This is a genomic window from Nostoc sp. DedQUE09 (assembly GCF_034530915.1).
In the GTDB taxonomy this organism is placed as follows: Bacteria; Cyanobacteriota; Cyanobacteriia; order Cyanobacteriales; family Nostocaceae; genus Nostoc.
Genome location: NZ_JAVRCE010000013.1, coordinates 115,344 through 157,534 on the forward strand (window position 1 = coordinate 115,344; position 42,191 = coordinate 157,534).

Sequence of the window (42,191 nt, forward strand, 5' to 3'; positions counted from 1 at the left end):
TTTACTTTACAGCCTTTGTCGGCATTGGTATGGCGATTGGATTGCTAATACAACATCGACGAAAACCACAAGCAAGGACAAATTAGGAATATCAGATTTTTACTAAAGATTCCTCCTAATACAAAGATGTAGATTAATCAATTAAAATAGTTGTGCTTCAACACAACTATTTTGTTGTTAATGGGTTGTATAAAGTATAAAAGGTAGTGTTATGACAATACGGTTCGGTTAAAGGGTAAAGGGTAAAGGGTAAAGGTTTTGAATACATCCTTTACCCTTTACCCGCAAACCCATTCCCCAGATCATAAGGAAAGTGAAAAATGCTTATCCGAATCGTATTGAGTGTTATGAGACAATATAAGCTCTTTTAATAGCTTTCAAGATAAAACTGATGTTCAAGCGTGGGATTGTCGCTAAATTGTTATATTTATTAAGTAGAATTTTATTATTTACAAGCTCATAAAATTAAGATTTACTGAGAAATTAAGAAAGTAATGCTGACAAAAATTGCGTTTGAAACAATTTTGGAACGTGCTTTGATGGGATACGACTTATCTCCCGAAGAGGGAGTGGTATTGTTACAACAAACTGAACCAGAGGCGATCGCAGCAATACGTACTACATCCGATACACTCCGCCACACACAAGCAGGCGATACTGTCACCTACATAATTAACCGTAATATTAACTTTACTAATATTTGTGAGCAGCACTGTAGTTTTTGTGCATTCCGTCGAGATGATGGTGACGCCGATGCATACTGGTTAGATTCGGCGCAAATTTTGCAAAAAGCCACAGATGCAGTAAAACGGGGTGCGACAGAAATCTGTATGCAGGGAGGATTAAATCCACAAGCACTGATAAATGGTAAATCTTTGCCCTACTACCTCAAAGTCGTAGAAACCATTAAACAGGAATTTCCCCACATACATTTACACGCTTTCTCTCCCCAAGAAGTGCAATTTATCGCCAGACTTGATGGACTGGAATATGCTGAGGTGATTGCTGCTTTGCGCGATGCTGGTGTTGGCTCAATGCCAGGAACAGCAGCGGAAGTATTAGACGATGAAGTAAGGCGGATATTGTGTCCAGAGAAGATTGACACAGCCACTTGGCTAGAAATTGTCAGCACAGCTCACAAATTAGGCTTGCATACCACTAGCACCATGTTATCTGGGCATATTGAAACCCACGAACAGCAAATCGGACATTTAGAAAAATTGCGATCGCTCCAAAAAACCGCTATTGATCGGGGATATCCAGCCAGGATCACAGAGTTTATTTTATTACCCTTCGTAGGTCAAGAAGCGCCCAAATCCTTACGTCGCCGTGTTGGACGCGATCAACCAGTTTTGAGTGATGCACTGCTATTAGGGGCTGTAGCGCGGATTTACTTAGGTAATTGGATTCCCAACCATCAGCAGAGTTGGGTAAAACTGGGGCTTGCAGGTGCAGCAGAATCCTTAGCTTGGGGTTGCAACGATATCGGCGGCACATTGATGGAGGAGCATATTACCACAATGGCAGGTGCTTTGGGTGGTACGTGTATGGAAGTGGAAACCTTGCAAACTGCGATCGCTTCTTTAGGACGACCTTACCAACAACGGGATACTCTTTATCAAAAAGTTATTCGTTAGGCATTGGGCATTGGGAATTGGGCATTGGGCATTGGGCATTGGGCATGGGAAAGAGGCAGAGGGGCAGAGGGGCAGAGGGGCAGAGGGGAAAGATTTACTACAACTTCTCCTCTGCTCCCCTGCTCCCCTGCTCCCCTGCTCCCCTGCTCCCCTGCCTCCCCTGCCTCCCCTGCCTCCCCTGCCTCCCCTGCCCCTCTGCCTCCCCTCCCTGCACTCCACACTCTTCACTCAATTGATCCCCAAGTTACCAATCCAAGATAGGATGGACGTTGATTTACGTATTCTTTTACTTAATGCATATGAAGCGCTATTGGTCGCGTTTGCTTGCGCTGGTTTTGGTTGTAGCTATCGGCTTAATGGGTTGTTCTGGCAGTCCAGATAGTTTGACTGGGGATTATCGTCAAGACACCTTAGCTGTGGTCAATATTATGAGACAAGCTCTGGATCTTTCACAAGATTCACCAGATAAGGCAGCAATTCAAGCAGAAGCGCGTCAAAAAATTAATGACTTTTCAGCTCGCTACCAGCGGGTTAACTCTGTTTCTGGTCTTGGCTCGTTTACAACCATACGAACAGCCCTCAATTCTCTGGCTGGACATTACAGTTCTTACCCAAATCGTCCTGTACCCGAAAAACTCAAAAATCGTCTAGAAAAAGAGTTGCAGCAGGTAGAGACAGCGCTAAAGCGTGGCGGTTAACTATTTAATTACTAATTCGTAATTCGTAATTCGTGATTCAAATGGCTACAGAGCCAACACTGATTATAAATATGAATTACGAATTAGTTTTACCACTTTGTTAAGTTGATCTGAGTCAAAGTTGAAAATTTTCAATTTTGTTTATGTAGCCACAGCTGCACACAGGCTGAAGCGACTCATAATTTTGATAGTGCAACCCGATCAATAACAAGCTCTGTGCTTGAATGACCTTGGTCGCGAATGAAAGTCAATGTTAAATTTTGAATGTTTGACGGTTTTACGCGCTTTTGCACCTGCTTAATTAACTCAGGTGTAATATCAAAATTAAACTTTTTTATACCTTGGTTTGGACTTGGTACATCAAAGAAATTAGCTGAACCGATATAGTAAGTATCGATATCAGCGATCGCTTTGAGGCTTGGTAAATTAAGATAAACGCTGTAGTTTCCTATTGGCTCACCCTGATAAGCGACTTGAATTTCCAGCAGATAAACTTCCTCAGACCTAGCTGTATCAATCTCCAAAGGGGTAGATAAAGGAAAAGTTACTTGCGTTGGTATTAATGGATTATCTGTCAACTTTGTTTTAACCTGTTGAGAGGAAATAAACTTTGCTTGCTGCTGCTCTTGAGTTGCAAGATTAAAGGATGATTGGGTATTCACTAAAACCTCATCTTTCCAATTAATTTGGCGAATATTATTTTGAGATACCTGTGCGTGTGTATTATTTAAATCCAGTATGTTCAAAATAGTAAATATGATTAAAAACAGAGGAAAAATCAGCTTGGTCATAATTTACATATGCATAATGTAAGCTTTTTGTCAATAGTTACTTGCTGTTTATTAAATTTTACTGCAAAGATAACAGAATGGTGTTGTTGGCAAATTCAGTAGCTTAGTGACAAATTGATGAAAGCGATCGCATACCTCATATAATTGAAGCGAGATAAACGCGATCGCCTTGAATTCACTCAAAGTCTTTCAAACTGCTTATATAAGTCAGATTTTAGTTACGCTAATTTGCGTAGCGTAATATTCTCAAGGTAAATTTCCTGCGAACGAGCAGTACTATCTGAGACAAACTTTACCTCTATATTTTCTGTCTGAGGCTCTTTCAATTCAGATAATTGTGCATTAACTTCTTTAGTGACATCAAAAACAAAGGTTTTACTGTTTGCATCTTCGCCATGCACATCAAAGAAGTTAACAGAACCAACATAGTAGCGATCTATATCGCTGATTATGCTAGAAATCGACTTGGTACGGGGCAAATTGACATAGACGTTATAGTTGCCGATTGGTTTTTCTGTGAAAGACAATTTAACTTCCAGCAAATATAGTTCCTGTCCCACGGATTCGTTTGCAGTCCGAGCATCTAATAATACTGGAATCTTTTGCAGAGGAGTAGATAATGGCACAGTCACATCTGTCAATTTATTTAAGCTCTGATGAAGCTGTTGCCCATCAGCCAGAACAGAAACGGGTGAGGCTAGTCTAGCCCTCAATTCTGTTGGTTTTATGACAACGCTTTTAACAAGTGCTACTTTTGCATCTGGATCTAGCCGATCGTATTTATAGTCCACACTATAAACTGCATCAATGACTGATTGGGGAGTGTTGTGACTCACTAGATTACCATCTTCATCAGCAAAGGTATAGATTGGGGCTAAATTCGATGGTAGGGGCAAATCCTCCGGTTTCGCTTGTCTAGCTTCTTTTTGTTCTGGGTTTGTTGGTGCTTTTTGCCAAGATTCCCAGTAGCGATCGATGCTAGAATGATGTATCCAAAAGATAGTATCAAATCCAGCAGTACCAACATCTCCCATTAGCCCGATTTGAGCGGGAGCAGGCTGATTATTCCAGATAGGATTGGCTGCATCACCAACATCACCACCTATGTAACCATGCATTTCACCATGAGGTGAGTTCTCAATTTGATTACTAAAATTGAGAGGCGATTGATTAAAAATATTAGTTTTGTATGCTTTGTTTTTATCTTTCTTAATCTGTTGTTGTTCGATTTGTTCAACCGCTCCACCGACAAAATTGAGGACACTATTTCTCAAGTCTGTATATAGAGAGCTAGATGTGATAAATTCCGGTGGCATGGTTCTTTTGTCTGCCCTAGTGTAGTCCCAGTATGGAATTGCAAATTGAGGATCTTTAGAAAGTTTACGAACAATTTTCTCAAAGTAAACTAGGTAAAGTCGATGCCAAGGTAAAAAGTTCTTGCCAGCAATTTGAGCGATGGGTAAGTTTAAATTTTGATCGCGTCTTCCATGAGTGCAATGTTGCCAAGCCTCTAACAGTTTTTGTACCTCTTGTTGCTGCTGTGGATCGTTGAATGCAGCTTCAGTATATTTGTTACAGAGTGAGTTACTCTGGGGAAAATTACTCAAACCTGGAGTCCAATGGATTGCACCTTGGTAATACCAACTTTTAGAATCTTGACAAGCCAAAGCTCGCATTTGTGCCAAGGCATTTGCCATTGAGTTTAAATCCTTTTTACCTTTTTCAGAGAAAACACTACTGCGAGTATATTTTATCTGCTTGATCTGCACACCTTGGACATTTGGCTGGAAAGATTGGGCATAGGCTTTACTTGGCCCTAGCAGGATGCTGACAGTAGTAAATATTACTAAAATCAAAGCGATCGGTAATTTATTCATAATTTTATTGAGAGTTTGAGTAGCACAGCAATATACGGATATAATCTAAGATATTCCGCATTTTAAATATTTTTTGGTTGATTCAGCTAGAAAAAATAAGTATTTTATTCCAGCTGCTACTTAGGCAAAATGCTAATATTCCTTTCACAACAAAAAACTACTAATTTATCAGAGTTTTTAAATGGGGAATATACATTGATATTAAGTATGACAATATGTCATATTTCATTAAATCAGAAAAAAATAATTATGTATTTATTGTGTACAGAGTTTATTCTATTTAACAAAATACTTAAGACTTCTAAACATAGCGGTTCAAAACTGCGTAGGTTTTGAGAAAAAGTGAAAGGAAAAATAAAAAAGTTTTAACCTAAACTCAATTCCAAGTTAAAAATGCTTTAGCCTAAGCAGTATTGATAGTACAATATGCTTGGCTTAAGGGTTATTGGTGTAGATAATTGGTCTTTCAATACGCGATTTATTGCGTCTCTACATCTGGGTTTTCTTGCTCATTCTGAACTGTATTGATTGATGTGAGTGGAGATTGAATGTTAACTTTCGGCTGCATCTTATTTTTGAGAAATAACTTCTCCAAGGTACAGAAAAGTCTGAGTGGCAGCTTCCTTCACTCAGAACTTTGATGGAGCTAGGGGAATATAGAGTTTGAGAGCTATTTTGCGTAAGCCTCCGAAAGACAAGGAAGGAAGAAGTAGCGTTGATTGCACAATTTGGAGTTCCCCAAGTGGCGAAACCCACGCTCCTAGAGCCATTCATCCCGATAACAGACCGCTGTTTGTGCTAGGTTAATCAACAGTGAGCTTAGTAGTGAATGCATTGGTGCTATACCAATCGCCACAGAGCCAACTGTTCTGCCTAGTCAATGGTAGTCGATTAAAGTTATAGCTGAAGCTGAAGGTGCATCCAAGTTAGTTACTGAGTCAGAGAGTTTATTATTTTACATATCTAAATTTTCTCAAACTTTTGTAGTGGGCTGGAAAGCCAGCTCAGTTAGCAACTTCCAGTTTAAAAAACATCCCATCCCTGCGGGATGCTTTGCGAACGTAGGAGTACAATGTCTAGAACCCCTAGAAATGTAACAATAATTTTGGATAATTTATTTTTTGTCAGTTCCTTAATGTAATTTCAATGTGGAACAGCTTATAAAAAATATGGCAACAGAAATACGTGTTTAGGAGTCTTGAAAAAGTAGGTTTCAAAATCTTTGTTACTGAACTATAAATTTTGATACACATTGCCCACAATTATCTAAGTTGGGGCCGATGATTATTGTGTCCATCTACTGCTAGATATGTCTAACCGTCCCTTGAACTTTGCAAGATCGATATTATTTTGGCGGCGCTTATTTGCTGTTGTTTTTACTAGTAGTTTTTTGCTACCCAACTTGGGAAGCGAACCAGCAAGGGCGCAAGTAACTGAGTATTGTCAGTTATCATCAGGTGCGGCGCAAGAAAAAGAAAGCTTACGTTTGTCAGCGCTTAAAGGCAAACAAGATGCTCAAACGCGCTACCAAAGCATAATACAAGAACAGGCACAGAAATTAAAGCAATGTCGCTCTCGAACTTGGCCGCAAACCCAAGCCCTTTGGTTACGCTTGTATCCCTGTGACGTTCAGCCAGGAATAATCGATCAGATTATGGATCGCATTGTTAATCGTGGCTATAACCAAGTTTATATAGAAGTATTTTACGATGGGCAGGTACTTTTACCAGCAAGAGCTAACCCGACGGTTTGGCCTGCTGTGATTCGCACTCCAGGGGCAGAAAATATTGATATACTCGCTACGGCAATTAAAAAAGGTCGGCAACGTGGTTTGAAGGTCTATGCCTGGATGTTTACCACAAATTTCGGCTATACTTACGCCCAGCGCCCAGATAGAGAAAGTGCGATCGCTCGTAATGGCAAAGGTCAAACGAGTTTATATGTGGTAGATAATGGCTCTCAACTATTTATCGATCCCTACAACCCACAAGCAAAACGAGACTACTACAAATTGGTACAAGAAGTTTTGCGCCGTCGTCCAGATGGCTTGCTATTGGATTACGTGCGTTATCCCCGTCAAGCTGGAAGTGATTCTATCGCCACTAAAGTTTCAGATTTATGGCTATTTAGTCCCGCAACCCAAGAAGCTTTATTTAAACGGGCACAGAATTACAAAGCGCTGGACTTAATTCGCCGCTTTTTAAGCAAGGGATTCGTCACTGGGGGAGATGTAGCTGAAGTTGATAAACTTTATCCTCAAGAAGGTGAACCTCTTTGGCAAGGACGCATCCCACTAGCGCAAAAGTCAATCCTGCCTGCAACCGATAGACAAAGAGTTTTACAATGGGACTTGTGGCAGCTTGCCGTTGCCCACGCTATGCAAGGAATTCTAGATTTTGTCACCATCGCTAGTTACCCAGCAAAGCAGCAAGGTGTTTCTACAGGAGTGGTGTTTTTTCCTGATGGCAACCAAACTGTTGGACAAGGGTATGATTCTCGTTTGCAACCTTGGGATCGGTTCCCCAATACATTAGAGTGGCATCCTATGGCTTATGGGAATTGCGGTAATGTCAGTTGTATTGTGGCGCAAGTACAACGGGTTTTGAGTATGGCAAAACCGGGTACGCAGATAATCCCGGCTTTAGCTGGTCAGTGGGGAAAATCTGTTAGTAATCGTCCATCCCTAGAAGTGCAAATGCAAGCACTTCGCAAATTTGCCCCGCAACTGAAGGGAGTTAGCCACTTTGCCTATTCTTGGCAATATCCTCAGAGTGATAGCGATCGCAAATTCTGTCGAGTTAAGTAGACTTTTTGCAGAATTAGTAAAAAGGGATTGAATTTCCCTTTTAACTGATAGAATCACACACTTTACAAATTCATACCAAATATAGTTAACATCATAACTACAGCTTAAGTATAGTGTGTAGCGAGTCGTTGGAATGCCGAGGGTGCTGGACTATCTGCGAGGTACTGGCGTATTATCTCAGCACACGCACCTGGGCTTAACAAAGAGGTATCAACTTCCAGGTCATAGATGCCAGGGATGTGGACTTCACGTTGCCATAACTGAACCGGATGTGGTATTGGGGAGTCAGCTGTACTTCCCACATTCCACCCGGTGTTTTGTCGTCGTTCCATAACGATCTCGATCGGGCAGTGAACGCCTACGAACAAAACCGGCAATCCCTTCAAACGTCGGGCACTATCAGCCAGAATATCCCGCTTTATTGCGTAGGCGTCATGGTGTCCGACATCAACCACGACATTCAGACCCAAGCGGCTGTGGGCAGCGATAGACTCATACATGGCGCTGTACAGAATGGGAACAAAGGGTTCGATGTCCTGGCGTTCTCCCCCTGGTCGTAAACCAATCCCAGGCAAGTATCGTGCGGGAGTCATTTGCATAAATCTATCAACACCCAAGTTCATCCACAGACCATCAAATGTCTCCTGAATCACTGCGACAATGCTCGACTTCCCCGATCGCGGGACACCATTCAGGATGATAATCTGTCCTAGCTCCTGTGTCTGCCCCATGATTCCTCCTCGCATCCTTTATACATATAGTTAGCAGTTCCACGTTAGGGCTAAAACTTTGAATAGGCAAGAATTGTGTTCGATCATCCGAAAAATGACTTTATTACCAGAGTTTCCGCAGGCTAAGTTCACGATTAAATTCCCACTCTCTAACTCAATTTAAAGCCAAGTCCTCTGGTGTATTACAGTTAAATAGCATTTCGGGTTCTGCTAAGGGCAAAACTTCTACCGGATATTGCCGAAGCCACTGCTGAAACGATCGCTCCCCTTGGTTGATAAACTCTAGGAGTTGTGGCAAACAGCTACGGCGATAGAAACCACACAGGGGTTCCCAACCTTTGGGATGACAAGCTAAAGCTGCGATCGCATTATCCTCCACGCTATCAAGTCTACTTGCCCAATCTTGCAACACCTCAACTCGCAACCTCGGCAAATCGCAAGCTAGCAACAGCACCCATTCTGTCTCTACTTCGGCTAGTCCTTGAGCAAATCCAACTAAAGGCCCGTGGGCTAAAGATTCTCCAGACAAAGGAACTTCTCGGATAAACTGACAACCAGGCAAAAGCAAGTCTTGATAGCGTTCTGGCCAGGGAGTTACTACATAAACAACATCAGCACAGCTTTGAGCAATCCCACAAACTCGCTGCAACAATGCTATCCCTTGAATGGGAATCAAGGCTTTATCTTGACCCATCCGAGAACTTTTACCGCCAGCTAACACAATCGCTGTTAATTCGCTTTTGGTCGTCATAGTTATACATCGAATTGGGGTCTGGGTACTAGTAACTGGGGATTAGGCACTAGAGAGGAGAATAATACATATTCAATGCCCTATGCCCTATTTTGACTTTTCTCCACTTGCTGCAATAAATGCTCTACACTTTCAGCTGGTGCAAGACACTTCAAACCTTGGCAAACTAAGCCAACGCTTCTCTCTGGTAAATCAGATGTGATGGCAAACACAGCCACCGGGAGAAACTTGGGGATCAGAGAGTTTATTTGCTCAGTTGTGCTGCGAATCAAGGTAGAATTACGATACCAATCCAAAGCTGTAAATAAGCTGGGACAAGCTTGGGGAGCGCGATGCATTACACTCCTAAAAGCTTTCAAACCAAGTTCCGCTAAATCTAAATAATCTAGATTATCGGTGAGTAGGGCAAGACGGACAAGGTTAGCGATCGCAATTCCATTGGCTGATGGTGTCGCATTATCTGCGTAACTACGCTCTCTAACAATTAAATCTTGACTAGAATTGCTTGATGTGTTATAATAACCACCTAATTCTACACTCCAGAGAAATTCGTTAAATTCATTTTGGATAGCGATCGCATTTTCTAACCATTGCTCATGCTCAGGGTTAGAAGCTTGTAAATCTAGTAGAGCTTTAACAAACAAAGCATAATCTTCAGACTGCCCTAAAACGGTTGGTTCTCCTTGATAATTGAGTCTCTGGAAACGCCCATCGACAAATTGATTTTCCAAAATAAAATTCGCCGCTCGTGCTGCTAATTCCAGGTATAAAGGTTGTTGGAAAACCCCAGCAGCCCTAGCCAGCCCGGAAATCATCAAGCTATTCCAGGCAACAATCATTTTCGTATCTGTCACCGAGGGAATGCGACCTGGCCAGTTAGTAGTTTTTGCTTCTTGGTTGTTACGGGCCGGGGGAAAAGTTTCTAAAGACTCAGAACTAACGCCATAGCGAGCGGTAAACAGCTTACTCAGTGCCATTTCCAGCGTTGCACTCAGTTGACCTGAATGCCGTCTTTGCAAAACATTACGTCCTTCAAAGTTGCCGTTAGGCGTCACCGTAAACTGTTGTTGTAATTCCGTTAATTCTTCAAGCGTTAACAGTTGTTGTAATTCGCTGTAACTCCAGACGTAAAAAGCTCCTTCTTCTGGTTCTACCGCCGTGGGTTCTGTAAAGCTGTCCGCATCTTGAGCAGCATAGAAGTAACCTTCAGGCGCAGTCATCTCTCGTTTTAGCCATTGTACAGTTCCAGCAATTGCCCTCTCAAAGGCTGGCTCTTGTACTCCTGCACTCCATAAAGAAGCCAGATACTCCACAATCTGTCCATTGTCGTAGAGCATCTTTTCAAAGTGGGGTACTGTCCAAGTGGGGTCAACAGTATAGCGATGAAAACCACCACCTACATGGTCATAAATGCCGCCCAGCGCTAAGTCTAGTCCCCGCTGGGTACAAATTTGCTTGCCATCATAGCGAGATTCAAAATTAAATCGAGTTCCCCGCAGTGCTAATTCTGTATAGGGAATCATCGGAAAACTGTTGCCAGATTGACTAGGAGTAATTACACCTGTACAAGTTTCCCAACCTTGGCGGAGTAATTCATGGTCTTCAAGCTCGGTTGTTGTACCATCTTGCAACACCGCAGATGTGAGCAGAGACTCAATAATTAAGGCTTTACGTTGTTGTAAGTCCGCTTTTTCTGTATCGTAATAACGGCGAAGCGCTTGCAACACCTGTAAAAATCCCGGACGACCATAGCGCGGGTCTACAGGAAAATAAGTACCAGCGTAAAACGGCACTAAATCTTCTGGGGAAAGAAAAATATTTAAAGGCCAACCCCCTTGACCGCTCATCATCTGCAAAGCTTGCATATAGATGCTATCGAGGTCAGGTCTTTCTTCCCTGTCTACTTTGATGGGAAGATAATTGGTATTCATGTAGTCAGCGATCGCAATATCAGAAAAAGCCTCGCCTTCCATGACAGTACACCAGTGGCAACTAGAATAGCCAATGGAGAGAAAAATCGGTTTATTTTGCGCCCTTGCAGTTGCAAGTGCTTCATCACACCAAGGCCACCAATCAATGGGGTTTTCGGCGTGTTTGCGGAGATAGAGGCTCTTAGCTTCAGCAAGGCGATTAGTCATAATCAAACGCAAGTAGTTGCCTTCTTTGCTCAGTCTAGCCTGTTCTCAGGCGTGTTAGCCTAGATAGCTATGTAGATTAAGTCAGAAACTCAACGAGCGAATTATACCTTTGTTTTTAATATCGCCTAAGTAAGTTGGTGTAAAAAAATTGCAGTTTTGTAGTCAGCGCTAACTACAAGGGAAGCTTTTATATAATAATTGGATTTATGTACGCCGACTTACTTACACCTGTGCAACTTATGAAACATTCTTATTGAAAAGGTCGCAATAGCAAACTGACAATATTCGGTGGCGTTTCTTGCATCGGTGATGCTGTTTTTGTTTGAATTAAAGTATTTGGGCTAAGTCCTGCTATCAGATGGAGCAAGAAGGTGATGATGGCGGCTTGTATAAGTTTTTCCAGCATGGCACGTCTCTCTCTGAATGGATAGCATTTCAATTACGATTGGTTATTCTAAATACACCTCGTACTCCCGATTTACCGAATCTAACAAAAATAACTTGATAAATGCTGAAGGAAATCCTAAAAAAATGTTTAAAATGTTACTGACAGTTAATATAATTCCCTAAGCAAATCGGATTTCGGTTATCGGTCTAATCAATACATAGCCAAGCTTGTACAGCAAAGTCCGAGATATACAGCAGAATTCATAATTCAGGAATAAAACACCCTTTATACCTGGATAAAAGATTTAGCTTGTGTACCTCACCAACTTGAAATTTGCTGTTAGATTGGCAACAATTGAAGTTTTTTGATTTATTCTTCCCGAAACCGGGATATTTTCTTAGACAGCTTTTGTTGCTAAAAAGTGCCCTTGGAAGTTGAATGTATTGCAAAAGCACATTTTGCTCCTTTGTTGAATAAGACAGAATAGCCAAGATTTACTTATATCTACTTGGGAATAGTAGAGATCAGCCCCAGTTTCGTGCTGTCACCGATAAAATGTATTTAAAGTAGCCACAAACACGCTTCCATGATTCCTATCGTTATTGAACAATCGGGTCGAGGTGAACGCGCCTTTGACATCTACTCACGGCTGTTACGTGAGCGCATCATCTTTTTGGGACAACAAGTTGATAACAATATTGCCAACTTGATTGTTGCCCAACTGCTGTATTTGGATGCTGAAGACCCGGAGAAAGACATTTATATGTATATCAATTCTCCCGGTGGTTCGGTGACGGCTGGTATGGGCATTTTTGACACTATGAAGCATATTCGCCCTGATGTCTGTACAATTTGTACCGGATTGGCAGCGAGTATGGGTGCTTTTCTCCTCAGCGCGGGTGCTAAGGGTAAGCGGATGAGTCTACCCCATTCTCGGATTATGATTCACCAACCTTTAGGCGGCGCTCAAGGACAGGCGACTGATATTGAAATTCAGGCGCGGGAAATTCTGTACCACAAGCGGCGGCTAAACAACTATTTAGCTGAACATACAGGTCAACCACTTGAGCGCATTGCTGAAGATACTGAACGTGACTTTTTCATGTCGCCAGAGGAAGCCAAGGACTACGGTTTGATTGACCAAGTGATTGACCGTCACTCTGCTGGTAGTCGCCCAGCAGTTGCTGTTCTTAATTAATAGTCACCATTGGTAAATGGTGATTTACCACTTTTAATTTCCTTAAACTCTAAAAATAACCCCTTTTCATAACTGAAGAGGGGTTATTTGACTTCAAAACTCGATTTTACAGCGGTTCTCAGTTGAGTGAGGTACAAGAACCCCACCCCCAACCCCCTCCCCGCAAGCGATGAGGGGAATATGATGTACCTCATGTGATTAGTAAACGCTATAAAGGGTCAAGATCCTATTTGTCGAAATGAAGGTAGTCTTGATCCGGTAGCAGATATTGAAGAAATTCCAACTTTTAATTGTCTGAAGATACACGTTTCGAGCCTGACATAGGATCATCAAAAGTTGGGAATAACCATAATTTGTCGCTCTACAATAGCCTTAAAACTAGTCTGCTGGAGTAGAGCAATGTTATCAAAACAAACTTTTTGTGACTAAATAATACCAAGCAATTTGAATTTTATTTTCAACCTCATACTATTAAAGTCTTTTTCAGACTGTAGTTTTTTTATTAAAAGCTTAATTTAGATTTAGGTTACAAAGACACTAAGTTATTTTGTACAGTGCGTAATCCCAAAAATCAATACATTTATCTTCAGGAATAAACATCATGAATTACTTCAAATCAAGTCTCAAGCTAACGTTGCTAACTTTATTGACTTGTGGATTGGTTTCCCCAGCTTTTGCGACACCCGATAACGACAATAGCATTTTTGCAGCGGATTTTGAGGGGAATTTGAATAGTGGTCAAGGATTTCTTCAGATTAAAGGCGATGTGACCACCACCGATGACTTAGAAGACTTTAGAAAAGTGCTACTTACGGGGCGCTCTAACTTACGTTTAAAACTGGAAGGCGTTGCCCCGAATGGAGGACGGACAGATTTGTTATTAGTTAGGGATTCAAACAACAATGGTCAAATTGATCGCAATCAAGGCGAAGTGATTGGCCAAAGTCGCGATTCATTTTCCCACCAAATTACACGCCAGAATCTAGCCGCAGGAAATTACTTCATCATTATCCGGAGCAGACAGTTTAGCTCAAACAAAGTTCAGTATCAAGTCAGTGTAGATGCACGGGTGTAGTCAATCCTGTAAACTTGCCAATCAAAAGCGCGATCGCGCTTTTGATCTTTCTCAACTCAAGAGGGTATTTTTCCCTCGTTAACCCTAACTCACTAATTGTCTACTTTGTCAATGCATAAGTTCTAGTACTCTGCCAACCCAAAAATGCGCTTGTAGAGGTTGGGGAAAGGTTAAAGGGGAAAGGGAAAGGGATTAAAAACATGAGTCCCTTTTCCCCTTACCCTTTACCCTGCTTGCGTTCCCAAGGCGTACTACTAGACGAATCAATTTTAGATAGCCCAGGTGCGGTACAATTTCAATTCGCACACAAGGCATAGTTAATGACAAATCAAAATCCCGCTATTGGGTCTGGCTGAGATTGTAAGTATTTGAGGAATCCGTGTAGTTCTTCTTCAGTCAGCAAAGTCCGCCCGCGCTTACCATAGGTTTCAATCAGATGTTCCCGTCCTTGTTCTGGTGTCCAGCCTAAACGCTGTATTTCGACATCAGTTTTAGCAATTACATCCGACAAATCTGCTGGTGTTGGTTGAGATGCAAGGGATGCAAGGTATTGCCGGAAGTCTAGTAATTCTGCTTCTGTCAGCAAAGTACGCGATCGCTTACCATAAGTTTTAATCAGATGCTCCCGTCCCCGTTCTGTTGTCCAGCCTAAACGCTGCATTTGGACATCGGTGTTAGCCAATATCTGAGATAAATCCTCAGAAGATATTCTAGTAATTACATTGTCTGATTCTTCTGAGTATGTAGAGAGATATTGGAACTCTTCGTATTCTGCATCAAGATTGCTGGGGTATTCTACTATAGGTTGAGCTTCAAAATATTTGAGTAATTCTAATAGTTCTTCTTGAGTAAGCGAATTCTGACTTTGCTTGCTAGAAGTTGTTGTAACATACTCCTGTTCCTCCTCTTTCATCCAACATAACCGTTCGATTTGAGTATTAATTTGCCCCTGCTGTTGTGTCCAACATAACTGTTCGATGTCAACATTAATTTTGGCAGTCACAACTTCATCTAATGGTTGAGATTCAAGGTATTGAAGGAAGTCTAGTAATTCTAATTGTGTCAGTAAAGTCCGCGATCGCTTCCCATAATTTTTTATGAGATGTTCCCGTCCCTGGTCTATTGTCCACCCTAGTCGCTGCATTTCAACGTCTGTTTGAGCAATTACTTCAGAAAAATTCACAGGCCATAGCTTCCTTACTGTTTCAAGAGCCTATGTTATTAGTCATTAGCCCTTACAAATGACTAATGACCAATGACAAATGACAAATGACTAATCAAAATCCCGCTATTGGGTCTGGTTGAGATTGTAAGTATTTGAGAAATCCATGTAATTCTTCTTCAGTCAGCAAAGTCCGCCCACGCTTACCGTAGGTTTCAATCAGATGCTCCCGTCCCTGTTCTGGTGTCCAGCCTAAACGCTGAAGTTCGACATCTGTTTTAGCTATTACATCTGATAAATCCACTGGTTCAGCTTTTTTCTTTCTCTTTCCTGTCACTGACGGGGTAGTGGCATTTTCTTGAGGGCTGTAACTCCGGGGTGTAAATGGTGTGACATTGTTGGCAGAAATTGCCGGAAAGGTTTGATTTTCTGGCTGGTTATCAAAGTTTATTTCCAAGTTCTCAACTGGCGGGTCGAATTCTAGCTCCTGCTTGGCAGTCATAGGAAAGTTTTGACCTAAATCCTGACTATAGGTATCGTTTAGAGGCGCAGCATTGCTGTACCCGTATTGTTCGTTACTGCTTGTTACTACTTCTGGTTTGATGTTCCGTTCTTTGGAAGGCGGTATAGATATTTCTTTATCGCTGACTGCTGGCCACTGACTACTAACAAAATCCTCAGCTTTTGGAGAGGAATAAGCAGCAGGCTCACTCAATCCACCTTTAGCATTCAAGTCAGGATTTAGCTGTGCTGGGGAAACTGGATTTGAGGTCAACACCACTGATTCTAGTGGCGCGTTTGTAATACCCAAAACTATCAGTGCCCTGGTTCTAGCTTGGTCTTCTGCTGCTTCGACTGTTTCTGCTGCTGCCATACCCGTAGCACGGGTTACGCCTTCAATTTGCACGCTTGCCCGAACAATATATTTTCCTTGAAAAATTTGCACTAATTCAGAAATCAAACTGCCCTGGGGATACAAGCTCTGGAATTGAGCCAACATAATACTGCTACCAATCTAAATATTTTTAATAACGGGGTTGATACTGCCTGTATATTCAAGCGCGATCGGCTGCCCTTACTTTAATTTACATCCACTCGATACCCAGGATGCCTGTCAATATTGCATTTATTTATTTTTAATTGTTTACTATCTGTCATCAGTTTCTTGGCAGGCGATGAGTAGGTATAATTCTCTGCTCTGAGCCGTCAAGGTGATATTCTTGCTTTGCCTGGTGTCCCAATTGTAGCAGTAGCTCTTTTTTGACGAAATTTTTGGTCAGTGCTAACTTATCTGGGTAGTCTTGCTTGCAATGCTATACTGATTACCCAAGTCGATATCTAGAACTATTTTCTGGAAGTGCGCTCTAAATCTACAATAATGGAGATAAGGTTCGCCCTCGCTGCTCATTAAGCTGCTTACCTAATTGTTACCGATTCTACATGTGGGAAAATTGGGTTCACCAGCAGTTCCTCCTAGTTACAAATCAGAGTCTAATGGCGTAAAATTACCTTCTCTCTAGACAATCAAACACCTGTAGTTTCCACGCCACTTGACGGCAGTTGCTCCACTTGGGGAGACTCCTTGGCGCTAGCCTCTCCCTTTGGGAGAAGACCGCACTGCCTCCTCCACTTGGGGAGACCCCAGACGCTCGCAGACTCGCTAACGCTGCGCGATCGCTTTTAGCGTCTCCCCTTGGGAGAAGACCACAGTGGCTCCCCTGCATAGCGCTTTTGGACAGTATGGATTCTCTAAACCCAGCTTTTCAAAAACCCATCGCGTAATTACCTAGCGGGGCTAAATTGTAATCAGGCGTGCAATCTTAAGTTTGGTTAGGTGAAGGAAGTTGAACGCAGGCAAATTCTGAGAGCATCGTGTAGTGAGAAGTTCGTAAACGCCCAGAGTTGTCCGTGGGTCGGCTTCTTTGCAAAGGAACTGCGGGAGTAGTTTCCCGCTCTTACTGGGTCGGGCTTCCTTTCCTTAGAACTTAGGAAGCTTGCTTCAGGGCAATTAGTTTCCAGCTTGTTTCTGTAAGCCGTGAGGGTATACAGAAAAGAACCAGATTAAACAACAAATGATGTTTTGACCAAAGGTCGGTTCACTGCATGGAATTTTCAATCGCTACACTCCTTGCCAATTTCACCGATGATAAATTGGTAGCTCGGAAGGTTTTGGAAAAGAAACTTGGCTGTGAAGATGAAAAAAGTTTACAAAAACTTCACATTGCTTTAGATGTTCTGGAAAAAATCGGTATTTTAGTAAAAGAACGGGGCAAGTATCGTCGTGTCTCAGAAGAGGGAATAATCGAGGCAAAACTCCGTTGTTCTAGTAAAGGCTTTTGCTTTGCTATTCAAGATGTGGAAGGAGCCGAAGATATTTATATCCGCGAAAGTCATCTGAGTAATGCTTGGAATGGCGATCGCGTTTTGGTGAGAGTTCTGAAAGAAGGCAGTCGCCGTCGCTCTCCCGAAGGTGAGGTGAAGCTGATTCTGGAACGTTCTAACCACACTTTACTGGCACGAATTAAGCAAGTAGAAACTGGTTTTCGGGCTGTGCCTTTAGACGATCGATTGCTGTTTGAACTCAAGATTCAACCTAACGGGGCAAAGTTAGAAGAAGCGATCGATCATCTGGTTCATGTGGAAGTTTTGCGTTATCCATTGGCACAATATCCTCCCCTTGGTCGAGTGGTGCAAATCCTCGGCAGTGATGCCGAAGCCGCTGCTGATATAGATTTAGTTACGTGCAAACACGACCTTTCCCGGACTTTTCCAGATAATGTTCTAGAAGCAGCTGCGAGGTTGCCCAAAAAGCTCCTGAAAGCAGACCTGAAAAATCGGTTGGATTTACGTAATTTGTTTACTCTCACGATTGAAGGGGTAAATAGTGATACCAAAGTTATAGAAAACGCTTTTAGTTTAGAAAAAAACTTAGCCGGAAATTGGCTTTTGGGCGTTCATATCACCGATGTTTCTCACTATGTCCAACCTGACGAAGCCCTAGATAGAGAAGCACTCAAACGAGGCAAATCAGTGTATCTAGGAGAATTGGTGTTGCCAATCTTGCCCCCAGCTGTAGCAGAACGCTGTTCTTTAGTACCTGGGAGCGATCGCTTAACTATCTCTTTTTTAATTACCATTGATCCCAAATCGGGAGAAGTCCTGGAATGGGAAATTCAACCCAGTGTAATTAATGTCGAAACTGCACTGACTACAGAACAAGCCCAAGCAATTCTCACAGGTGAAGCTCAAGATAAATCATCACAGGTTTCCCAAATCCTGCAAGACCTCCAAGCCTTGCAAACCGCTGTGAAACAGGTACGCTTGACTCGTGGTAGCCTCCAGTTGAATCTGCCGCCTAGCCAAAACGCCTATTATGATGAGGGAATTCTCGGCGCTGTGGTGGTGAATGATTTGCCAGTGCGATCGCTACTCACTGAGTTGGTACTGTTAGTTAATCAACTGTTCGCAACTCACTTAAATGCTCTTGGTGTTCCGGCTATCTGGCGAGTTCAAGGTACTCCTGATGTTGAAGATGTCCAGGAAATGCTGAAATTGGCAGTCAATTTGGGCGTTGACCTCACATTAGATCCAGAAGCCGATATCCAACCCTTAGATTACCAACATTTGACCACAGCTTTTGCGGAATCTCCCTCTGAGCAAGTTCTTACTTACTTATTACAAGATACACTGAAGCCGTCTGCATACAGTACCACCAAAGGATCTCACTTTGGTCTGGCACTACCGCAATATGTCCACTTTAGCGCTCCCTTGCGGCGTTTCCCAGATTTGCTCATGCAGAGAGTGTATTACGCGCTACTCGAAAACGGACGCGATCGCCGCAATACCCGTGTCAGAGAGCGGGTTAACTTACGCCACTCCTCCAGCCATGAGGAAATTAACTGGAACGTTTTACCCCCAGAATTGCAACAAGAACTGCAAAGCGATTTGACTAGGGTAATTGTTCAAATCAACGACCGAGAAAAAGAAGTCCAAGAAGCCGAAGCCGATTTAGCTGGGCTGCAAAAAGCCCAACTGATGAAGCAACGCATCGGTCAGGTATTTCAAGGCGTGATTACCGGGGTTCAATCCTACGGTTTCTTTGTGGAAATTGAAGTATCCGCGGCTGAGGTGGAGTCTAGCAGTAATCCTGGTGTGCCTTTGCGGGTAGAGGGATTGGTACACGTCAGTTCTCTCAAAGATGATTGGTATGAATATCGCGCCAGACAACAGGCACTGTTTGGGCGCAAAAATCGCGCTTCTTATCGACTAGGCGATCGCGTCGCCGTCCAAGTTAAGAGTGTCGATTACTACCGTCAGCAAATTGATTTGGTAACAGTAGGCAGCGATGGCGTCGCCAAAGGTTTAACTGGCAATGATTCTCGTGACGACCTTTCAGACCTATACTTACCAAATGATATGGAGCCTGATGACCTAGATCCTTACTCTGAGGACGAGTAAAATCCACTAGAATTTACGTGTCAAATAACACCAAACCTTTAATTTTAGGCGTATCGGGCGCATCTGGTCTGATTTACGCTGTTCGCGCGATCAAATTTTTGCTAGAAGCGGAGTATAGCATTGAATTAGTTGCCTCTAAATCAACTTACATGGTTTGGCAGTCAGAACAGGAAATTCGGATGCCACCAGAACCAACCGGGCAAGAACAATTCTGGCGAGAGCAAGCTGGTGTTGCACTTTCCGGTAAACTCCGGTGTCATCCTTGGAGCGATGTTGGAGCCGGAATTGCCAGCGGTTCCTTTGCCACTCTGGGGATGATGATTATTCCATGCAGCATGAGTACAGTAGCAAAGCTAGCAGTTGGCTTGAGTTCCGATTTACTAGAACGGGCAGCGGATGTCCAACTCAAAGAAGGGCGAAAGCTGGTTATTGTACCGCGTGAAACGCCTTTTAGCCTCATCCACCTGCGTAACTTAACTTCTTTAGCAGAAGTTGGAGTTAGAGTTGTTCCCGCTATTCCCGCCTGGTATCACAATCCCCAAACCATCGAGGATTTAGTTGATTTTGTAGTTGCCCGTGCTTTGGATCAACTAGATATTGACTGTATTCCAATTCAGCGGTGGCAAGGTCGTCGCTAACACCCTGAGTAGATTTATTAGACCTCTTGCAAAAATATATTTTTCCAAGACAGGGAAAAGGGTAAAGGTTAAAGGGAAAGGGTTTTGAGTTTCTTTACCCTTTTCCCCTTCACCTTTACCCCGACAAATGCCAAGAAGTCTATTGTAAATTTCACAATAGTCCTAAAAAGGTAATGATAGAGATGGCTGATAGTGTCAGTAGTCAGTGAACAGTAATTAGTGAAGAATAACCAGACTGATCGCTGACTATTGACAACTGACCACTGATTATTGACAACTGATAAAATTGCTATGGCTGTAATTCGCTTAATTTTATTGGTGGCAGTACTGGGAGGACTAACGCTGTTATTAGTCCAAAATTTCTCACCTGCCCTACCGCTAGTATTTTTGGGCGTGCGAACTCAACCATTACCACTAGCGATATGGATTTTGTTCAGTACTGTCACTGGTGCTTTCACATCGATATTGATTGCTACCTTATTTAATTTATCCAATTATTTTGTGGCAGGACAACGCCAAACTTCTAACAGAGCAACCGCCCCTTCAAGTCGTGCGAAGGCAACCCAAAGAGAAGAACCGACATTTCGTCCTGCCAGTCCTCCACCACCAGCTAGTAAAAATGAAGAGCCTAGCAGTGAGGGATTTGATGATTGGGAGACAAATAGCAGTGGAGATGATTGGAACTTTGATGAAAACTCAGAGGAAGCACCTATTCCTAATTCTCAGGCTCAACAACCTAGAGACTCAACAACTTACGAACGTCAATCAGAAGCCAAAAGCAGTTCCCGGTCTGGTTCAGTTTACTCCTACAGTTACCGTGAGCCAAAAAATACGGCTGCCGGAAAAACTGAATCAATTTACGATGCTGATTACCGGGTAATTATCCCCCCTTACCAGCCGCCAACTACCAATCAAGCAGATGATGATGATTGGGACTTTTTTGAGGATGATGATGATTTTGAAGATGATGGTAAACGCCCCCGTCGGTGAAATGTAGCAGGCTACATCTCTCTCTATTTAATGCCGCATCGCTCTCTAGACTCCTGCTTGACCTTACCAGTCATGGCAGCTTCCTGCAAAGTCATGAAAGCATTAAAATCTTCCAAGTCATATCGGGTAGTCAACAGTTGTCGTAGTTGATCTTCAGCTTCAACTGTCAAATAACCAGTTGCTAAAGCTCTTTTTACAACGTCACGAATTCGAGTCATGGTTGACACCTCATTCATTCTATATTTATTCATTCAGGCTTATCGGGGTGGAATATACAGTAGTTTTTGTGTCTAAACTTCAATTTATTTACAAGTTTTTTTTGGGCGATCGCAGTAAATCAGTCATTATTTACACCTTTATCAGAAACATTTAATTGAACGGGTCTTGTTATAACTGAACTTTTAGAATAACGACCCTGTGCTGTTAGAAACACGGTATTGTGTATACTTAAAATTACCCACCAGAGTAAAAACCCTGATTATTTAGATAGACAGATATTGTTTGGATAAAGTTTCAAACAAGCTAAGTTAATTTTTTGGTTAAGCATAGGCATTACTATGCAGCAATTACCTAGTTACTTCAGGAAAATTACTACATTCCTGAGAAATTCATCGTTTATTACTGATAGTAATTTCACAGAAGAATCGTTAATTTCTTGCCTAAGTTACTTTAAATACATTAATAACAGTAATGATGACAGTTAATTTCTGTTAAATAGAAGATGAATTTAAATGTTTTAAAAATAATTCTAAGTTAGAAAATTTATAAGTAAATTTGAGATACATAAAGTGAAAAACTTTGATATCTGTTGAAAATAAATTTCTTGGAGGTTTATTTTGTTTTTGTATGCTTGCGGAAATTACTAATATCGGCATCAAGTCGTAGTAATAAACTGTTAGAGTTTGCACGATATGTATAAAACTCCGTATTTTTAAATCCTAGATTGAGTCATTGAGTTTATAATTTTAAACTGTGACTCAGCACTCAGAATTGGAGCGAAGCAACTAGTGAGCAACTTATTACAAGGAGTCAACCTGTACTTAATTGGGATAATGGGCGTTGGTAAGACGACAGTAGGGCGCTTACTAGCAAAAGAATTGGGTTATGGGTTTGTAGATACCGATGATGTCATTACCCAAGCAACAGGTAAATCTATCAATCAGTTATTTGCACAAGAAGGTGAAGTCAGGTTTCGCCAGTTAGAAAGCGACGTACTTTCACAAGTTTGTGCTTTTACAAAGTTGACTATCGCAACTGGTGGGGGCATTGTATTGCGGCGAGAAAATTGGGGTTATCTGCACCACGGTTTGATAGTGTGGCTAGATACGCCAGTGGAGATAATTTACAGCCGTTTAGCTGAGGATACCACAAGACCACTACTGCAAGATGGCGATCCTAAAGCTAAGTTGCGATCGCTCCTCGAACAACGAACACCACTTTACTCTCAAGCTGATTTGCACATCACCGAGCGAGAGGGAGATACACCTGAAGACGTTGCCAAGCGAATACTTGAGGCAATTCCTAGCGTTCTCAAAACACAAGTTTCTCATTAAGAAGACTCAAATTACCAAATTTTGCCCATCCGTAGGATAAATCCTGGTAATTCTGGATTACCATTAACTGCTTCGGGATTATCCAAAATTTCAACTTCTCGATTCGGACGGTAAATGTAGACTTTTCGATTTTGCCGATCGATTAACCAGCCTAGTGATGTGCCGTTATCGATGTACTCATGCATTTTCTCTTGTAATTTGATCGGGCGGTCGCTAGAGGAGCGTAACTCAATCACAAAGCTGGGGCAAATTGGTGCAAATGAAGCTTTTTGTGCATCTGTTAAGGCGTTCCAGCGCTCCAGTTCAATCCAAGAAGCATCAGGGGAACGCATCGCTCCATTGGGTAGTGTAAAACCTGTACTGGAGTCAAAGCCTATGCCAGTGCCATCTTGTTCAGTCCAATACCCAAGCTGTGCAGCAATGTTAAAGTTACGGTTGCCCGTATCTGAAAAAGCTGGTGGCATAATGATGACTTCCCCATTGGCAGTTCGCTCAATTCGCAAATCTCCATTAGCTTGGCAAAATTCGTAGAACTGCTCATTTGTCATCTGCACAAGCGAAGGAAAATTTACCGTTAGGGGTGTGCTTTCAGTTTGAATTAGCAGCGTGGTCATTTTCATTCCCTAGCTTCAGCCGAATGATTTCAATTTTAGAGGTTTGAAGGAGCGATCGCTGTTATGTTATGTCCGGTAATGTGGGAATAGTTAATTTGTAAGGTGTGTTACTCTATTAACGCATCATCTTGATCTGTCTCATCCGTCGTATAGGATTGACTCTAGAGCTTGAAGTTTTACCGCTGTGTCACGAAACAATTCAATGGATATTGAAGAGTTTTTCAATCGTTTAGATGTAGGGGAAAATGATTTTTCAGGAGTCGATCTCAGTGGTACAGACCTAAGCGAAGTTGACTTGTCTGGCATTAATTTCAGTGGTGCTGATTTGAGTGGAGGGATCCTCTGTAAAACTAAGTTATGGGGTGCTGATTTAAGAGACGCTAATCTGAGCGGTGCTGATTTACGTGGTGCTGATTTGAGAGTTACTCGTATGGAGAGCGTCAATCTCGAAAACGCTAATTTATTAGAAGTTAACTGGCACGGCGCGGAAATTTATGGGGCTTATTTCTACAATACGGTTATGCCAGATGGTGAACTTGTAACTGAACCAAACAGCTATGGCTTATCAGTACAAACATACTCAACTTTGGCATCAGAGATTGTGAGGAGTTACAAAGTCTTCTACACTGACTGCATAGGTTTTAACTCTCTCTGTTAGGCTCCTCATGACGGTCAACGATTCTGAATACATCAGGCAAGCTGAAGCCACTCGTGTACGTGTACTAAGCGAAGCACTACCTTATATTCAACAATTCGCCGGTCGCACTGTTGTTGTTAAATATGGTGGCGCAGCGATGAAAGATAGCACACTCAAAGACAAAGTTATCCGCGACATTGTATTCTTATCCTGCGTGGGCTTGCGTCCGATTGTAGTCCACGGCGGTGGCCCAGAAATTAACAGTTGGTTAGACAAGCTGGGCATCGAACCACAATTTAAAAATGGTCTGCGAGTCACTGATGCCGCCACAATGGATGTGGTGGAAATGGTTTTAGTTGGTCGAGTTAATAAAGAAATTGTCTCCCTGATTAACCAAGCTGGTGGTTTGGCTGTCGGACTTTGCGGTAAAGACGGTAATCTATTTACAGCCCGTTCCCAAGGTCAAGAAGGCATCGGCTTTGTGGGGGAAGTCAGCAATGTAAATATCAAGATTTTGGAAACCCTGGCTAGCAATGGCTATATTCCGGTAGTCTCTAGCGTCGCCGCAGACGAGACAGGGCAAGCTTATAACATTAACGCTGATACTGTAGCTGGGGAAATCGCTGCTGCATTAGGAGCAGAAAAGTTAATTTTACTGACCGACACCAGTGGAATTTTAAAAGATTACAAAGACCAATCTACTTTGATTCCGAAAGTAGATATCCGCGAAGCCCGCGAGTTGATTGCTAATGGTATAGTAAGTGGTGGGATGATTCCCAAAGTAAGTTGTTGTGTGCGATCGCTTGCTCAAGGAGTCCGTGCAGCGCACATCATCGATGGCCGCATTCCTCACGCCCTGTTACTAGAAATCTTTACTGATGTTGGCATTGGGACAATGATTTTGGGTTCGCAGTTTACCTATTAGAGTGCTGAGTGAGGAGTGAGGAGTGAGGAGTGAGGAGTAAAAAGTTCTTATTATCCCCTCATTTCCCTACTCTACCGAGGATAGGTAATAATAACCCGCGATCGCCCGCCGCTAAATGGTGTACGATGCCATGAATTATTGATAATCACCGGATTAACTAGGGTTGAATCTCGAATTGTCGGATTAATCAGGGTGGAATTTCTAATATTTTGCCTTACCTGGGGATAGGAATAATTGCGGTAATGATTACGTTGTGGCATTAGTCCTGTTGTTGGGTCTACAGGCATAGGTGTGGGAATCGGACTACCATAAATAAAGGAACCCACAGAAGGCGACGATTGCCTGACTCCATAACCACCATCAATCACGATCGCACGTTGGGCGGAAGCTGGAGCAATGCTTACACCCATCACTGCTAAAGTCATACCTGCTAAGAGCCAATTCAGTTGCGAATGCTTGATTTTTAACATAATTTTGCTCACCTGCATTTGATACCGGAATTTTTAATCAGAAAATAGTTGCAGCTACTTACTTAAAATTTTAGAAGTTTACCCACTTTCAGATTGCCAGCTTTTGAAAAGATTCCAAAAAGATTGCTGGCATTGGCAAAATGAAAATAGTGCTAATTTTTGTATAAGACGTGAATACAGAAAGTTTAGAAATTGCTAAAACCCGCTACCAGGCTGGGAAAGTTGCCTTTGAGAATGGGCAATACCGTGAAGCCGTAGAAAATTTAGAAAAGGCCAGCGCTCTATTAGCTCGTAATTCTCGCCTTGGGGGCGAAGTAGAAATTCATCTAGTAACAGCTTATGAAGCGGCTGGACGCACGGATGATGCGATCGCTCTTTGCGAAAGACTCAAACGCCATGCTCATTTTGAAATTGGCAAACAAGCGCGGCGGATGCTTTATATCTTAAAAGCACCAAAGCTGAAAAGACCCAGCGAATGGATGACCGAAATCCCCGATTTGGGCACACTAGCCGATAATGAACTCAAAATTTCTGTACCTGCTAAGTCTCCAAAATCTTCTGGGGAGCAAAAGCCAAAACCTGCCGAGCCAGAATTCGTTGACCTCAGTCAGGTCAATACCAGAGATAATCGCTTTATATGGGTGGCGTTAATTGCTATTGGTTTAACCATCTCGTACTTGGTTTGGTTGAATTTTTCAGGAACTCCTGGCTGATAACAATTTTGGATTGGGAATTAGGGACTAGGAATTGGGAAGATTTGAATGAAGATTCAGAGCCAAACTAAATCTTACTCATATTTTCTTACCCAGTCCCGAAGGGATCAAAATGGTATTCCAGGAATCTCAAACAATACTAAGAAGTCAAGATTGGTTAAAAAGTTTGACTTTTGGGGAGATTTATAGTTATGAATTTTTCAATTTTCGGAAAGATTTTCTTGTGGTTAGTCAGACCCTTTAGTTTTGTGTTGGCAAATATGAGATTGCCCTTACCACTGAATGGTCGAAATCGAATCAAACGGGTCTTTCCCATGCGAAATCCTATTCTGTGGCTCGTGCTGTTAACATCTCTGCTACTTACTGGCTGTGTGAAGTACGATGTGGGACTTAACTTTGACAACTCAAATAGTGGCGAACTAATACAGCATATTAAGTTGGGAGAACGGTTAACCAGTTTTAGCGGCGATTCGGTGTACGAATGGTTAAAAAGCATAGAACGCCGCGCCCGTCAACTTGAGGGTAAAGCACAGCGAGTTTCCCAAGAAGAAATCATCGTCACAATTCCTTTTAGCAATGGTAGGGAATTGCAAGAGAAATTCAACGAATTCTTTAACTCCCATGCAAATCAACCCTCTGAGTCTGTAGAGAGCCAATCTGACTCAGAACTGCCGAAAATTGAATCAAACGTCCTTTTGGAGCAGAATAATTTTTTACTTTTAGTCCGAAATCGGTTGATTTATGATTTGGATTTGCGATCGCTCTCTCTAATTGCTAGCAAAGGTAATGTTCTAGCAAATGCTGGTTCAATTCTCGATTTGGAATTTAGTTTAAAGACTCCTTGGGGAGCCAAAAATATTCGACTAACTGAAACTGCAATTGAGCCAGAAAAAAATGGCAATCAATTAGTGTGGAAACTCCAGCCTGGTGAGCTAAACCACATAGAAGCTGTTTTCTGGCTTCCTAGTCCCCTTGGTATCGGTGGGTTGTTAATTATCCTGTTTGTCTCAGCAGGATTGTACTTGAGATATAATTTCATGCCAGATCCTAGAATTCAGTTTCCTCCCAAAGCAGCAATCCAAGAACAGTAGACTATTTATCTGTTAAATATTGTTAGCGAAGCCGATGCATTTTCCATCGGCTTTTTTACCTTTTCCCCAGCTTTTTGTAAAAATGAGTCATAGCGAATTAGCAAAAGAAATTGTTCGTGTTTCCTATTTGAAAGGCTGCTATTCAAAAACTTCCTCTGTTTGACATGGAAGAACTTTCGGTATGGATGGAACTGTCTTGAAGCCCACAGTCATAATATTTTTGAACAACCCTAAAAATACTTAGCTTTGAGATAAGACTTGTAAAATTTCGAGTTAAACATTAGTGTTGCTATGTTCCCGTTGTTCCCTACCATACCAACGTTCAGCAAGTGCATTAAGTTGATGAAGGATTTCAATAAGTTCCTGACCACGTTCTGTGAGACCGTAAGTTACTTGGGGTGGAATACTTGGTTCATACTGGCGATAAATAATCTCTGCTGCCTCAAGCATTCTCAATCTTTCCGTCAGAACTTTGGTTGAGATGCCCTCGACTAGATGCTTCAATGCACCAAAGCGAGTAGGCCCACTATTACACAACACCCACAGTATATACATTGTCCAGGGCCCTGATAGTAAAGACATCAGAATACTAACAGGGCAAGCATCAGAATTTTTAGAGACAGACATCGTTAAGTTAGCTAAAATTGTCCGGCAGTTACTTTATGGTAACTACTTTACTTTAGTAACTAGTTACTTTTAGTATCTGATGTAATACTTTGAAATAGAAACTCAAAAAAATAAAAGCAGTAAATCCTAGCCAATCAGGAGATATTTGGTGGTAAACATCCTACATATTGATTCCAGCCCTCGTGGTGAACGATCGCACTCCAGAGAACTATCCAAAGAATTTGTCACTGCTTGGAAAACAGCGCATCCTGAAGATGCGATCGCCTATCGAGATATAGGGCGTCACCCAGTTCCTCATGTTAATGAAGCTTGGATTGCGGCGGCATTTTCACCACCAGAAACCCATACCCCAGAATTAACTGAAGCACTGAGGATTTCTAACGAACTGGTTGATGAGTTTTTGGCAGCCGATCGCTACGTCTTTGGAGTGCCAATGTACAACTTCAATATACCTTCCACTTTTAAGGCTTACATCGACCAAATTGTTCGTATTAATCGAACTGTTGCAATAGAAGCTCAAGGTTTTAAAGGGTTAGTCGAGGGCAAAAAAGCGGTTATCATTACTGCTCGTGGCGGTGACTTTAGCCCGACATCTCCTTTCGTTGCCTACGACTTCCAAGAACCCTACCTGCGGACGATTTTCGGCTTTATTGGGCTTACAGACATTCAATTTATTAACGCCAACAGCCTGAATGAAGGTGATGCCCGTACCCAATCGTTATCAGAAGCAAGGGCAGCAATTCAAAATGCGATCGCGCAGTGGTAATGTGATGCGGGGCATTGGGCATTGAGAAGAGACAAGGGAAAGACTTGTTCAAGAATTTCCCCTTGTCTCCCCTGCCCCCCTGCTCCCCTGCCCCCCTGCTTCCCCTGCTCCCCTGCTCCCCTGCTCCCCTGCTCCCCTGCTCCCCTGCTCCCCTGCCTCTTCTTCAGGGTGACAACCGCTCAATTTTCCAACTGCCATCATTTAAGCGAGTATAAAGTAAGCGATCGTGCAGACGGCTAGGGCGTCCTTGCCAAAACTCAATTTCTGTAGGGATCACTCGTAAGCCTCCCCAATGAGGCGGTCGAGGAATCTCCTGATTTTCATATTTGCTCTGGAATTCCTGCACGCGTTGCTCAAGAACTTCTCGGCTTTCTATCACCTCGCTTTGATTAGATACCCATGCACCCAAGCGGCTTTTGGCAGGGCGACTTTCAAAATACTGGTCAGATTCAGTTTCGGAAACTTTCTCCACATACCCCGAAATTCGGACTTGACGTTCTAGTTCTGCCCACCAAAAGACTAAAGCCGCCTGGGGATTTTCTGCCAGTTGTTGTGCTTTGTGGCTGTTGTAGTTTGTGAAGAAGGCAAAGCCCCGTTCATCAAAATCCTTGAGCAGCACCATTCTGGCTGAGGGCTTACCGTCTGGTGTGGCTGTGGCAATAGTCATGGCATTGGGTTCAGGGAGTTGTGCTGCTAAAGCCTGATCGAACCATTTTTTAAATTGGATAAAAGGATTGAGTTCTACTTCGAGTTCGCTTAAACCTTCCAAAGTGTAGTCTTTGCGAAGGTCAGCTACCGTTTTGTCCATTGTGATTTGTTTCCTTGCTATCAGATACGCTTATATATATCTTTGTCAAAAATATCTATGATGATAATCAGTGCCATCAAGAATTTTACAAATTCTCTCCAAGAATATCTAAAATAGGTTGCGTTAGATGCGCCGTTCAGCCTCCCTTCAACGCTTGTTAATTTATGGTCTGAGCGGTCCGATTATCGCTCTTAATGTCTGGTTGCTGTCTGTACTTTTTCGTTATTTCCAGCATCCTATTACTATATTGAGCATTGCGACGATTCTGGCTTTTCTCCTAAATTACCCGGTTAAGTTCTTTGAACGTGCTCAGATCACCCGCACTCAGGCGGTGATCATAGTTTTACTGGCAACATTAACCCTGCTTGGGATTTTGGGCGTCACCCTAGTACCGTTGATTATTGACCAAACAATCCAACTGTTAAATAAGATCCCTGATTGGTTAACCGCCAGTCAAGCAAACCTAGAGCAGTTTGAGATGTTGGCAAAGCAACGACGTTTGCCAATCGATCTGAGGGTTGTGAGCAGTCAAATCAATGCCAACATTCAGAATGTGGTGCAACAGCTAGCTTCTGGGGCAGTGGGATTTGCTGGCACACTACTGTCAGGATTACTTGGCGTAGTGTTAGTTATCGTGCTTGCATTTTATATGCTTTTATATGGCGATCGCGTCTGGTATGGTCTGATCAATCTTTTGCCTTCTAACATTGGAGATCCCCTCACCACATCCTTGCGCCTAAACTTCCAAAACTTCTTCCTCAGCCAGTTGTTACTAGGACTGTTCATGGTGCTAACCCTGACACCAATTTTCTTAGTGATGAAGGTGCCCTTTGCTCTGTTGTTTGCCATATTAATTGGTATCTCAGAACTCATTCCCTTTATCGGGGCATCTTTGGGTATTGGTCTAGTGACGATTTTAGTGCTGCTGCAAAATTGGTGGTTAGCAGTTCAAGTTGCGATCGCGGCGATTCTCATGCAGCAGCTTAAAGATAACTTGTTAGCTCCCAGGTTACTAGGCAATTTTATCGGACTCAATCCCATCTGGATTTTTGTAGCTATTTTGATGGGATTTGAGATTGCTGGCTTGTTAGGGACACTTGTTGCTGTTCCAATTGCTGGTACTATTAAGGGCACTTTCGATGCGATTAAGAGCGGCAAGCCGAGTGATTTTGTCTCAACTGTCACTATTGCCCATGACTCGCCCCCTGATTAAGGTCGCAGGGGAGCAGGGGAGCAGGGGAGCAGGGAAGCAGAGAAGCAGGGGAGCAGGGGAGCAGGGGGGACAAGGGGGAATTATTGAACAAGTTTCTCCCTTGTCTTCTCCCTCTACCTTGTCTCTTCTCCATGCCCAATGCCCTTCAGGAGTGCTGAGTTGTGAATCTCACTTATTTACTCGGAACTCAGAACTCGGAACGGGCTAAAGGCCCCGCTTCCGCTAACGGAACTGTTTCGCCCAATGCCTAAGATCAAAAGTTGCATAATCCAATCTCACAATTCACAATGGTGATCGATTACAAATTTTAGAGGATACTGCCAGCAGGCAATTTCTGAATCAAAGAAGCGCAAGCGAATGTATACAGTACACGCTTTGCCAATAGTCAATTCGTTTAGTGTTAAATTTACAGTCTTTTGATTCTCATTAATTAACTTAGAACCTGTTGATGGAAGCTTCCGAGCTGTTAGAAACAATCACATTTTTGATTTACCAAGCCGAGCAGGGTGAAATTGATCCTTGGGATGTCCAAGTGATTGAGGTGATTGACCGCTATTTAGAACTGATGGCACCAGGGGCAATAACAAGAGGCTATGAAGCGGACTTGTCTCAATCTGGACAGGCATTTTTATCAGCATCAATGTTGGTATTATTTAAAGCCAATACCTTGATGCAATTGTCAACAGTCGGAGATGCACAAGATGGTATCGAAGATGATGCCCTTTTGGAAGGTGAAGACGGTGTATTACATCAGGGTCATCGTCTACCATTAGAACGGCAATTGCGCCGTCGTCCAGCGGCAATGCCGCCACCAAAGCGCCGGGTGAGTCTGCAAGAGTTAATCGAGCAATTGCAGATTATGGCTAACCAACTGAAACTGGTAGAAAAAGTCAGCAAACCTATCCGTCCCAGGCGTCAACCTAGCGTCCAAAGTATGCGGGAGGCGCTGGAGTTAGCTCACCAGGAAAATCTGACAGAAGTCGCTGGAGAACTGGAGCAGGTGTTGAAATTGTCGGCAAGAGAGCTAAGTTTAGAACACAATTGGGTGAATTTAGAACAACTTGTAGAATTGTGGACTAAGACAAAGCTTGTCAAGCAAAATGGGTCTGGACACGAGTCTGAACACAGTAACCTAGTTAGCGTTTTCTGGGCACTACTATTACTCTCGGCTCAATCGAAAGTAGAGCTATTTCAAGAGGATTTTTATCACGAAATTAAAATTCGCTTAATTAGAGATTCAGCTCATATCGGCAAACCTTTTGAGAATCCAATGAACTAAGTCCATGAAGAGTGCTGAGTTCCGAGTGCTGTTAGCGGAAAGCTAAGGTTTAGCCCGTGCTGAGTTGAAAGGAGTCCAAGTGAAGCAGGAAGCAAAGTGAGTCCTTAGTATCAAGATTTCAGGCTTCCTTGTGAGAAAAATAGGAATTTATTTATAGGATTTTCCTCCTGGCTCCAGCATAGCTGCTTCCTACATTGTCATAGATTTTTGATTCAGCCCCAAAATCCGAGTAAATTGAAAAGATAAGCGATCGCTTGTCATCTAGGTATACCGATGGTTGTAATAACCGCTAAATTCCTGTTATCCCTATTCTGGGGGATGACTTAGAGTAGAAATAAAAACTGATGATTAAGTATCACTCAATGAAAGTAAACTGGCTTGTGGTTGAGGAATAAATTTTTATGAAAGCGATGATTCTCGCAGCTGGCAAGGGTACTCGCGTGCGTCCGATTACGTACACTATGCCCAAGCCGATGATGCCCATCCTGCAAAAGCCAGTGATGGAGTTCTTGCTGGAACTGTTACGCCATCATGGATTTGACCAGATTTTAGTTAATGTTAGCCATTTGGCTGAGGAAATAGAAAACTATTTCCGTGATGGCCAGCGGTTTGGGGTGCAGATTGCCTATTCGTTTGAAGGAAAAATTGATGACGATGGTAAACTGGTGGGCGAAGCGATAGGTTCTGCTGGAGGGATGCGGCGTATCCAAGACTTCTCACCGTTTTTTGATGATACCTTTGTGGTTTTGTGCGGTGATGCTTTAATTGACTTGGATTTAACTGCGGCTGTTAAATGGCATAGAGCTAAAGGGTCGATCGCTACTATTATTACAAAATCTGTCCCCAAGGAAGAAGTGTCTAGCTATGGTGTGGTTGTGACTGACGAAGAGGGTCGTGTCAAAGCTTTCCAAGAAAAACCTTCGACTGAAGAAGCTCTCAGCACCAACATCAACACAGGTATTTACATCTTTGAACCAGAGGTTTTTAACTATATTCCCTCTGATGTCGAATATGACATTGGTAGCCAATTGTTTCCCAAGTTGGTAGAAATCAAAGCCCCCTTTTACGCCATTCCTATGGACTTTGAGTGGGTAGATATTGGTAAAGTCCCAGACTATTGGCGCGCGATTCGCGGTGTACTACTGGGTGAAATCAAAAATGTGCAAATTCCTGGTCATGAAGTCGCCCCCGGTATCTACACTGGCTTAAATGTTGCCGTAAATTGGGACAAAGTAGATATCACAGGCCCCGTTTACATTGGTGGTATGACGAGAATCGAAGACGGAGCTAAAATTGTTGGTCCAGCGATGATTGGCCCCAATTGTTGGATTTGTAGTGGTGCAACAGTAGAAAACAGCGTCATTTTTGAATGGTCGCGCCTGGGCCCCGGAGTCCGGTTAGTCGATAAGCTAGTATTTGGACGTTATTGCGTAGATAAAACTGGCGCTGCGATCGATGTTCAAGCCGCTGCTTTAGACTGGCTGATTACTGATGCCCGTCAGACACCGCCATCACATACCCCTGTTGAGCGACAAGCCATAGAGGAATTGTTGGGGACAAACATAAATTAGGGAATGGGGCATGGGGGGATGAGGGGGATGAGGGACAGGGGAAAAGGTTAAAGGGGAAAGGGATAAATTTAACTTTACCCCTTAACCCTTTCCCTTTCCCCATTCCCAATTCCCAATCCTAGCTATTTAGATACGTATATCTTCTAAGACTCTGCTCGTAGGTTTGCAGTAGTCGTTGAGATTCTGCTAGGGTAATGCGCTTTTCTTCTAATGCTTTCTCGCAACGCTGGCGAATGTTTTCTACCATATCTTCGGAGTCATACTGGACGTAGCTTACTACTTCGCTCATGGTGTCACCTTTGACAACGTGTTCAATTTGGTAGCCTTTGGGGGTTAATTGGATGTGAACGGCGTTGGTGTCGCCAAACAGGTTGTGCAAATTGCCCATGATTTCCTGGTAAGCTCCATTCAAGAACATTCCCAAATAATAGGGTTCTCCGGGCTTATGGGTGTGTAATTCTAAAACCGACTTGACATCGCGCAGGTCAATAAAGCGGTCGATTTTGCCATCACTGTCGCAGGTGAGGTCTGCTAAAATTCCTCGGCGGATTGGTTCTTCATCCAAGCGGTGGATTGGCATGATCGGAAATAGTTGATCGATCGCCCAACAATCTGGTGCCGATTGGAACACTGACATATTCACGTAGTAGATGGAAGCCATAATTTTTTCTAGGTCTTCCAGTTCATCGGGTACGTATTCTTGCTGTCTAGTGATGGTAAGAATTTTTTGGCAACAAGCCCAATAGAGGCGTTCGGCCTTGGCTCGTTCTCTGAGGCGTAAAATTCCTAAGTTGAAGCGGCTGATGGCTTCTTCTTTGAATTGTGCAGCGTCGTGGTAGAACTCCTGATAATTCTCTTTGTTAATGGATTGGTAAGTTTCCCAAAGATAATTAATAATCGGGGATTCTCCCTCTTGTGGAGGTTCTGGGTTGTCTAGAGGAACATCACTAGTACTGAGAACATCAAAAATCAGCACCGACTGATGGGAAGCGATCGCTCGTCCACTTTCACTAATCAGTGTTGGTACGGGAATCTGCCGCTCTGCACAGGTATCTTTTAACTCTGCCACGATGTCGTTAGCATAGTTCTGCATGTTGTAATTTTTCGATGCATAGAAGTTGGTTTGGGAGCCATCGTAATCTACGCCCAAGCCGCCACCAACATCAAGATATTTCATATCTGCTCCCAGCATTGCCAATTCTACATAAATGCGGCTGGCTTCTTGGATAGCATCTTTAATCACATTGATGGCAGAGATTTGTGAGCCGATGTGGAAGTGCATCAACTGCAAAGAATCGAGCAGGTTAGCTTCCCGTAACTTGTCAACAGCCTCGATTACCTCAGGCATTGTCAAACCAAATTTAGCGCGATCGCCACTAGAGGTTCCCCAACGTCCCATGCCTTGGGTACTGAGTTTAGCACGAACACCTAATATCGGTTTAATACCTAACTGGCGATTGGCATCTATCACCAAATCAACTTCTTCAATCTGTTCTAAGACGATGATTGGTGTTTGCCCTAGTCTTTGGGCTAACATCGCCGTTTCGATGTATTCTCGGTCTTTGTAACCGTTGCAAACTAACAATGCTCCTGGTGTATCCAACACAGCTAGAGCAATCATTAATTCTGGCTTGGAACCGGCTTCTAAACCAAATTGATGGGGTTTGCCAAATTTCACTAAATCCTCAATCAAATGCCGCTCTTGATTGCATTTGACGGGAAAGACGCCACGGTAGACGCCAGGGTAATTGTAGCGAGCGATCGCTTTGGCAAAACAAGCATTCAACCGCTCAATCCGGTCTTCCAAAATATCAGAAAAGCGAATCAACATGGGAAGTCCCAAGTTGCGCTGCTTCATGGAGTTGACCAATTCAAACAAGTCAAGAGATCCCCCGCGATCGCCCTTGGGTGACACGGTAACGTGACCAGCAGCGCTAATGGAAAAATAAGGTTGTCCCCATCCTTCAATACGGTACAAGGCTTCGCTATCCTCAATTTTCCAGGAGCGAGGTAAATCTCCTGTGATAGGACTCGGTGGTAACAGTTTTTTGTGCTTATGATTTTTCACTTCTTTTTGTCCATTGGACGGTACTGGTACCACCTCGTCAGATGTAGCAGTTGACTCAACACCCATTTCTTCCTAACCTCTGTTTTTCACCCACGAGTTAACAATTTAGCGCATTCATCTAGGAACGTATATGCACCTAAAGATAATTTCTGAGATAAACTCTGATTGGTCAAGAGTCATTAGTCATTAGTCATTCGTCATTAGTCATTAGTGCAAAACCCTTGGACTCAAGACAGAGGACGACAAAGGACAAAGGACACTTGACTAGATAAAAACTTTATTAAGCTTTGGGAGATAGCAATGGAGCGTACATTTTTAGCAATTAAGCCTGATGGAGTCCAGCGGGCATTAGTGGGGGAAATTATCCGCCGCTTTGAAACCAAAGGTTTTACTCTAGTTGGTTTAAAGTTATTGAAAGTCAGTCGGGAATTGGCTGAACAACACTATGGTGTTCACCGAGAACGTCCCTTTTTTGGTGGTCTAGTCGAATTTATTACTTCTAGTCCAGTAGTGGCGATGGTATGGGAAGGTGATGGTGTTATTGCATCTGCCAGAAAGATTATTGGTGCGACAAATCCCTTAACAGCAGAGCCAGGAACGATTCGCGGCGATTTTGGACTAAATATTGGTCGCAACTTAATCCACGGTTCTGATGCTCCAGAAACCGCGCAACAGGAAATTGCCCTGTGGTTTAAGGATGAAGAATTGGTCAGTTGGCAACCACACTTAACGCCTTGGTTACACGAGTAATGGAGAGTTAGGAGTTAAAAGTTAGGAGTTAGGAGTTAAAAATTTCTCACTCCTCACTCCTAACTCCTCACTTACTTAGAGGCTTCGCTCTTTTCCGGTTCTACTTGGGGTAATTCAGTACTAACGCGCTTGGAAAATCCCCAGCCTAAAATCAAGAAGATGGCAGTAATCATGATCCATTCTGGTGGAACTAAACTATCGTTAACCACTTTTAAAAATAAGCGCAAGCCCACCAAGGCTACAGTTACATAGCCTGCGTCTTCTAGGTTTTCATATTCGTCTAGCCAACGGATAAACAATCCCGCCATGAATCGCAGCGTAATAATACCAATTGTTGCACCCGTTAACACTAGCCATTTTTCTTGAGAAACTGCGATCGCAGTTGTCACGCTATCCAAAGAAAATGCCAAATCTGTAAATGCAATCACGGGTATTGCTTGCAACAATGAATTAAACCGCGGCCCGTGATGGTGTTCGTCTTTGGTTTCTTCCGAGGTAAAGTGTTGGAATACCAACCACAGTAGATAAGCAGCGCCCAATAATTCAAATTGCCAGAATTGTTGTACCCAAGTGGCAGTGAGAATCAGGGAGATTCGCAGCACATAGGCAACAACTAAACCAAAGTTGAGTGCTTTACGCTCAAGTTCCTTGTCTTCCAACCCTTTTGCGATCGCAGCGAGGGCGATCGCATTGTCGGCAGATAACAGCGCCTCTAAAAGCACCAATATCACCAAAACTATAAGGGCTTCAAGGCTGAAATGAAAGTTGAGGTAATCAAAAATTTGGTCTAGCATTCCGGGTTTCTCAAGCAGAAAAAATTAAAATTTGACAAGAACGGAGATTTGCATATTAAAAAGCGCAATAAATTGCCACTCTAATTCAGCTTAACGCGCTTGTGGTGCATTTTGAAGGGGGTTGGCTCGATGCGATCGCAGTGGAAGTGGGGTAATTTGCGCGTGACAGCTAGTGCAGCAAACGCCATCTTCTGGTTGTGGCTTCAGGAGTGCTAAGTAATTCTTGAGAGAAACGGGGGGATTGAAGTAAGGATGAAAAAAGTAGCAAAATTCCTCAACTTGATAATACTTCATCAAAGTATCGATCAATTTCTGCTATCAGAATTTCAAAGTCTACAGGCTTGGTCAAGTGGCATTTGAAACCAGACTTCAGCGCAAGCTGCCGATCCTCCTGGCTACCGTAGCCGGTCAGTGCAATCAGAATTGAGCGAGTAAATTTGGAGTCTTTACTCAGTTCCTGTGCAACGGCGAATCCATCCATTTCGGGAAGCCCAATGTCACAAATAATTACATGAGGCTCAAGCTTCTTTGCAGTTTCTACCCCTAAAATTCCATTCTCGGCAATGGAAACTTCATGCCCAAAATACTCAAGTACTGCTTGTAATGATACGGCTGAATCCTCGTTATCTTCGATGACTAAAATTTTCAACGATTTTTTCGCCGCCTCTGTAATTTCTAGTTCGTTGTCCGAGGTTGTAATCTCTTCGCATATAGGGAGAGTGACTTTGAATTCCGCTCCCAAATTTATCCCTCTACTTGAGGCTTCAACATTACCACCATGAAGTTCCACAAGACTTTTTACTACCGAAAGTCCCAAACCTAGCCCGCCCTTTGAACGATCTAAACTGCGATCAGCCTGGGTAAACGGCTCGAAAAGTTCTGGTAATATTGTCGGGTCTATCCCGATGCCTGTATCTCTTACTGATAAGACCGCTACACTACCTGAGCCATTCTCACCTGGAATAACTGAGAAATCCACCCAGATTGTCCCATCTGGCTGGGAAAACTTTAAGGCGTTATCAAGAAGGTTCCCAAAGATTTGGAAGAAGCGAGTGGAATCAACATAAGCCCACACGGGCTTGTTTGGCAGGTCTTCTACTACATTAAGATTCCATTTTTGGATTGCTTGTGCATGGTCATTGAGACTCTGGCGAACCAATTCCACCAGATTAATCTTCTCAAGGTTTAATGAAATCTTCCCATAGGTGATGGATGATACGTCAAGTAACTCATCGATCAATTTCGAGAGGTGCTTAATCTGGTTTTGCATCATTAAAACTGTTTCCCCAACTGCGCCAGTCTGTCCTAGCTTCAACTTCAGTAGCTGAACACCGTTAGAGATGGGGGCAACGGGATTCCTCAGTTCGTGAGCTAGCATGGCAATAAATTTGTCTTTTAGGGCATTTTGGTTCGTTAGTTTCTGGAAAAGGTGCACGTTAGCGATCGCAACTGCTGTAGTGTCGGTCAAAATCTCTAGCATTCCGATCTCTTCGGGCGTGGCTAGGTGGCGTGTACTCCAGTAGGCTCCAATCGCCCCCAGTGGATCGGAAACCCTTATAGGAACCATCACTAAACTTTTGACAAAAGTTACCTTGTACGCCTCAATCGGAATCCGTGCATCCTGGTAAATATCCTCAATTATGGCTGCTTTCTTGTTGAGCATTGCCCAACCGGAGATGCAAGACTTGAGCGGAAAACGCATACCTTTCCAAAGTGGCCCAATGGCGTTTTCATCGACATAGTGGCAACATTCACCATCCCGCAATACAAAAGTTACTCCATCAGCATTTGTGAGATCGCGAGCAGCCAAACGCACAATCTCAATAATTTCTTCAATAGTCCGCACACAAGCCAAATCCTTCACAACGGCAAGCAGCCTGTTGTAAGAGGAAATGCTATAGCTTTGATCTGAATTCTGTTCTTGAGAGATGGAGGTTTGTAATATATTTTTCATAAAAACTCCGAACAAAAATATATCTGTATAAAAACTTAGGTAAAGCGGGTAGGTTCCGTAGACACCCAATACGGTTCGGATAAGCATTTTTCACTTTCCTTATGATCTGGGGAATGGGTTTGCGGGTAAAGGGGAAAGGATGTATTCAAAACCTTTCCCCTTTCCCCTTTACCCTTTAACCGAACCGTATTGCGTAGACACCTACTTTTAATCGTCATCTTAACCTCAATCTTGAGATTACAATCTGTTATCGCATTTTTCCTTTTCCTTATATAGGATGAAATTCTTCAAAATTACTAAGTAAATATTCGTAATTTACTTTATTTATAATGCAACTTTTGGTATTTCTCATCTATGGTGGTTACGTAACCGCTTAAACTCGTTATTTAAACGTAGTATTTGCAAGCGAATCGAAGATGCGTCACCATCCTTCGTAGACATCGCCATCGCAGACAAATTATTTGGCGATCGCTAAATAATACTCAAATCGCTCCCGGAGCTGTTCAACCGTCAAATTTTGAGTCCAGTACTCCACTAGAGCGTGACCAAATGCCCAGGCGTTGCGATCGGGTGAAGCGGTGTTTTCCAGCAGTAACGGCCAAAGGGATAGCAATTCAAAGTTGAGCGACTTGGGGTTCAAGAGTGAGAAAAGCTCATATCCCATTTGCAGTTTACCAATCACAATTGGCAACTGTTCCACGGGAATTTGCTCCGCCAACATATACGCCAGAGCCGGAGATCCGGTTGAGAATGTAGAAACAAACTGAAGGACGGGACTTTTGAGCAATGCCGTTAATCCTTGTGTTGTCGTCATTTGGAAGGTGTAGTGGTCGATGATTTTGGCGGCGGCGACGATGCGAGTTTCTAGGTTACGCAAAAAGCGGGCGAGACGGAGTTGCTTGGTAGGTGCGATCGCATCCACTAATCCCAACGATAGCGCTTCTACTCCCCAGGCAACTCGATTTGTTTTGCTGTCACCTGTAACCACGGGTAAAACTAGATTACAGAAGTTTCCTAGCAGTTTAGCACGATATTCAGTGGCTTCTCTAATGGCAATTTCTTTGGGGCGATCGCCCCATTCCCAATCATAAGGCGGTTGCCATTCGCGGATGGGACGGAGACGATCTACCTGGGTGACAATCGCGATCGCAGGTAAATCTGCAATTTCTGCTTTAATAGCTTGCAAAAAGTCCACATCCATTTGCAAGGCAGGATCGAGGGCAGGAGTAGCTAACAACAGCAAATCTGAATTGATGGCATAATCAAGCACTAAGTTTTGGAGTTCGGCACGGTTGACTTGTTCGTAACCAGGTGTATCCAAAATCGTCAGAGTTTCGCCACTTTCAGTCTGCCATTGATAATTCTGAATGCGATCGGTACTGGGTAAAACGTCAACGGTTGCGAGATCCGCCTGAAATAGCGTATTAATCAGGCTACTTTTTCCCGATCCCGTGCGCCCCACCAGCAGAATATTCACGGGTTTTTGCTCAACCGCCTCGGCTGGTTGAGCTTGAGTCAGGATTTCTCGGAGTGTTTGGGTTTTTGCCTTGGGTAAAGTTGGTGTGGAAACTACGGTTGCTGGAACTGGTAATGTGCTACGTCCGTAAAGTGCGATCGCTTGTAGGCATAAATTTCTCAGGGCAGCTTCCCGAAATAACTGGCTCAAATTCCCCAATAATTGCTGAGTTGCTTGGTTACTAGAACCCTGACTGGCTTGTTTTGCCACCGCCGCCACCGGATTTAAGATCCACTGTGCCCAGTTCCAAACTTTCCAGAATTTTCGAGCCGATGGTTCCAACTTCCGGTAGACCTCATATCCTTGGTATGCTTGTCCAACCGTTACCTGATTGAGGATCGGGGATAACTTTTGCATCCACTGATCCATATCATCCACTGTTCCCCGAATCAGCCCGTAAGCTTGGGGAACGTAAATATTCAGCAGCGGATATTGAATCTGAGGATTGTAGATACGAGCGATCGCTACGACTAAATCCTGACATCGCGTCCAAAAAGTTTGCCAGTCTTCCCAAATCGGGCGATCGCTTTGCGCTGCTTGAAGAATTTCTTGAAGGGCGGTTTCTGCAAGCTTTGTGGTGTCACTTCCCACTGGCCGCGCAACTGTATCCTCTGCCGTCGATTCCAATTCTTCACGAACTTGAGTTAATACAGCTTCTACTTGGTTAACAGCTGGTTGAGTCCATTTGACTAGCAGCCAACGCCAACCAACAAATAAAACGGTGAATATACCCCAAATCCAATTAATGCCCCACGCATGAATTTGTGAACCGGCAGACACCAGTAAGAAAATGATGATAAACGCGATCGGGATTGCTAAGACTACCCACTGCCACAGTTTTAATCGCACCATTGCCCCATACCTGCTTTGAAATGTTAGAAAATTCGAGTTTTTGTCAAAATTACTCTTATAAAAAGTCTATCGTCTCTAATGCAGGCAGGATGTTTGGTATTCTGGGATTAATGGTAAACTCCTAATTATTAGGGATAAATGTTTTGTTTTGCTGTGGGTAGCTAAATAAACAACTGGATATTTATATTTCTAGATTAGAAGAAGTTTAAAATTGCTCAGTTGTTTATGAGAGCAAAATTTAGTAAACAAGCTATGCAAACTATTACCGACATTGACACGCTGATTGTCAGCACACCCGGAACCTGTGGTGGACGCCCTCGGATTGCGGGACACCGGATTACGGTACACAACATTGCGATCAATTTCAATGCAGGCATGAAACCGGAAGAGATAGTTGTTCAAAGACCACAGCTAATGTTGGTACAAGTTTATGCAGCGCTAGCTTACTACTATGCTAACCAGCAAGTAATTGACACGGAGATTGCCGCAGAAATTGAAGAATACGACCGTTTAGAAGTTGAATATACGGCGAAGAGACAGTGAGCCAAATTCGTTTGTATTTAGATGAGGACAGTGTTGAGATCGCTTTTTAATTACCCCTCTTCTGTCACTTTCCGAGATAAGCAAGTAGTAAATAACTGAAATTATCCAG

The 42,191-nt window shown here is 43.0% G+C and carries 39 protein-coding genes (1 of these 39 only partly in view); 21 read left to right on the plus strand and 18 right to left on the minus strand.

The window, feature by feature from the left end; translation table 11 throughout:
* The 3 genes from RMY27_RS11115 to psb27 all read left to right on the plus strand — a co-directional run.
* Positions 1-86: the final stretch of a hypothetical protein gene (locus RMY27_RS11115; protein WP_322663118.1), read on the plus strand. 1,084 nt of this gene lie to the left of the window's left edge; only the last 86 of its 1,170 coding nucleotides appear in the window; its start codon lies off the left edge, out of view; the stop codon is at positions 84-86.
* A 408-nt stretch (positions 87-494) separates the two neighbouring features.
* On the plus strand, positions 495-1,637 hold the full coding sequence (cofH, locus tag RMY27_RS11120) for a 7,8-didemethyl-8-hydroxy-5-deazariboflavin synthase subunit CofH (RefSeq protein ID WP_322663120.1): 1,143 nt from the start codon (positions 495-497) through the stop codon (positions 1,635-1,637).
* Between the two features lie 293 nt (positions 1,638-1,930).
* Positions 1,931-2,335, plus strand: a complete 405-nt coding sequence (psb27, locus tag RMY27_RS11125; protein ID WP_190240755.1) for a photosystem II protein Psb27 — start codon at positions 1,931-1,933, stop codon at positions 2,333-2,335.
* Positions 2,336-2,511: 176 nt separating this feature from the next.
* On the opposite strand, the gene RMY27_RS11130 is transcribed toward psb27, so the two are convergent.
* Both RMY27_RS11130 and RMY27_RS11135 read right to left on the minus strand, forming a co-directional pair.
* A complete protein-coding gene (locus RMY27_RS11130) occupies positions 2,512-3,126 on the minus strand; it encodes a hypothetical protein (RefSeq protein WP_322663121.1) in 615 nt (204 codons plus the stop codon).
* A gap of 218 nt (positions 3,127-3,344) precedes the next feature.
* Positions 3,345-5,003: a tyrosinase family protein gene (locus RMY27_RS11135; protein WP_322663123.1), complete on the minus strand. Its 1,659-nt coding sequence runs from the start codon at positions 5,001-5,003 to the stop codon at positions 3,345-3,347.
* A gap of 1,309 nt (positions 5,004-6,312) precedes the next feature.
* Between RMY27_RS11135 and RMY27_RS11140 the strand changes: the two genes are divergently transcribed.
* Positions 6,313-7,809, plus strand: coding sequence for a family 10 glycosylhydrolase (locus RMY27_RS11140; RefSeq protein ID WP_322663125.1), 1,497 nt, complete (start codon positions 6,313-6,315; stop codon positions 7,807-7,809).
* Between the two features lie 104 nt (positions 7,810-7,913).
* Here the strand turns inward: RMY27_RS11140 and RMY27_RS11145 are convergent, their stop codons facing one another.
* The 4 genes from RMY27_RS11145 to RMY27_RS11160 all read right to left on the minus strand — a co-directional run bounded on the left by RMY27_RS11145 (position 7,914) and on the right by RMY27_RS11160 (position 11,835).
* The gene (locus RMY27_RS11145; protein ID WP_322663127.1) at positions 7,914-8,540 is read right to left on the minus strand and encodes a chloramphenicol phosphotransferase CPT family protein; all 627 of its coding nucleotides are present in this window, start codon (positions 8,538-8,540) and stop codon (positions 7,914-7,916) included.
* A 154-nt stretch (positions 8,541-8,694) separates the two neighbouring features.
* Positions 8,695-9,291, minus strand: a complete 597-nt coding sequence (locus RMY27_RS11150; RefSeq protein ID WP_322663130.1) for a molybdenum cofactor guanylyltransferase — start codon at positions 9,289-9,291, stop codon at positions 8,695-8,697.
* 80 nt (positions 9,292-9,371) lie between these two features.
* Entirely contained in the window at positions 9,372-11,429 is a 2,058-nt protein-coding gene (locus tag RMY27_RS11155; RefSeq protein ID WP_322663132.1) for a thioredoxin domain-containing protein, read from the minus strand.
* A 250-nt stretch (positions 11,430-11,679) separates the two neighbouring features.
* On the minus strand, positions 11,680-11,835 hold the full coding sequence (locus RMY27_RS11160; RefSeq protein ID WP_322663134.1) for a hypothetical protein: 156 nt from the start codon (positions 11,833-11,835) through the stop codon (positions 11,680-11,682).
* Between the two features lie 568 nt (positions 11,836-12,403).
* On the opposite strand from RMY27_RS11160, the gene clpP reads away from it, so the two are divergent.
* Both clpP and RMY27_RS11170 read left to right on the plus strand, forming a co-directional pair.
* On the plus strand, positions 12,404-13,015 hold the full coding sequence (gene clpP, locus RMY27_RS11165; protein WP_322663136.1) for an ATP-dependent Clp endopeptidase proteolytic subunit ClpP: 612 nt from the start codon (positions 12,404-12,406) through the stop codon (positions 13,013-13,015).
* A gap of 601 nt (positions 13,016-13,616) precedes the next feature.
* The gene (locus RMY27_RS11170; RefSeq protein ID WP_322663138.1) at positions 13,617-14,090 is read left to right on the plus strand and encodes a hypothetical protein; all 474 of its coding nucleotides are present in this window, start codon (positions 13,617-13,619) and stop codon (positions 14,088-14,090) included.
* A gap of 328 nt (positions 14,091-14,418) precedes the next feature.
* On the opposite strand, the gene RMY27_RS11175 is transcribed toward RMY27_RS11170, so the two are convergent.
* A complete protein-coding gene (locus RMY27_RS11175) occupies positions 14,419-15,273 on the minus strand; it encodes a hypothetical protein (RefSeq protein ID WP_322663140.1) in 855 nt (284 codons plus the stop codon).
* A gap of 94 nt (positions 15,274-15,367) precedes the next feature.
* Positions 15,368-16,252 (minus strand): hypothetical protein, encoded by an 885-nt coding sequence (locus tag RMY27_RS11180; RefSeq protein ID WP_322663141.1) that lies wholly within the window; start codon positions 16,250-16,252, stop codon positions 15,368-15,370.
* Positions 16,253-17,355: 1,103 nt separating this feature from the next.
* Between RMY27_RS11180 and RMY27_RS11185 the strand changes: the two genes are divergently transcribed.
* From RMY27_RS11185 to RMY27_RS11195, 3 genes are all read left to right on the plus strand, one after another.
* The gene (locus RMY27_RS11185; RefSeq protein ID WP_322663143.1) at positions 17,356-19,710 is read left to right on the plus strand and encodes a ribonuclease R family protein; all 2,355 of its coding nucleotides are present in this window, start codon (positions 17,356-17,358) and stop codon (positions 19,708-19,710) included.
* Positions 19,711-19,727: 17 nt separating this feature from the next.
* Positions 19,728-20,348: a flavin prenyltransferase UbiX gene (locus RMY27_RS11190; RefSeq protein ID WP_194042094.1), complete on the plus strand. Its 621-nt coding sequence runs from the start codon at positions 19,728-19,730 to the stop codon at positions 20,346-20,348.
* Between the two features lie 291 nt (positions 20,349-20,639).
* Positions 20,640-21,338, plus strand: a complete 699-nt coding sequence (locus RMY27_RS11195; protein WP_322663194.1) for a LapA family protein — start codon at positions 20,640-20,642, stop codon at positions 21,336-21,338.
* A 23-nt stretch (positions 21,339-21,361) separates the two neighbouring features.
* Here the strand turns inward: RMY27_RS11195 and RMY27_RS11200 are convergent, their stop codons facing one another.
* Positions 21,362-21,556: a hypothetical protein gene (locus tag RMY27_RS11200; RefSeq protein WP_322663147.1), complete on the minus strand. Its 195-nt coding sequence runs from the start codon at positions 21,554-21,556 to the stop codon at positions 21,362-21,364.
* A 789-nt stretch (positions 21,557-22,345) separates the two neighbouring features.
* Between RMY27_RS11200 and RMY27_RS11205 the strand changes: the two genes are divergently transcribed.
* Positions 22,346-22,891 carry a shikimate kinase gene (locus RMY27_RS11205; RefSeq protein ID WP_322663149.1) on the plus strand — a complete coding sequence of 182 codons (546 nt, stop codon included), beginning with the start codon at positions 22,346-22,348 and terminating at the stop codon, positions 22,889-22,891.
* An 11-nt stretch (positions 22,892-22,902) separates the two neighbouring features.
* Here RMY27_RS11205 and RMY27_RS11210 read toward each other — a convergent pair whose 3' ends face one another.
* Positions 22,903-23,505, minus strand: a complete 603-nt coding sequence (locus RMY27_RS11210) for a Uma2 family endonuclease (RefSeq protein WP_322663151.1) — start codon at positions 23,503-23,505, stop codon at positions 22,903-22,905.
* A gap of 184 nt (positions 23,506-23,689) precedes the next feature.
* Here RMY27_RS11210 and RMY27_RS11215 point away from each other — a divergent pair, with 184 nt between their 5' ends.
* Positions 23,690-24,163 (plus strand): pentapeptide repeat-containing protein, encoded by a 474-nt coding sequence (locus RMY27_RS11215; RefSeq protein ID WP_322663153.1) that lies wholly within the window; start codon positions 23,690-23,692, stop codon positions 24,161-24,163.
* Between the two features lie 7 nt (positions 24,164-24,170).
* A complete protein-coding gene (argB, locus tag RMY27_RS11220; protein ID WP_322663155.1) occupies positions 24,171-25,067 on the plus strand; it encodes an acetylglutamate kinase in 897 nt (298 codons plus the stop codon).
* Between the two features lie 71 nt (positions 25,068-25,138).
* Here the strand turns inward: argB and RMY27_RS11225 are convergent, their stop codons facing one another.
* Complete coding sequence (locus RMY27_RS11225) at positions 25,139-25,537, minus strand: hypothetical protein (protein WP_322663157.1); 399 nt, start codon at positions 25,535-25,537, stop codon at positions 25,139-25,141.
* 170 nt (positions 25,538-25,707) lie between these two features.
* Here RMY27_RS11225 and RMY27_RS11230 point away from each other — a divergent pair, with 170 nt between their 5' ends.
* Both RMY27_RS11230 and RMY27_RS11235 read left to right on the plus strand, forming a co-directional pair.
* Positions 25,708-26,250 carry a tetratricopeptide repeat protein gene (locus RMY27_RS11230; RefSeq protein ID WP_322663159.1) on the plus strand — a complete coding sequence of 181 codons (543 nt, stop codon included), beginning with the start codon at positions 25,708-25,710 and terminating at the stop codon, positions 26,248-26,250.
* Between the two features lie 191 nt (positions 26,251-26,441).
* Positions 26,442-27,341 (plus strand): DUF3153 domain-containing protein, encoded by a 900-nt coding sequence (locus RMY27_RS11235; protein ID WP_322663161.1) that lies wholly within the window; start codon positions 26,442-26,444, stop codon positions 27,339-27,341.
* A 273-nt stretch (positions 27,342-27,614) separates the two neighbouring features.
* Here the strand turns inward: RMY27_RS11235 and RMY27_RS11240 are convergent, their stop codons facing one another.
* Complete coding sequence (locus RMY27_RS11240) at positions 27,615-27,968, minus strand: helix-turn-helix domain-containing protein (protein WP_322663163.1); 354 nt, start codon at positions 27,966-27,968, stop codon at positions 27,615-27,617.
* Between the two features lie 148 nt (positions 27,969-28,116).
* On the opposite strand from RMY27_RS11240, the gene RMY27_RS11245 reads away from it, so the two are divergent.
* Entirely contained in the window at positions 28,117-28,734 is a 618-nt protein-coding gene (locus RMY27_RS11245; RefSeq protein WP_322663164.1) for an FMN-dependent NADH-azoreductase, read from the plus strand.
* Between the two features lie 163 nt (positions 28,735-28,897).
* On the opposite strand, the gene pdxH is transcribed toward RMY27_RS11245, so the two are convergent.
* A complete protein-coding gene (pdxH, locus tag RMY27_RS11250) occupies positions 28,898-29,542 on the minus strand; it encodes a pyridoxamine 5'-phosphate oxidase (RefSeq protein ID WP_322663166.1) in 645 nt (214 codons plus the stop codon).
* 127 nt (positions 29,543-29,669) lie between these two features.
* On the opposite strand from pdxH, the gene RMY27_RS11255 reads away from it, so the two are divergent.
* From RMY27_RS11255 to RMY27_RS11270, 4 genes are all read left to right on the plus strand, one after another.
* Positions 29,670-30,755, plus strand: a complete 1,086-nt coding sequence (locus RMY27_RS11255; RefSeq protein ID WP_322663168.1) for an AI-2E family transporter — start codon at positions 29,670-29,672, stop codon at positions 30,753-30,755.
* Positions 30,736-30,963 (plus strand): hypothetical protein, encoded by a 228-nt coding sequence (locus RMY27_RS11260; RefSeq protein WP_322663170.1) that lies wholly within the window; start codon positions 30,736-30,738, stop codon positions 30,961-30,963. Before RMY27_RS11255 ends, RMY27_RS11260 begins: the two co-directional genes overlap by 20 nt.
* Before the next feature lie 240 nt (positions 30,964-31,203).
* Entirely contained in the window at positions 31,204-32,034 is an 831-nt protein-coding gene (locus RMY27_RS11265; protein ID WP_322663172.1) for a ScpA family protein, read from the plus strand.
* A gap of 401 nt (positions 32,035-32,435) precedes the next feature.
* Positions 32,436-33,605, plus strand: coding sequence for an NDP-sugar synthase (locus tag RMY27_RS11270; RefSeq protein WP_322663174.1), 1,170 nt, complete (start codon positions 32,436-32,438; stop codon positions 33,603-33,605).
* A gap of 118 nt (positions 33,606-33,723) precedes the next feature.
* On the opposite strand, the gene speA is transcribed toward RMY27_RS11270, so the two are convergent.
* Positions 33,724-35,739 (minus strand): biosynthetic arginine decarboxylase, encoded by a 2,016-nt coding sequence (gene speA, locus RMY27_RS11275; protein ID WP_322663176.1) that lies wholly within the window; start codon positions 35,737-35,739, stop codon positions 33,724-33,726.
* Between the two features lie 234 nt (positions 35,740-35,973).
* Between speA and ndk the strand changes: the two genes are divergently transcribed.
* Entirely contained in the window at positions 35,974-36,423 is a 450-nt protein-coding gene (gene ndk, locus RMY27_RS11280; protein WP_194044575.1) for a nucleoside-diphosphate kinase, read from the plus strand.
* A gap of 71 nt (positions 36,424-36,494) precedes the next feature.
* Here the strand turns inward: ndk and RMY27_RS11285 are convergent, their stop codons facing one another.
* The 4 genes from RMY27_RS11285 to RMY27_RS11300 form a co-directional block, all read right to left on the minus strand.
* The gene (locus RMY27_RS11285; protein ID WP_322663179.1) at positions 36,495-37,217 is read right to left on the minus strand and encodes a TerC family protein; all 723 of its coding nucleotides are present in this window, start codon (positions 37,215-37,217) and stop codon (positions 36,495-36,497) included.
* Positions 37,218-37,307: 90 nt separating this feature from the next.
* A complete protein-coding gene (locus RMY27_RS11290; protein WP_322663181.1) occupies positions 37,308-37,511 on the minus strand; it encodes a hypothetical protein in 204 nt (67 codons plus the stop codon).
* The gene (locus tag RMY27_RS11295; RefSeq protein ID WP_322663183.1) at positions 37,492-39,258 is read right to left on the minus strand and encodes an ATP-binding protein; all 1,767 of its coding nucleotides are present in this window, start codon (positions 39,256-39,258) and stop codon (positions 37,492-37,494) included. The genes RMY27_RS11290 and RMY27_RS11295 overlap by 20 nt, the downstream gene beginning before the upstream one ends.
* Before the next feature lie 370 nt (positions 39,259-39,628).
* Positions 39,629-41,539 carry a GTPase family protein gene (locus tag RMY27_RS11300; protein ID WP_322663185.1) on the minus strand — a complete coding sequence of 637 codons (1,911 nt, stop codon included), beginning with the start codon at positions 41,537-41,539 and terminating at the stop codon, positions 39,629-39,631.
* A 252-nt stretch (positions 41,540-41,791) separates the two neighbouring features.
* Here RMY27_RS11300 and RMY27_RS11305 point away from each other — a divergent pair, with 252 nt between their 5' ends.
* Positions 41,792-42,082, plus strand: a complete 291-nt coding sequence (locus RMY27_RS11305) for a DUF433 domain-containing protein (RefSeq protein ID WP_322663187.1) — start codon at positions 41,792-41,794, stop codon at positions 42,080-42,082.
* The last annotated feature ends 109 nt before the right edge of the window (positions 42,083-42,191 follow it).

Coding starts and splice junctions, on each gene's coding strand:
- cofH (WP_322663120.1), top strand. CDS start 495: ATGCTGACAAAAATTGCGTTTGAAACAATTTTGGAACGTGCTTTGATG.
- psb27 (WP_190240755.1), top strand. CDS start 1,931: ATGCATATGAAGCGCTATTGGTCGCGTTTGCTTGCGCTGGTTTTGGTT.
- RMY27_RS11130 (WP_322663121.1), bottom strand. CDS start 3,126: ATGACCAAGCTGATTTTTCCTCTGTTTTTAATCATATTTACTATTTTG.
- RMY27_RS11135 (WP_322663123.1), bottom strand. CDS start 5,003: ATGAATAAATTACCGATCGCTTTGATTTTAGTAATATTTACTACTGTC.
- RMY27_RS11140 (WP_322663125.1), top strand. CDS start 6,313: ATGTCTAACCGTCCCTTGAACTTTGCAAGATCGATATTATTTTGGCGG.
- RMY27_RS11145 (WP_322663127.1), bottom strand. CDS start 8,540: ATGGGGCAGACACAGGAGCTAGGACAGATTATCATCCTGAATGGTGTC.
- RMY27_RS11150 (WP_322663130.1), bottom strand. CDS start 9,291: ATGACGACCAAAAGCGAATTAACAGCGATTGTGTTAGCTGGCGGTAAA.
- RMY27_RS11155 (WP_322663132.1), bottom strand. CDS start 11,429: ATGACTAATCGCCTTGCTGAAGCTAAGAGCCTCTATCTCCGCAAACAC.
- RMY27_RS11160 (WP_322663134.1), bottom strand. CDS start 11,835: ATGCTGGAAAAACTTATACAAGCCGCCATCATCACCTTCTTGCTCCAT.
- clpP (WP_322663136.1), top strand. CDS start 12,404: ATGATTCCTATCGTTATTGAACAATCGGGTCGAGGTGAACGCGCCTTT.
- RMY27_RS11170 (WP_322663138.1), top strand. CDS start 13,617: ATGAATTACTTCAAATCAAGTCTCAAGCTAACGTTGCTAACTTTATTG.
- RMY27_RS11180 (WP_322663141.1), bottom strand. CDS start 16,252: ATGTTGGCTCAATTCCAGAGCTTGTATCCCCAGGGCAGTTTGATTTCT.
- RMY27_RS11185 (WP_322663143.1), top strand. CDS start 17,356: ATGGAATTTTCAATCGCTACACTCCTTGCCAATTTCACCGATGATAAA.
- RMY27_RS11195 (WP_322663194.1), top strand. CDS start 20,640: ATGGCTGTAATTCGCTTAATTTTATTGGTGGCAGTACTGGGAGGACTA.
- RMY27_RS11200 (WP_322663147.1), bottom strand. CDS start 21,556: ATGACTCGAATTCGTGACGTTGTAAAAAGAGCTTTAGCAACTGGTTAT.
- RMY27_RS11210 (WP_322663151.1), bottom strand. CDS start 23,505: ATGACCACGCTGCTAATTCAAACTGAAAGCACACCCCTAACGGTAAAT.
- argB (WP_322663155.1), top strand. CDS start 24,171: ATGACGGTCAACGATTCTGAATACATCAGGCAAGCTGAAGCCACTCGT.
- RMY27_RS11225 (WP_322663157.1), bottom strand. CDS start 25,537: ATGTTAAAAATCAAGCATTCGCAACTGAATTGGCTCTTAGCAGGTATG.
- RMY27_RS11235 (WP_322663161.1), top strand. CDS start 26,442: ATGAATTTTTCAATTTTCGGAAAGATTTTCTTGTGGTTAGTCAGACCC.
- RMY27_RS11240 (WP_322663163.1), bottom strand. CDS start 27,968: ATGTCTGTCTCTAAAAATTCTGATGCTTGCCCTGTTAGTATTCTGATG.
- pdxH (WP_322663166.1), bottom strand. CDS start 29,542: ATGGACAAAACGGTAGCTGACCTTCGCAAAGACTACACTTTGGAAGGT.
- RMY27_RS11255 (WP_322663168.1), top strand. CDS start 29,670: ATGCGCCGTTCAGCCTCCCTTCAACGCTTGTTAATTTATGGTCTGAGC.
- RMY27_RS11260 (WP_322663170.1), top strand. CDS start 30,736: ATGACTCGCCCCCTGATTAAGGTCGCAGGGGAGCAGGGGAGCAGGGGA.
- RMY27_RS11265 (WP_322663172.1), top strand. CDS start 31,204: ATGGAAGCTTCCGAGCTGTTAGAAACAATCACATTTTTGATTTACCAA.
- RMY27_RS11270 (WP_322663174.1), top strand. CDS start 32,436: ATGAAAGCGATGATTCTCGCAGCTGGCAAGGGTACTCGCGTGCGTCCG.
- speA (WP_322663176.1), bottom strand. CDS start 35,739: ATGGGTGTTGAGTCAACTGCTACATCTGACGAGGTGGTACCAGTACCG.
- ndk (WP_194044575.1), top strand. CDS start 35,974: ATGGAGCGTACATTTTTAGCAATTAAGCCTGATGGAGTCCAGCGGGCA.
- RMY27_RS11285 (WP_322663179.1), bottom strand. CDS start 37,217: ATGCTAGACCAAATTTTTGATTACCTCAACTTTCATTTCAGCCTTGAA.
- RMY27_RS11290 (WP_322663181.1), bottom strand. CDS start 37,511: ATGAAGTATTATCAAGTTGAGGAATTTTGCTACTTTTTTCATCCTTAC.
- RMY27_RS11295 (WP_322663183.1), bottom strand. CDS start 39,258: ATGCTTATCCGAACCGTATTGGGTGTCTACGGAACCTACCCGCTTTAC.
- RMY27_RS11300 (WP_322663185.1), bottom strand. CDS start 41,539: ATGGTGCGATTAAAACTGTGGCAGTGGGTAGTCTTAGCAATCCCGATC.
- RMY27_RS11305 (WP_322663187.1), top strand. CDS start 41,792: ATGCAAACTATTACCGACATTGACACGCTGATTGTCAGCACACCCGGA.